This window comes from Catenulispora sp. MAP12-49 (genome assembly GCF_041262705.1).
Lineage (GTDB): Bacteria > Actinomycetota > Actinomycetes > Streptomycetales > Catenulisporaceae > Catenulispora.
The window spans coordinates 1-44,504 of sequence record NZ_JBGCCP010000056.1 but is presented as its reverse complement, the minus strand read 5'-3'; the positions used below and the strand labels follow the sequence as shown (position 1 = coordinate 44,504).

Sequence of the window (44,504 nt, the reverse complement as noted above, 5' to 3'; positions counted from 1 at the left end):
ACCTGCGCGCCGCGCTTCTTCTTCTTCTCGTTGGCCGTGCGGTGCAGGCCCATGATCGCCAGCGACGTGACCGACTTGCCGGAGCCGGACTCGCCGACGATACCCAGCGTCTTGCCGCGCTCCAACTGGAAGGTGATCCCGTCGACGGACTTCACCACGCCGTCGTCGGTCGGGAAGTGCACCTTCAGGTCGCGCACGTCCAGGAACCCGCGCGGGCTGGTGTTCTCCAGCGCGATGTCCTCGACGATCGCCTCGGATGCTTCGTTGCTCATGAGACCCTCACTCGGGGGTCGACGACGCCGTACAGCAGGTCGACGACCAGGTTCGCCAGCACGATGAAGGCGCTGGCCACGATCGTGACGCCCAGGATGACGGGCAGGTCGGACTGGCCCACCGCGTCGACCGCCTCACGGCCGATGCCCGGCAGGTTGAACACCTGCTCGGCGAGCACGACACCGCCCAGGGCGAAGCCGAGGTCCATCCCGAAGATCGTGACGATCGGGGTCAGAGCCGCGCGCAGCGCGTGCTTGAAGATGACCGTCCGCTCCGGCAGGCCCTTGGCCCGCGCCGTGCGGATGAAGTCCTCGTTCATGGTGTCCAGCATGCCGACCCGGGTGAGGCGGGCGTACAGGGCCGCGAGGCCGAACGCCACGGCGATCCAGGGCAGCAGCAGGTGCGTGAACCAGCCCCACGGGTCCTGCAGGAACTTGACGTAGCCGGGGTCGGGCAGGATATGCCAGTTGACCACGAACACCAGCGACAGCAGCGGGCCGACGAAGTACACCGGCAGCGACACCCCGACCAGCGCGGTGATCATGCCGGCGCGGTCGACGACGGTGCCCTTCTTCAGGGCCGAGGCGACGCCCACGGCGACACCGAAGACCAGCCACAGGATCGAGGAGCCGATCGCCAGGGAGATCGTGACCGGGAGCCACTGGCTGATGCTGTGGGTCACCAGTTCGTTGGTCTTGAAGGAGTAGCCCAGGCACGGGGCCGGGCAGTGCGACATCTGCGTGCCGGTGTCGTAGTCGTACCCGACGAAGATGCCCTTGACGAAGCGGCCGTACTGTGTCCAGACCGACTGGTCGAACCCGAAGCGGTGGATGACCGCCTGGACCGCAGCGGGGTTCTGGGTCTTACCGACGTACTGTTCCGCCAGCGACTCCGTAGTCTGCCCGCCCAGGCGTGGGAAAACGTAGAAGATGAAGAAAGTGATCATAGAGATCACGAACAGCAGCACGACTGCTGAGAACAGACGCCTGATGATGTAGGTAATCACGGAGTGCGGCGGCGGTCGCCCGGAGGCGCCGGGGCGAACCTTGTGGGTCCGCCCCGGCGCCACCAGGGTTCCTTGCCTTCACCTGCCTATCTGTGAAAGCGAAGGGTAGTGGCCTTCGACGGGGTGAGTGTTACTTCACGCCCATCGCGGAGAAGTCGTACATGCCGTAGCCCTGGCTGAAGATGACGTTCGTCAGCGTGGACGGGCGGTACACCAGGTTCTTGTCCCAGACCAGCGGCACGACCAGAGCGTCGGCCAGGGCCTGGTGGTCCAGCGCCGCGTAGTCGGCACCACGCTGCGTCGGGTCGTTCTCGTTCAGCGCCGTCTTGAAGTCGTTGTCGATCGTCGCGTCGGCGTCCCACGAGAGGTTGTAGCCACCGGAGTCGTGGATCGCCGAGGAGGCCAGCAGCGAGTACATGAAGCCGTAGCCCGACGGGAAGTCCGCGCCCCACTTCATGAAGCTGATCGCGACCTTGTGGGCGATGACGTACTGCTTGTTGCCCGCGAACTGCGAGTTGTACTTGTCGAACGGCTTGGTGTCGATCGTGGCGTTGATACCGATCGACTTCAGGTTGGTCTGCGCCGTCTGGACCATGTTCGCCTCCTTCACGGAGTTGTCGCGAGTCATGATCTCGAAGGTGTCCTTCGTGGTGCCGTCGGCGTTGAACGCGTCCGGCTCGGCCGCCTGGCAGGACTTCAGCGAGGCCTTGGCCTTGGTGACGTCACCCTTGTTGCCCGGGGTGATGTACTGGTCGCCGGCCTTCCAGCCGGGGATCGTCGGCGGGTCCAGGGTGCTGGCGATGTCGCCGCCACCGAAGGTGCCACCGGCCTCGGTGAGCATCGTCGACTTGTCGATGACCCACTCGAGCGCCTGACGGCAGTTCACGTTGTCGAACGGCTTCTGCATCGTGTTGATGGCGAAGTACTCGGTCGAGTTCGCGTACGCGGAGTCGGACTGGGCCTTCAGCTTCGGGTCGCCCAGGATCTTCGTCTGGGTGGCCGGCTGCACGCCGACACCGGTCAGGTCGGCGTCCGCCGAGCCGTCGAACAGGGTGTCGTCGATCGTCGCCTTGTCCTGCTTGAGCTTGATCACAATCTTCGCGGCGCGCAGGACGTGGAGCTTGTCCGGGTCCGTGTTCGGGTCGAAGTTCGGGTTCGGCGACAGGTCCATCTCGTTGCCGACCTGGTAGCTGTCGATCTTGTACTGGCCGGTCGACAGCAGGGTCTTGAAGTAGTCCGCGCCGGTGTCCTTCGTCCGCGGCACCGGGGCCGAGCCCGGCAGCGCCATCAGGTAGTCGAAGTCCGAGAACGGCGTGGTCAGGTTGAACACGATCGTCTGCGCGTCCGGCGTGGTGATGCCGGAGACGCCGTCGTTCGGGTTCTTGTCCTTGTAGGGACCCTGGTACTTCGTGGTGTCCTGGACGAACTGCGGCAGGTACGCCGGACCGTTCACCAGGGTGTCCTGGCCCCAGTTGGAGCGCTCGATCGCGTACTTGACGTCCGCGGAGGTGACGACGGAACCGTCCTGGTACTTCACGCCCGGCTTGATCTTGTAGGTCCAGGTCAGGCCGTTGTTGGAGACCACGCCGGGACCCTGGGCCAGGTCCGGGACGACCTTCGAGCCGGCGGTGCCGGGCTGCTGCGCGTAGGTCATCAGCGGACGAGCCCAGTCACCGATGATCGACCACGAGAAGGCGTCGTAGGTGTTGCCCGGGTCGGGGGAGTCGAAGTCCGAGCGGTCCACCAGGCGAAGCGTGCCGCCCTCAGCGTTGCTGGGATTGACGATGCCGGTCACGGCGGCGTTGAAGCCGGTGGCGGCGCTGGTGTTGCCCGAGGGCAGGGTGGTTACAGCGGCAGTCGGCGTGTTGCTCGAGTTGGAATTGGTCTTCGAGCTGGAGCACGCCGAGGCTGCCAGGGCGACGCACGCGGCGAGCGCGACGCCTCCCAACAGCTTGGAGCGGTTCATTACGGGTGGACCCCCTTGGTCAGCCCGGCATCCCAGGATGTGGGATGCTTTCGGTGTCTGTGCATCTGATCTTGCTGATCTCGCAGGTGGCGGCGGGTGTGAGTCCGCCTGGCCCCCGGCGGTGCGACGCCGGGGGAATTCTCTTTTAGTGGGCCTTCGGGTCGAAGGCGTCGCGCAGGCCGTCACCGAACAGGTTGAAGGCCATGACCGTGATGAAGATCGCAGCGCCCGGGATGATCAGGAACGCGGGGTCGACGCGGTAGTAGGAGATGGCGTCGTTGAGCATCTTGCCCCAGGACGGTGTCGGGGGGCGGATGCCGACGCCCAGGAAGGACAGAGCCGCCTCGAACAGGATGTTCGCCGGGATCAGCAGCGTGCCGTAGACCAGGATCGGGGCGACCAGGTTCGGCATCAGCTCGCGCATGATGATGCGGCGCGGCTTGGCGCCCAGCACCCGCGCGGCGTCCACGAACTCCCGCTGGCGCAGGGCGATGGTCTGCCCGCGGACGATACGTCCGGCGTACGGCCAGCCGAAGAAGCCGATGATGAAGATCAGCATCGCGATGTGCAGTGTGTCGCCGGACATCCCGAACGCGTGGTCGGAGACGATGGCCGCCAGCGCCAGCGCGAACAGCAGCAGCGGGAAGGCCAGGAAGACGTCCATGATGCGGGAGATGAGGGTGTCGATCCAGCCGCCGAAGTAGCCGGCGATGACGCCCATCGCGATCCCGATGATCAGCGACAGCAGCGAGGCGGAGGTCGCGATCAGCAGGCTGATGCGCGAGCCGAGCAGCACCCGGGTCAGCACGTCGCGGCCGATCACCGGCTCCAGGCCCAGCAAGTGGGTGGAGCTGATGCCGCCCGCCGAGCCCAGCGGCATCGAGGTGTTGGGGTCGATGCTGTCCATGAACTGCTGGTTCGGGTCCGAGTTCCCGGACAGCGAGGCCAGCAGCGGGGCGAATATCGCGATCAGGACCAGCAGCACGATGATGACGCCCGCGGCCATCGCCACGCGGTCCTTCTTCATGCGCGACCAGGCGATCTGGGTGAGCGAACGACCCTCGATGGCCTTCGCCGCCGGCGTGCCCGGGTCCGGCGCGCCGGCACCGTCATCGCCGAAGTCGTCGTGCAGGGTGGAGGCGTCCCCTGGCAGCGTTGTCATGTGAATCCTCGGTGGTCGTCTGACTCGGAAGGCCTTGTGAGCGCACCGGAGAGTCAGGCAGGGCGGAGTCGTGATCGCATCACGCCCGGCGACCGCCCCGAAGCGAGACGCCGGTGGTATTGCACATTGCACTGTCGGGCCGGGGCCCTCCACAGGAGAGTGGCGCCTCGCCCCCCGGCTTGGCTAGGGGGTTGGGGCAGCCTTGTCCGAACTGTGATCAATCCTGGATCGCCCGGTCACCGAGCTGTTTCGGGGTATCAGAGGGCGGTGTCGGCACCCCAGGAGTGGGAGGTAACCACCCCTTGGGTTAACGGGGTGTTACTCGCGACAGACCGATTCCTTAGGCGTTTGCCCCTTGACAGCGGGTGCCTTAGAGGGGAAGTGATCAGCTACCTAAGGTAGGCGGGAGGACACTGCGCGCCGACCGGCGCCGTGGCGGCCGGCCGCGGCGCCCCTGCCCCGACGCGTCAGTCCAGGCGCGTCAGTCCAGGCGGATGCGCGGGTCCAGGACAGCATAGGCGGCGTCGACCACGAAATTGGCGACAACGATAAAGAGCCCTGCGAACAAGGTGACGCCGAGCACCACCGGCAGGTCCTGGCCGTCCACGCCGTTCTGCGCCAGATCGCCGATCCCGTGCAGCCCGTAGATCTTCTCGGCCAGCACCGCCCCGCCCAGCAGCAGGCCCAGGTCCATGGCGAAGACGGTGGCCACGGTCGGGAAGGTGGTCCGCAGCGCCTGCCAGAGGACCCGCCGGCCCGGCAGGCCCTTGGCGTGCGCGGTGCGGATGAACTGGCCGGACAACGCCTCGATCATGCCCGAGCGGGTCAGCCGGGTGTACAGCGCGAAGTAGCCCAGCGCCAGCGTCACCCACGGCAGGACCAGATGGTCGGCCCAGATGAAGGGGTTGTGCAGGAACGAGTAATAGGAGACCGACGGGAACAGCCAGGCCAGCTGGGACCGGGCCAGCGGGCCGATGAACACCACCGGCAGGCAGACCCCGAGCAGCGCGACCACCCGGATCGCGCGGTCGGCCAGTCCCCCCGGGGCCATCGCGGCGACCGCGCCGGAGGCCACGCCGAGCACCAGCCACAGCACCGCCGCGCCGACCGCGATGGAGACCGTCACCGGCAGCCGGTCCAGGATCAGGGACATCACCGAGTCGTGCAGCCGCCAGGAGTAGCCCAGACACGGCGCCGAGCAGTGCGCGGCGCCGGAGCCCGGGGGCAGGTCCATGCCCACCACCAGAGCCTTGAGGTAGTCCCAGAACTGGACGTACAGCGGCTGGTCCAGGCCCAGCCGGTGCTTGATGAGCAGCAGCTGGTCCGGGGAAGGGTCCCTGCTGGCGAACTGCGCCGCCAGCTGGTCCGTGGTGCGCCCGCCGAGCGCGGGCACCGCGTAGAAGACCAGGAAGGTCACCAGGACCACGGCGAGCATGAGGATCACGGCGGTGGCGGCCCGCCGGAGGAGGAAGGTCGTCATACGGCCCGCGTGCTCCCCGGATTTCGTAATGGTTTCGGTCCGCGCGCCGCGCCGGTCCGGCTCTGGCCGGCGCCGGCGCGGCGCGCGGAGGGGGTCACTTCAGGCCCAGGACCGACAGGTCGTAGCCGCCGCTGCCGGCCTGGTCGATCATCACGTTGGTCAGCCGCGCGGAGCGGAACCGCATGATGTGCCGGTCCATCAGCGGGACCACGGCCGCCAGGTCCATCACCCGGTGGTCGATCTTGACCCAGTCCTGCTGCTGGGTGGTCGGCTCGGAGCTGGCCAGCGCGGCGCTCTCCAGGTCGTTGACCGTCGAGTCGTTCAGGAACGCGTAGTTCTGGCTGCCGGTGGCCGCGATGCCGTTCTTGGTGACCAGCTGGTCGAGCATGCCGTAGCCGGTCAGCCAGTCCGGGCCCCAGTTGGCCAGGCACATGCCCAGCCGGTGCGCCTTGGCGTAGGCCTGGTTGCCGCAGTACTGGCTGTACTGGCCGAACGGGAACAGCGTCACCTGGGTGCTGATGCCGACGCCGGCCAGCGAGGACTGGATCGCGGTCGCGGCGTTCTGCAGGTCCGGGGCGTTGGTCTGCGCGGCGATCTTGAAGCTCAGCGTGCCGGAGCCGTCGAACAGGCCCGGCGAATCCGCCTTGCACTTGGCCAGCAGCGTCCTGGCCTGCGCCGGGTTGTAGGTGTAGGTCGGGAACTGCACCGCGCCGGGGATGCCCGGGGTGAGCAGGTTGGTGGCGATGGTGCCGCCCCACTGGCCGCCGAGCTGGTTCAGCACGGTGTTCTTGTCCACCGCGTACTCGATGGCCTGCCGGCAGGACACGTCACCGATCAGCTGCGTGTTGATCGAGGAGTAGGCGATCGAGTAGTCCGGGGCGTCGTCGGTCTGCGACTTGAGCACCGGGTCCTGCAGCACCTTGGCGTGGTTGGCCACGGTCAGCGCCGAGCCGAGGTCGGCGTCGGCCTGGCCGTCCAGCAGTTCCTGGTCGCGCTCGCCGGAGTCCACGCCCAGCTGCACGTCGACCGAGTCGGCCAGGGCCGTGTGCATGTGGTCGGGGTCGGACTGCTGGTTGTAGGCGTCGTTGCGGACCAGCTTCAGCTCCTTGCCCGGGGAGTAGCTGGCGATCTTGTAGGCACCGGTGGAGATCGGACGCTTGGCGTAGGTGTCGCCGGAGTCCTTCTGGTCCACGGTGCGCTCGACCGGGGCGGTCTGCAGCAGCGTCATCACGTAGTCGAACTCGCCGAAGGCCTGCGGGAGGTTGAAGACGATCTTCTTCGGGTCCGTGGTGACGATGATGTTGTCGAAGAGCTTGTCGCCGTCCTTGTAGACGTCCAGGTTGTCGAACCGGTGGTCGCCGGGCGGGGTCAGGATGTTGTGGAAGTAGGTCGGGCCGTTGCCGACCAGCGAGGACCAGTTGGAGCGCTCGATGGCCCAGCGGACGTCGCCGGAGGTGATCGGCGTGCCGTCCTCGAAGGTGGCGTTGTCGCGCAGGGTGTAGGTCCAGGTCTTGCCGCCGTTGCTCTGCACGCCCGGGCCGGTGGCCAGGTCGCCGACGATCTGGTTGCCCCCGGGGGTGTGGTTGTAGGCCATCATCGGCCGGGCGAACATCCGGAACAGGTTCCAGGTCTGCGCGGAGTAGGTGACTCCGGGGTCCATCGAGTCGAACGACTGCGAGGAGACCAGGTTGATGGTTCCGCCGGTCTTTGTCGAGGGGTTCAGCACCTGCTTGCCCGCCAGGTCGAAGCCCGGGCCCATGGTCGAGCCCGCGCTCGCGCCGCTGCTCGAGCCGCAGGCGGTCAGGACCATGGCGAGCGCCGCGGCGGCGGCCCCCGCGCGGATCCGAATCTTATTTGTGACGCGAAGCGTCTCCTTGACGGGCGGTGGTGGGAGACGGGTGGGCTTTGGTATCACAGCGGTTTCCTTCTTCATGGCTAGCGCCGTGCCGCGAAGCGTCACTGTGCGGTGGGATCGGTGGCGTTCCGCAACCCGTCGCCGAACAGGTTGAACGCCAGCACGGTGATGAATACTGCCATGCCCGGCACGATCAGATACTCGGGGTCGGTGTACACGGTGGCGACCGCGTCGGTCAGCATCTGCCCCCACGACGAGGCGGGAGGGTTCAGACCTATGCCCAATGCGGACAATCCGGCTTCGAAGACGATGTTCGCCGGGATGAGCAGGGTGGTGTAGACGAGGATCGGCGCCAACAGGTTCGGCAGCAGCTCCCGTCCCACGATCCACCGGGTCGAGGCCCCCATCGCCCGCGCCGCGTCGACGAACTCCCGCCCCCGCAGCGAGAGCACCTCGGCACGCACGATGCGCGCGATGTAGGGCCAGTTGAAGAAGCCCATCACGAAAATCATGATGGCGATCCGCAGCGCGTTCCCCGACAGGCCGAAGGCCTGATCGGACAGCGCCCCGGTGAGTCCGAGCGCGAACAGCATCAGGGGGAACGCCAGGAACACGTCGGCGACCCGCATGACCACCAGGTCCACCCGCCCCCCGAGGTACCCGGACAGCACCCCCAGCGCCACCCCGAGCCCGACGCTGAGCAACGTCGCACCCCCGGCGATCAGCAGACTCACCCGCGACCCGTACAACAGCCGCGCCAGAATGTCCCGCCCCATCCGCTGATCCACCCCGAGCGGATGAGCCCAGCTGATCCCCCCGAAGCCACCGTGCGGCCCGAAGGTGGCATCGGTGAGCTCCGGATGCAGCGCGTTCGGCGTCACCCCGAACAACCCGGTGACCACCGGCGCGAACACCGCGAGCAGGATCAGCACCACCACGGTGCAGCCACCGAGCACCGCGGCCCGATCGGCACGCAACTTGCGCCAGACCGTGGCCGTGGTGGAGCGGGAGCGAATGTGCGCGGCGTTCTGAGCCTTCGCCGGCACGGGGCGCGCGAAGGCCTGGAACGGCCACAGGGTGGCGGCCAGGCTCCGCTTGGCCCGCCGCCGACCCGGCTTGCGCGCGGAGCGGGAACGGGGTGGGCGCGGCGGCAGGGGTACGGGGGCCGGCAGCGGGGGCGGCAGCGGGGAGGCTTCCGGCTGCGGCTGCGGCGAAAAAGCCTGCGTCTGCGCGAGCGGCGGCGGCATGTGCGGCAGCGGCGTCTGCTGGTACGGCGGCGTAGAGGCTGGCGGCGCTTGCCCATGCGACTGCGGCTGCGGCGAAAAAGCCTGCGTCTGCGCGGGCGGCGGCGGCATGTGCGGCAGCGGCGCCGGAGCTGGTGTCTGCGGCATCGCCGAGAACGGCTGCGCTTGCGACGGCGGCGCCGGCACTTGCAGGCGCGAAGACAGCGTTTGCGCTACCGGAGCTTGCAGATGCGACGGCGTTGAGGGCGCCTGGGCTTGCCCATACGAAAGCCCCGGCTGAACAGGCGGCGTTTGCGAAAGCGGGGCTTGCGGCTGCTGCGCCGGTGCCGTCGTTTGCGTATGCGGCGTTGAGGTTTCCGGCACTTGCGAAGGCGGGTTCGCCGCTTGCGCCGGCGCCTGGCCGCGCGGCATCCGCGGCATCCGGGGCAGTGGCGATCCGTGCGGTGCTCGCGGTTCGGGGACCGGGGAGGAGTAAGCCGAGGGCTTGTCCTTTATATAAGTCTCCGGATACGCGTCCGGGTACGCGGGCGCCGGCTGGGCTGTCGGCTGGGCGCCTTCGGCGTCCGGGGTGTTCGCCATCGCCGCACGTCCGGTGCGGTCGTCAAAGGCGGGCGGGGGTGGTGAATAAGGCTTCTGATACGGTAGCGGTGCTCCGGTTCGGATGCGGGGGATGAGCGCCGTCTCGTGGACGTCGGGGTCGATCGGGTAGGCGAAGAACTCCGGGTAGCTCTCCAGGCCGCGCCTTTGCCCCGGGGGTTCCGGGTCGGGCCCGGGGTCCAGCGGCGTGGTCATGAGCACCGTGCTTCCGTGTGGCAGGCATATATGGTTCGCCACTTTGCCGAATCGGCGGCTTGGCGCGCCAGTTCGAAGGGCGCGCCGTTGCCGACTCGTGACATGGGCCAGAGCCTGCCGGGGCTACTCCCCCAGGACGAAGCGCTGGAGGACCTCGCGGGCGCGGGCGTTGGAGCGGGCCGCGTCGGCGATCGCCGCGGACAGGGTCTGGATCCAGACGTCCAGGCCGACCTGCTGGCGGGACAGCACGATGCCGCGGACTTCCTTGCAGACCTCGCCGACCGGGCCGTGTTTGGCCAGGCGCAGGGTCATGCGCTGCTCCCCCAGGGTGACGTCGACCGACTCCACCCGGCCCTCGCGGCCGGCGGCGCGGTCGGCCAGGGTGCGCTTGCGCTCCAGCTTCACCGCGCCGGGCGGCAGGGTCTCGATGAGGTTGGCGGACAGCACCCGCGCGTAGACCTCCAGGTCCGCGGTGTCGGCGCGCAGGGAGGCCGCGATCAGCTCGGCGGAGACGCCGTCGTCGCCGGCGGTCGGCTCCGGCAGGTTGTCAGTGCTCATAGCGCTTACTCAACCACTGTTCGGGTGCGCGCGGGATGGTGGGGCGGCTCCACCCCGCGCGCGGGGTTCCTCGGCGGTCTAGTCCAGGCTCAGGACCATCGTCGGCCGCTCGATCTGGTGGTCCGGCCGCAGCGGGCGCACCGCGGTGCCCAGGGCGAAGAACTCGGTCGTGTGCGAGCCCCAGGTGTGGCTGTGGTTGCGCAGCTGCACCCCGACGATGCCCTCGGCGTGCAGCGCCTCGGCCTCGGCCTGCATCCGGGCCATGGCCAGCTCGCGGGCGTCGTACAGGGCCTGGGTGAACTGCTCCAGCTCGACGTTCTTGCCGATGTTGCCCAGCGCGGCGCCGAAGCGCTGGTGCGCGATGTGGTAGACGCACGAGCCCATGACCATGCCCAGCGGGGCGTAGCCGGCCCGGATCAGCGTCCAGAAGTCCTGGCCGGACAGGTCCGAGGTGAAGGGCTGGTTCTTGTTGTTGCGCCAGGTGACGGTGCCGTGCTGGCCGCTGCCGTCGTCCTTGACCGCGGTGCCGATCGCGATGAACTCCGCGACGTCGTTGCCGAACTCCTTGAACTCCACCTCCAGGCGGACGCCCACGATGCCGTCCGCGCCGAGGGCGTCGGCCTCGGCCTCCATGCGGGACATGGCCAGCTCGCGGGCGTGGTACATGGCCTGGCTCAGGACGTCGAGCTCCTGGCTCTTGCCCCAGCGCGCCACCTGCAGGCCGACGTGGTAGATCGAGGAGCCCAGGACCAGGCCCAGGGGCCGGAACCCGGCCTCCTTGACCAGCAGGAACTCGTTCACCGACAGGTCCGAGGTGAAGATCGAGCCGGGCGAGCCGGGCTTGAGCTCGGCCAGGCGCCGCATGGCGTCCTCGGGCACGCCCTCGGCGGTGTGGGCGATCTTGTCAGCCATCTTCGTCTCTCCAGCCCTCGTTGATGCTGATGCGCGTCACAGGTATCGCACTGACGTCTCACGCCGGGCGGCGGCGCGCCGCTCCGGGTCCAGCGACATGATCGCCAGCGAGCCGGTCCTGGGCGGCTGCCGGCTGCTCTTGAACGCCGCTATGGCGGTGCCGATCGCCGTCGCCTCACAGATGTGGTCCCGCTGGCCGTCGGTGACCGGGCACTCCCGCTCCCGGATCTCCAGCTCGATGGAGGAGACCACGACGCCGTCGGCGTGCACGCCCCGCACGTTCCGGGCCAGCTCGGCCCGGGAGGCGTGGCGGGTCTGGTTCACCAGGTCGGTGTAGCCGGACACCTCCTGGTTGCCGGCCCAGCGGCGCGAGGACATCCGGGTCCACCAGTCGTCGTGCCGGGTGCCGATGGCGATGCCGAGCACCAGCGAGACCGGGACCCAGCCGTTCATCACCAGCTTGGCGAACTCCTGGCCGGTGACGTGCGAGGTGAACGGGGTGCGCGGCCGCACCGCGCTGTTCGCGGCGCGCACCGCGGTGCCGATCGCCGAGAACTCCAGGCCGCCGGCCGGGAAGCGCCCGATCGTCAGCCGGACCCCGACCACGCCGTCCCCGCCGAGCAGCGAGCACTCGGTGCTCATCCGGTCCACCGCCAGTCGGCGGGCCTCGTACAGGGACTGCGTCAGCGGTCCGAAGGCCGAGTAGCGGCCGGTGGAGGTCGAGGTGTAGCCGGCGCCGCCCATCCACGCCCCGGGGCAGTTGTAGGCGCCGGTGTAGCCCAGGTGGTACACGCACGAGCCCAGGACCTGGCCGACGGGCTCGAAGCCGGCGGCGCGCACGGCGGCGAACTCGTTGGTGGTCAGGGCCGAGCCCCAGGTGCCGGAGCCCCGGATCTCGTCCATCCGGGCCTGGGCCGCCTGCGGGAGCTGTTCCATGGCCGTGCGGCCTCCCTTGGCCTGGTCGGGTTGCCCACGGGCCCTGCGGGGCCCGCGGGTCGTGCTCGGGCGGGTCTGGTCTGGTCTGGTCGGACCGGGTCAGCGCCCGGTGAACGCCGCCTTCTCCTTGGCCGTGAACGCCCGCATGCCCTCGGTCCGGTCCTCGGTGGCGAACGTCCCGGTGAACTGCAGGCGCTCGATCTCCAGACCGGTGTCCAGATCCACCTCCAGCCCGTGGTTGACGGCCTCCTTGGCCGCCTTCAAGGCCAACGCCGGACCCCCGGCGAAAGTGCCGGCCCACTCCACAGCAGTCTTGTACACGTCCTCGGCCGGCACCACGCGGTCCACCAGGCCGATGGCCAGCGCCTCGGTGGCGCCGACCTGCCGGCCGGAGAAGATCAGGTCCTTGGCCCTGGCCGGACCGACCAGCCGCGGCAGCCGCTGCGTGCCGCCGGCGCCGGGGATCAGGCCGAGCAGGATCTCCGGCTGGCCGAGCCTGGCGTCCTCGGCCGCGACCCGGAAGTCGGCGGTCAGCGCCAGCTCACAGCCGCCGCCCAGGGCGTAGCCGGTGATGGCGGCGATGACCGGCTTGGGGATGGCGGCCAGCGCCTTGAAGGCGTCCTGGAGCCGCACGGAGTGCTGCGCCATGTCCGCGTAGGACATGTCCTGCATCTCCTTGATGTCGGCGCCGGCCGCGAAGACCTTCTCGCCGCCCCAGATCACCACGGCGCGGATCGCCGGGTCGGAGCCGACCTGCTCGGCGGCCTCGTGCAGCTCGCGCTGCACCTGCACGTTCAGCGCGTTCATCTTCGGGCGGTCCAGGCGGATGACGCCCACCGCTCCGTCAATCTCCACGCGTACGAACTCGCCCATGCGGCGCCGGCCCTTTCTCGCGAGCCCGGGTCACGGGCTTCTTCTGGGACTACTTCTGGGTCTTCTGCTGGGACTTCTTCTGGGACTTCTCATCAAAGCAGAAGCCCGTACCCGCCGGGAGGGCGGGCACGGGCTCGGTGATCTGTATGGGTGTCGCGGCGCCCGCGGCTCAGTACTGCGGCGTGGAGCCGTTCAGGCCGACGTTGAAGTGCGGGATGTTGAGCGTGTCGGACGTCAGCGTGTACTGGTCGACGTGGACGTCCTTGAAGGTGACCGGCGGCAGCGGCAGGTTCAGCTGCAGCAGCCCCATCACCAGCTGGCTCGTCGGGTCGGTCCCGGCCTCTCCGGGCGGGCCCAGCGTGACCTCGCCCAGCGGGATGGGGATGATCGGCAGGTCCATGACGCCCTTCTGCTGAAGGACGTGCAGGGTGACGTTGGTCAGGCTCACGTTCTTGCCCTTGCCGCCGTCGGAGTAGACCTTGGTGTTGCCGTCCTCGTTGTAGGTCACCATGTCGGTCACGTCGACGCGGTCCGCGTGGATGACCATGACCTGCACCGTCTTGCCGTCGCCGGTGTTGACGTCCTGGAAACCCTCGAACTTCTGGTTGGTCAGCGTCAGCGAGCTGGCGTCCAGGTGCCACTCGACCTCGCGCAGGGCGCCCGGGGCCGCGGCCGCGACGCAGGACGTGGCCGGGAGCTGGTACGTCTTCCCCTGGTAGGTGATGGTCCCCGGCGCACCGGAGGAGCTGCTCGACGTCGGGGGAGCCGTGCTCGGCGCCGAGGAGGAGCTCGTGGACGTCGGCGCGGGCGTCGACGGCTTCGACTCGCTCGACGTCGGCTGCGGCGTGGTGGGCGTCGGCGTGCTCGGCTTCGAGGTCGGCGCCCCGGACGGGCTCGAGGAGCTCGACGAGGAGCCGCCCAGACCGATCGACAGGATCGGCGACGGGGACGTGGACGAGCTCGGGTCCGAGGCCGGGTTCGCGGCCGGCGCGGCGGACAGCTTGTTCACCGTGGAGTTCGTCGACGAGGAGGTCGGCGCCGGGTTGAACACCCCGTCCACCGTCGTGCCCAGCCAGCCCAGCGGGTCCCACCAGGGCGCCGACGAGCTCGAGCTCGGGCTCGGGGTGCTGGTCGGCGCGGCCGGCTTGGTCGAGGTGCTCGACGTCGGCGCCGGGACGCTCGGGACGCCGGTCGGCGAGGGCTTGGCCGGCGCCGTGGTGCCGGACGGCGCGCTCGAGGGCCGCGAGGACGGCGCCGCGGGCGGCGCGGTGGTCGAGCCGGAGGACGGCTGCGGGGCGCCCGGGGTCTTCGGGGTCGTCTTCGCCTTGGTCGAGCCGGAGCTCGAGGTCGAGCCGGAGCTCGGCGCGGACGTGGGCGCGGAGCTCGGAGCCGTGCTCGGGGCGGCCTTGATGCCGGGATTGGCCTGCGCGGTCGATCCCGGCGCGCAGTTCGTGGACGCCGCGGCGGGCGCGGACGAGGAGGCGCTGGCCGCGTTCGCGACCGTCGGGACGACCGCGACGCCGGTGGCGGCCAGGAAGACCGCCGGCAGCCCGATCGCGGAGACCATGCGGGCCCGCTTGGTGTGCGCGGAGTCGACCAGGCGCACCGCCTCGGCGGCCAGCAGCGAGGTCGGGACGACCGCGCGCGGCTTGTTCACGCCGCCGCCGCGTGAGCGCAGCGGGACCTCGTCGGGCTCCGGCTCGGGCCCGGCGTCGAGGCCGAACACGCCCGGGACCGGCGCCGGGGCGTCGCGGCGGGCACGCAGCAGGGCGTGCAGCACCGCGTCGTGCTCGGCGGATCGGCCCGCCCGCGCGTCCCCGGCGGTGTTCTCGTTTCCGTTGCTGCCAGTGGCACTCAAGACTTCAAGCCCCCAGAGGTGTGTCCTCGGCGCGGGGCAGCGGCGGGACGGCGTCCCGCGGTTGCGCGGCCGGAACCGTTTCGGCGGGTGTCGGGTCGCCGGTCTGCGGCAGGGCCGAGGTCATCTCGCCTCTGGTGCCCTGGTAACCCGCGACGCCCGGGATGGGTTCGGCGGCCGGGTACGAGTCGGCCTCGAACTGGTAGGGGGCGGCCTGCTCGGCGGCCTCGGCGCCCGCCTGGCCCAGCGGCGCGCGCGCCGAGGGCGGCATGTCGCCGGACAGCGCGTCGCGATAGGCCCGTTCGGCTCTGGCCTGGGCGGCGATCTGCTCCTCGGTCATCCGGGGCGTCCAGGAGAACGCCAGCCCGCCGCCGAAGACCCCGAGCAGCATCCCGAGCAGGAAGCCGCCGAAGTTCGAGACCACCATCGACAGCAGCGCGCACACCAGGGTGAAGACCCCGGCGAACACCCGGTAGCCGGGCGCGAACCACATCGCGGCGGCCATCATGATCAGCGCCGGCGTGATGGCCATCGTCGACACCCCGGCGATGCCGGCCATCTTGATGTTCAGCTTGTGCTGGACCAGCAGGGGCTGCAGGAACGGGATGCTCCACAGCTCCAGGGCGGCCAGCAGCGTCCACAGCCCGGCCCAGAACGGGCGGGAGCGGCGCCATACCTTGAACCCGCGCCAACCTCTGGCCAGGACGTTCTCTTCGCCCCCGGACAATTCGGCGTTGATGGTGCTCACGGCTACTCCCGACATGTGCTGAATGGGTGGGGCGGGCGCGCCCTACTCGCGCCCGCCCTCCAGGCTGTCTCAGACCCTTCAGAGCCTCAAGAGGCCGAAGGCTAGTAGCAGCCCTGGGCGCTCAGGTTCGCCGAGATCGACAGGCCCTTGAGCGCCATCGTGCCGGCGGTGGTGGAGTAGGCGGTCTGCTTGACGTCCGTCAGCACCGCGTGGTCCACGACCTGGCCGAAGTCGCCGGCGGCGAACGGCGTGGTGGAGCCGTCGGGGTTGCCGGTGTGCTTGTCGAAGCCCTGGATGCCGGTCTTGCTGGCGATGTCCGCGGCGCTGGCGCCGATGGTCACACCGGTGAACGTCGCGTCGGCGTTCACCTGGTCGGCGTCCAGGACCAGGTCGGTGGCCTGCACCGGGGTGCCGCCGCCGCCGGCGCGCAGGATGATCGACAGGTTGCCCAGGACCGGGATCGGCACGACCACGGACTGGCACATGTTGGTGATGGTGGCGCTCTTGATGCCGGCCACGGCGACCGCGTGCGGCTTGCCGTTGGCGTCGACGACCACGTCGCCGGACTGGGCGAAGGTCTGGCCGTCGAGCTGGTCGGCGGAGACCTCGAACCGCTGGCCGGACACGGCGAACGAGCTGGCCAGCACACCCTGGGCCATCGCGACGGTCATCGCGCCGGCGATGCCGACGGTGGGGACCATCACCAGGGCGAAGCGCTTCCACTTGGTGCCGCCCAGCACCTGGGAGCCCAATGCGTCCTTCATGCGTTACTCCTCCACGAGCGGATGGGACGGGTCCAGCGCGCGCCGGACCGCGGCATGCGGGCCGAGGTGACCCGTGAGGGCCTTCGGCGAACGGCAGCGACGAGAAGCTCTGCCGACCCGGTGGGGACCTGCCGCCCGCGCGATCGTTTCGGGGATCGTCGGATTAACAGACCGAGCGGATGTGATCGTGGTCTACTCGCGCCCGGCGCACAAGGGGTTCGTTACCGACCGGTAACACGAACGAGGGACGCTCTTTGCCCGCCGAGGGCACCCGGAGGGCTCATAAAGAAGAACTGACGGCTCATTAGACACGCTGTGTAGTTGCAAACTACGGACAAACCGCCCGATTCCCCCGGCTGTGACCCCGCTCTCATCCGAAGTCTGACGAGCCGTCAAGCCGGTGTGACACTTGGCAAAGAAAAAGTAAAATGAAGGCCCCCGCGCCGGTCTTGATCAGGCGCGGGGGCGTTTTCGCAGGCCATGGAGAACCCCGCGTCCGAACCCCTGTGCGGGCCCGGCCGGGGCATTCTCGACAAGCCTCAGAACAAGACCCTGGTCAGCTTCTGCCGGCCGGTCGCGGTGCGCGGGTCCTCGGGGCCCAGCAGCTCGAAGAAGTCGAGCAACTTCACCCGTGCGGCGTCCCGGTCCGCGCCGGCGCTGCGGGCCACGAAGGCCACCAGCCGGTCGATCGCCTCGTCCACCCGGCCGGTGGACAGGTCCAGCTCGGCGGCGGCGATCTGGGCCGCGACGTCGTCGGGCTTGGCCGCGGCGTCGGAGCGGACCTGGTCGACGTCCAGGTCCCGGGTGTTGAGCATCAGCTCGACCTGGGCCAGCGCCAGCTTGGCCTCGGTGTCGCCGGGGTTGGCGTTCAGGACGTCGCGGAAGGCCTGCGCGGCGCCGTCGAGGTCGTTCTCCTCCAGCGCCGAGTACGCCGCGGCCAGCGCCGGGTCCATCGGCGGCTCGGGCAGCTCCTCGGGGGCCTGGCCGTCGGCGGTGCCGGTGACGCCGTTCTCGGCGGCCAGCCGCAGCAGCTCGTCCAGGTAGCGGCGGACCTGCGCCTCCGGGACCGCGCCCGGGAACAGCGGGACCAGCCGGCCGCCGACCACCGCCATCACCATCGGGATGGACTGGATGCCGAACTCCTGGGCCAGCTGCGGGTTGGCGTCCACGTCCAGCTTGGCCAGCACGAAGCGGCCGGCGTACTCCTCGGCCAGCCGCTCCAGCACCGGGGAGAGCTGCTTGCACGGGCCGCACCACTCGGCCCAGAAGTCGATGACGACCGGGACGGTCATCGAGCGCTCGATGACGTCGGCGTCGAAGGTGGCGTCGGAGGTGTCGAAGACCAGGGGCGAGCCGATGGCGCCGGTGCCGTCGGCAGCCGGGCCGGAACCGTCGGCCGGGGCCGCCTGGGCCGGCGCGGCCGGTGCGGCCTGCGGCTTGGCGGCGAGGGCCCCGAGGTCCACCACGCCGCGCAGGGCTGAGGCGGGCAGGCCGGAGCCTCCGCCGGCGGCCATCCCGGGGATCTGAGGTCGCTGTCTCATGGCGCCATCCTCCCCTTTCCGGCTAACCTCACGCCAACTCCGCCCACCCGTCACCCACCGCCGCCCGTTAGGGAGGCGCTACGCGCCACCAGCCCCCCTCTAGGTCCCCACCTAGAGGGGAGGTCGGCGCTCTTGCGTGTCCCGCTCGTGGAAGCAAGACTGATCATTAAGAATACGCGACGAAGCGTATCGCAAAAGACCGGGGCGCGTGAAGATCGGGTTAACAACCCGGCGGCCGGACCCGGCGAGTACGGACAGCCATAACGGGCATCCGACGACGGGCTACTTCAGCGAGCGACTTCAGAAGGAGGCGGCAGCCATGGCGTCCGGGTCCGAGGACACCCCGCGCGGCTCGTCGGCGCAGGCCGCGGCGCGCACCCGCGGCCGGCCGCGCAACGCCGACGCCGACACCGCCATCCTGGCCGCGACCCGCGCCCTGCTCGCCGAACGCGGCTGGCCCGACCTGACCATCGCCGAGGTGGCCTCCCGCGCCGGCGTGGCCAAGACCACGCTCTACCGCCGCTGGCCCGGCAAGGCCGACCTGGTGGTGGACGCCATGGCCGAGCTGTTCTCGCACCTGGAGGTCCTGGACCGCGGCTCGATGCTGCAGGACGCCCTGGCCACCGTCGGACAGTACGTGGAGCTGCTTCAGCTGCCCGAGACGCAGGCGGCACTGCTGGCGTTGTCCGCCGAGGCCGACCGCGACGACACGCTGCGCGCGAAGGTCATCGACAAGGTCATCGACCCGCAGCGGCACCTGGTCTACGAGGCCTGGGAACGGGCCTGCCGGCGCGGCGAGGTCGAGGGCGAGACGGACATCGACCTGATCTTCGACATGATCTGCGGCACGCTGGTGCACCGGATCCTGATCAAGGGGCAGCCGGTCGACGAGGACTACCTGACGCGCTTCGTGTCGGTGGTGCTGGCGGGGCTGGCACAGCTGCGGCTCAGCGGCGGGATCTAGGTGTACATCTAGGGCCTCGGCTCAGAACGCGGCCGCCAGAGAGCCCGATTCAGCCTTCTGACGGCGGCCCGTCCAGGATCCTGCTATCGCTCTGCGCGATCTGCTCGACGGCCCAGTCCGACCACTCCCGGCTCATGGCGGCCAGCCGCTTGGCGAACTCCAGCACCAGCCGTCCGTAGACGTGCAGGTCCTCGTCCTCCCACTCGATGGACGTCTCCAGCTCCTCCATCGCCGCGACGTCCCTGGCGGCCATCTCCCCCAGCCACCCCAGGAAGCCGGTGGCCTGCTCGCGGGAAACCGCGCCCAGCAGGAACACCTTCAGCAGGCCCTCGCTGCGCGGGTGCACGTCGGTCTCGACCTCCAGCAGCCAGTGCCGCAGTTCGACGTGGCCGGCCTCGGTCAGCGCGTACTCCTTGCGGCCCCGGGGACCCTCCGCCGAGGCGGTCAGCAGACCGGCGGCCGCGAGCTTGTTGAGCTCGGAGTAGACCTGGCTCTGGGTGGCCGGCCAGATGTTGTGCAGCGAGGCGTTGAAGACCTGCATCAGGTCGTAGCCGCTGGCCGGCTGCTCGCGCAGCAGGCCCAACAGCGCGTGTCGCAGGCTCATGCGATCGCCCCTCGCTTCCGGTGCGACGGTCCGGGCCGCCGATCGATCATCCCCGCGACAGGTCTATCACGACCCTTCACGATTGACAGGTCAAGATAGGACCTTCTAACTTCGACCTGTCACAAGTGGAATGTCGAATCGTCGGACCGTCCGACGCTCTCGGAAGGAGCCCCCGTGGCGTACCTCCTCGCCTTCGCGCCCTGGATCGCCTTCGCGGTCGTGCCCGGCGGCGCGTGGGCCTGGGCCGCGCTGATCGCGCTCGCCGTCTCGGCGGCCGGCGTGGTCCGGCAGACCCGCGCCGGCCTGCCCCTGGACGCCCAGGTCATCGCGATCGGCTCGGCGGTCTACTTCGCCGCGCTGGCCGTGCTGGCGTTCGCCGACCCGCACACCGCGCTGCACGCGTACACCCCGGCGCTGGCCTCCGGGGCCCTGGCGCTGATCGGGATCGGGTCGCTGGCCCTGCGCGAGCCGTTCACGCTGGGCATCGCCAAGCAGGAGATGCCTCGCGAGGCCTGGGACCACCCGGAGTTCCTGCGGGTGAACGTCGTCATCACGGCGGTGTGGACCGCGAGCTTCGCGGCCGGCGCCGTCGCCCTGGCCTTCCTGGCGCACTCGCCGGCGGCGCCGCGCGTCACGGTCCAGGTCGCCGCGTTCGTCGTGCCGATGGTCTTCACCGGTCGCTACGTCGCCGCGGCCCGCGCCCGAGCGGCCGCGGCGGCATAGAGGCACAGAGCGGCACACAAAAGATCGGCCGGGCCCGTGCGGGCCCGGCCGATCAGAACACTCTGATACCTCGATAGCTCGATACCTCAGATGCGCGCGGGCTCGCGGTAGACGCCCCACTCATCGCGCAGCGCGTCGCAGATCTCGCCGAGCGTCGCCTCGGCGCGCACCGCGTCCAGCATCGCGGGCACCATGTTCGCACCCGTTCGCGCCGCGTCGAGCATCGTGGCCAGGGCGGCCTGGACCGCCTCGCCGTCCCGCTCGGCCTTGCGGGAACCCAGGACGCGCACCTGCTCGCGCTCCACCTCGTGCGAGACGCGCAGGATCTCCAGCGGCTCGTCGATCGCGTCGGTGTAGGCGTTCACGCCGACGATGCGCTTGTCGCCCTTCTCGACCGAGCGCTGGTAGGCGAAGGAGGCCTCGGCGATCTCGGAGGTGAACCAGCCGTCCTCGATGCCGCGCAGCAGGCCGGCGGTGATCGGGCCGACCGCGTGCTGGGCCCCGTTGGGGTCCAGGTCCTTGATCCGCTGGAAGATCGCCTCGGCCTCGGCCTCGATGCGGTCGGTCAGGGCCTCGACGTACCAGCTGCCGCCCAGCGGGTCGGCGACGTTCGCCACGCCCGTCTCCTCCATGATCACCTGCTGGGTGCGCAGGGCGATCTCGGCGGCCTTGGCCGAGGGCAGGGCCAGGACCTCGTCCAGGGCGTTGGTGTGCAGCGAGTTGGTGCCGCCCAGGACGCCGGCCAGGGCCTCGATCGCGGTGCGCACCACGTTGTTGTCGGGCTGCTGCGCGGTCAGCGAGACGCCGGCGGTCTGGGTGTGGAAGCGCAGCCACTGCGCCTTCTCGGTCTTGGCGCCGTAGACGTCGCGCATCCAGCGGGCCCAGATGCGGCGGGCCGCGCGGAACTTCGCGATCTCCTCGAAGAACTCCACGTGCGCGTCGAAGAAGAACGACAGGCCCGGGGCGAACACGTCGACGTCCAGGCCGCGCGACAGGCCCAGTTCCACGTAGCCGAAGCCGTCGGCGAGCGTGAACGCGAGCTCCTGCGCGGCCGTGGCCCCGGCCTCGCGGATGTGGTAGCCGGACACCGACAGCGGCTTGTACGCCGGGACCTTCTCGGCGGTGAACTCCATCAGGTCGCCGATCAGGCGCAGGTGCGGCTCGGGGTCGAACAGCCACTCCTTCTGCGCGATGTACTCCTTGAAGATGTCGGTCTGCAGCGTGCCGTTGAGCCGGCCGATGTCCACACCCTGACGCTCGGCGGCGACCAGGTACATGCAGAACACCGGGACGGCCGGGCCGCTGATCGTCATCGAGGTGGTGACCTCGCCCAGCGGGATGTCGCGGAACAGCACCTCCATGTCGGCGGCGGAGTCGATGGCGACGCCGCAGTGGCCGACCTCGCCCAGGGCGCGCGGGGAGTCGGAGTCGTGGCCCATCAGGGTCGGCATGTCGAAGGCCACGGACAGCCCGCCGCCGCCGGCGGCCAGGATCATCCGGTAGCGCTCGTTGGTCTGCTCGGCGTTGCCGAAGCCGGCGAACTGCCGGATGGTCCACGGCTTGCCCCGGTAGCCGGTCGGGTGGATCCCGCGCGTGTAGGGGAACTCCCCCGGCCATCCGATCCGCTCGAAGCCGGGGACCTCGGAGCCCTCCGGCGGGCCGTACACCGGCTCGACGTCGGTGCCGGAGATCGTGGTGAAATCGGCGTCCCGCTTGCGCGCGGCGTCATAGCGCGCCTGCCAGCGGTCGCGGCCTTCGGAGATCTGCTCGGAGTCCATGCGGCCAATTTTACTAGGACGTCCTACTAAATGCGAAGCCGGGCAGCCTGACCAGGCGATGAACAGTTCGGACCGGCTGCTTGGGCCCCGCTTAGGCCTCGAAATCGCCCGCGGCGACCCGCAGGTCGCGCAGCACGGTGAACAGCTCCCGGTGCTGCTCGGAGCTCAACGCGCTCATCCCGAACTCGGCGGCCATCAGGTCCGCGGTCGCGGCCTCGACGACCTGCCGGCCCTTGGCCGTGATCTCGGCCAGGGTGCCGCGGCCGTCGTCGGGGTTGGGGCGCCGGGCCACCAGGCCGGACTTCTCCAGCCGGTCGATGATGTTCGTGACCGACGTCGGGTGCACCTGCAGCCGCTCGCCGACCTTGGACAGCGGCAGCGATCCGGCCCGGCTGAAGGTCAGCAGCACCAGCGCCTCGTAGCGGGCGAAGGTGAGCTCGTAGGGCTTGACGATCGCGTCGACCCGGGCCAGCAACAGCTGCTGCGCCCGCATGACCGAGGTGATGGCGAGCATCGAGGTGGACTCGCCCCAGCGGTCCTTCCACGACTCGAAGGCGCGCTCGATCGGGTCGAACGAGAGATTCCGGTCCTTGGGCACGCGGTTACGTTAGCCGCTCAGCGCCGGCGTGAGACCGGGGCGCCCGGGTGGCGGACGCCGAACGTATGCGCGTTGAGTGGACGAACGGCCGACCGATCGCGTTGACTGGCAAACGTGACAGAGGTCAAGAGCGAACCGGGTACGCCAGAGGCCGAGAAGGCCGCCGCCGCATCATTCCCCTGGCCGATCCACGAAGCAGTGCTCGACAACGGACTGCGCGTCGTGGTCAGCCCCGATCCCACCACGCCGATCGCCGCCGTGAACCTCTGGTACGACGTGGGCTCGCGCCACGAGCGGGCCGGGAAGCACGGCTTCGCCCACCTGTTCGAACACCTGATGTTCGAGGGCTCGGCGCACGTGGCCAAGGGCGAGCACTTCGAGTGGGTGACGGCGGCCGGCGGCGCCGCGATCAACGCCACCACCAGCCCCGACCGCACGAACTACTTCCAGGTCATGCCCTCCTCCCAGCTGGAGCTGGCGCTGTGGCTGGAGGCCGACCGCATGGGCTCGCTGGCCCTGACCCAGGAGACCCTGGACAACCAGCGCGAGGTCGTGAAGAACGAGCGGCGCCAGCGCTACGACAACCCGCCGTACGGCCGCTGGGTCGAATACGCCCTCGAACTCACCTTCCCCGAGGGCCACCCGTACCACCACACCACCATCGGCTCGATGGAGGAGCTCCAGGAAGCCGCCCTGGAGGACTTCCAGGACTTCAACGCGGTCTACTACTCGCCGAACAACGCGGTGCTCACCGTCGCCGGCGACGTGGACGCCGAGCAGGTCGTACAGCTGGCGGAGAAGTACTTCGGCGGCATCCAGCGGCACGGCGACATCCCGCCGGCCCCGGACGGCACGCTGCCCGCGCTGAAGCTCGGCACGACCACGCGCCGCGTGGTGCCGGACGACTCGGTGCCGCGCCCGATGACGTTCTTCATGTTCCGCTCCCCCGACGCCCGCGACGAGGACTACGTCGCGGTCGAGGTGCTGGCCGCGGTGCTCGGCCGCGGCCGCGGCGCCCGCCTGTACCGCAAGCTGATCACCGAGAAGAACCTGGCGCAGCGCGAGGAGTCCTACACCTCGACGTGGAACCTGGCCTACGGCGCCTCGGTGTTCTTCGGCCTGTTCAGCCCGCGCGACGGCGTGGAGGCCGCCGAGGTGGAGCGCGAGTTCACCGCCGTGCTCGACGCGCTGGCCGACGGCTCCGCCCCGGTCTCCGAGTCCGAACTCGGCCGGGCCAAGGCCCTGCTGACCAGCGACTGGCTGCGCGCGGTCAGCGAGCTCGGCGGCCGCGCCGACCTGCTCGGCCAGTACGCCACGGTGGACGGCGACCCGAAGATCGTGCGCGAGTACCTGGGGCGGCTGGAGGCGGTCACCGCCGAGGACGTGCAGCGCGTCGCCGCGCAGATCCTTCCCGACGACAACCGCGTCGTCATCGAGTACGTGACGAGCGCTGCGTCCGACGACGCCGAGGGCAGCGAGGACGGCGCGGACGACGCCCAGGAGGCCGACGCATGAGCAGCAACACCCTGATCTCCGACAAGCCGGCCGGCGGGGCGCCGCGGCCCTACGAGTTCCCGGCCGTCACCCGCACCGAGCTGCCCGGCGGCCAGATCGTCGCCGCACACCTGCCCGGCCAGCGCATGGCCTACGCCGGCCTGCTGCTGGAGGCCGGATTCGTCCGGGAGCCCGCGGGCAAGGAGGGCGTCGGCAAGATCACGGCGGACCTGCTGCGCGAGGGCACCGAGCTCAAGACCGGCGACGAGTTCGCGCTCGCCCTGGAGTCCCTGGGCGCCTCCTGGTCCGGCTCGGTCGACGCCGACGTGTTCCGGGTCGGCGTGCAGGCGCCGGTGGACCGGATCGCCGCCGCGGTCGCGCTGCTGGCCGAGGCCCTGCGCCGCCCGCGCCTGGCCGAGAACGACTTCGACCGGGTGCGCAGCGACCGCGTCGCCAAGCTGACCACGGCCTGGGCGATGCCCGGGACGCGCGCCAACGAGGCCCTGAACCGCGGGCTGTACCTGCCGGAGAGCCGCTACAGCAAGCAGGACACCGGAACCGTCGCCTCCGTCAGCACCCTGACGCTGGACGACGTGCGCGAGTACCACGAGGCGCGGCTGGCGCTCGGCGGCACGCTGCTGCTGGCCGGGGACCTGTCCGGGGTGGACGCGGCCGCGCTCGGCGAGATCCTGCTCGGCCAGGCCGCCCCCGCGGTCACGCCGCCGCCCGAGACCGGTGCCCGCGACCTGCTGGACCGCGAGATCGTGGTGGTGGACCGGCCCGGCGCCGTGCAGTCGGTCCTGGCGATCGCGCACCACGCGCCGCGCCGGGACACCCCGGACTACACCGCGATCGAGGCCATGGCCACGATCCTGGGCGGGACCTTCAACTCGCGGCTGAACCACCAGCTGCGCGAGGTGAAGGGCTACACCTACGGGGCGCGCGGCGGCTTCGACCTGAACCGCGAGAGCGGTGTGTTCTCCGCGTCCGCCTCGGTGCACACCGAGGTGACCGCCGAGGCCGCGGTGGACGCGCTGGCCGAGATCGAGCGCATCAAGAGCGGCGGCGTCACCGACGACGAGCTCGCCTCGACCAAGGCCTACCGGACCGGCTCGCTGCCGATCGCGCTGCAGACGCCGGGCTCGGTGGGCGGCGCGCTGGCGCAGATCGTGGAGTTCGGCCTGCCGGACGACTACTACACAAAGAAGTACACGGAGTACACCCAACTGACCAAAGACGAGGTGGACGCCGCCGCGGCAAAACGGTTGTTCCCGGAGAACGCGGTTGTCGTCATCGAGGGCGACGCCGAGAAGATCCTCCCGGGACTCACCGAGGCCGGGATCGGCACCGTCCGCGTGGACGACGAGGGACAAGCCTGACCTTCACAAGGTTCTCGCAAAGCTCTGAATAAGCTCTGAACGACAAGGCCCGCCGGTCCGCTGACCGGCGGGCCTTCGTGTCCACACCCCTTACGCACCCCTTGCGGTACACCCTTTGCAAACTTCTTATGGCGTCGCTTCCGTGGCTTTACAGAATATTTACTGGCGATGTGCGTTGACGGCGACGCCAAAGACCCATAACTTTCCCGGTCGGTACGTGTCCTGATACCCCACCTCCCTAGCTGAACCGTGAACCGGTTCGGAGAGGAAATCACGTGCATCGGGTCCCACTCAGAGCGGCGGCGGGCCTTGCCGCAGCGGCGATCACGCTGTTCGCCACCGCCGCGAACGGAGCGGCGACGACGACGTCGTCCTCCGGCGCCACCTCGCCCGGCACCACCACGCAGAACCCGTATGACCCCTCGTACGGCCACCCCTACCGGCACGGGGCCATTCCCACCATCCAGCAGAACCAGAAGGCGAAGGCCTGGGCCAGCACCCACGCCTCGCCGCAGGCGACCACCGGTCCGGAGACGCTGTCCTACGGCGGCGGCATCGACGGCATCGGCGTCCAGGACGGCGGCAAGTCCAAGGTCTACCTCGTCTTCTACGGCAGCCAGTGGGGAACCCAGTCCACCGACGCCAACGGCAACGCCAAGTTCTCCGGCGACCCGGACGGGGGCGCCTCGGTCGCCCAGCAGATGTTCAAGGGCATCGGCACCAACAACGAGCTGTGGTCCGCGGACCTCACTCAGTGGTGTGACGGCGCGGGGGTGTCCAGCGGCGCGACGTCCTGCCCGACCAACCTGCCAGCCTCGCAGTACATCAACTACCAGTCCGGCGGCGTGCTCGCCGGCGTCTGGGAGGACAACGCCGGCGCCTCCCCCTCCGCCGCGACCGGTCACCAGCTGGGCCAGGAAGCGGTCAACGCCGCCGCCCACTTCGGCAACACCACCGCCGCGGCCAACCGCGACGCCTACTACGTGATCCTGTCCCCCACCGGCACCAACCCGGACAGCTACCAGGGGCAGTACTGCGCGTGGCACGACTACAACGGTGACTCCACGCTCACCGGCGGCGCCGTGACCTCGCCCTACGGCGACATCGCGTTCTCCAACCAGCCGTACAACATGGACTCCGGCGCCGGCTGCGGCGTGGGCTTCGTGAACTCCCCCGGCACCCTGGACGGCTACACCATCACCATGGGCCACGAGTGGCACGAGATGATGTCCGACCAGAACCCGGCCGGCGGCTGGACCAACAACACCGGCTCGTCCTACAACGGCCAGGAGAACTCCGACGAGTGCGCGTGGCTGTCCCCCGGGACCGCCGGCGGCGCCGCGAACATCTCCTTCGGCTCGTTCGGCACCTACCCCGAGCAGGCCTCGTGGTCGAACGACACCAACGCGTGCGCCATCTCGCACGCGATCATCAACCACGGCACCACCGAGACCGTCACGGTCACCAGCCCCGGTAACCAGACCTCGACGCAGGGCACCGCGATCGGCACCGTGCAGATCTCGGGCTCGGACTCCGCGGGCAAGTCGCTGACCTACTCGGCCACCGGTCTGCCGGCCGGCCTGTCGATCAGCAGCTCGGGCGCCATCACCGGCACCCCGACCGGCACCGGCACCTCCAGCGTCACCGTCACCGCGAGCTCCGGCACCGCGACCGGGACCACGTCGTTCAGCTGGACCGTGAACCCGCAGGGCGGCACCGAGACGGTCACCGTCAACAACCCCGGCAACCAGACCTCGACGCAGGGCACCGCGATCAGCACCCTGCAGATCTCCGGTTCGGACTCCGCGGGCAAGTCGCTGACCTACTCCGCCTCCGGCCTGCCGGCCGGCCTGTCGATCAGCTCCTCCGGCGCCATCACCGGCACGCCGACCGGTACGGGTACCTCCAGCGTGACCGTCACCGCGTCCTCGGGCACCGCCTCGGGCTCGACGACCTTCTCCTGGACCGTCAACCCCTCCGGTGGCGGCGGATGCACCGCGACCCAGCTGCTGGGCAACCCCGGCTTCGAGACCGGTAGCGCCTCCCCGTGGACCGCCACCGCCGGCGTGATCGACAACAGCTCCTCCGAGCCGGCCCACAGCGGCTCCTGGAAGGCCTGGCTCGACGGCTACGGCACCACCCACACCGACACCCTGGCGCAGTCGGTGAGCATCCCCGCCACCTGCAAGACGGCGACCTTCTCCTTCTGGCTGCACATCGACACCGCCGAGACCACGACCAGCACCGCCTACGACAAGCTGTCGGTGCAGGTCCTGAACTCCTCCGGCACCGTCCTGGGCACCCTGGCCACCTACTCCAACCTCAACCACAACACCGGCTACACCCAGCACTCCTTCAGCCTGGCCAGCTACATCGGCCAGACCATCTCGCTGAAGTTCACCGGCACCGAGGACTCCTCGCTGCAGACGTCGTTCGTCATCGACGACAACGCTCTGAACGTGAACTGACGCCCTAAATAAGGGTACGGATCTCCGGCAGCCGCTTGGCGACCTGTTCCAGGTCGGCGAGCGGCTGCTCCGGTGAGAAGAACAGCACGATCTCGGTGAAGCCGGCATCCAGCCACGGCGCGACGTCGTCCACCACCCGGCGCGGATCCGGCCGCAGCTGCACCGAGCGCCGGATCTCCCCCGGGTCCCGGCCGACCTCGGCACACCAGCGGTCCAGCACCCCCGACAACCGCGCGGCCTCGTCGACGCCGTCGTGGTTGACGGTGTTCCAGACATCCGCCTGTTCTGCGACCAGCTTCAGCATCCGCTTCTCGCCGGTGCCGCCGAGCCAGATCGGCGGGTGCGGTTTCTGGAGCGGCTTGGGCGAGTGGACGGCCTTGTCGAGTGTGTAGTGCTCGCCGGCGAAGTCGGTGAAGCGCTCCGGGGACCACAGGGCCTTGATGATCCGCAGCGCCTCACCCAGCTTCTCGATGCGCTCCCGGCCGCCGCCCAGCTCGATGCCGAGCATCCGGTGCTCGTACTCGGCCCAGCCTGTACCGATGCCGAACTCCAGCCGGCCGCCGGACAGGTGGTCCACGGTCGTCGCGATCTTGGCCAGCACCGCCGGGTGGCGCAGCGAGTTCGCCGTGACCATGCAGCCGATGCGGGCGTTCCGGGTCTCGGAGGCCATCGCGGCCAGCAGCGACCAGCCGTCGAACAGGTCGACCGCCGGGTCCGGCTCGGCCACCGTCGCGGCGTTGCCGACCCCGGCCAGGTGGTCGTAGACCCACAGGTGGTCGAACCCTGATTCGTCGGCCAGCCGCCAGAAGGCGCGCAGCGCGGCGATGGTGGTGCCCTGCGGGACCAGCTTCGCGCCGATCCGTAACGGATGTCGCGTCACGGCTATTTACCGATTTGGCCGAGGTCCCGCACGCCGCCGGTGGCCGCGCTGGAGGCCAGCGCCGCGTAGGCGCGCAGGGCCACCGAGACGTGGCGGTCGCGCTCGCGCGGCCGGTAGCCGCCGAGGTCGGCGAGCAGCTTGGCGCGGCGCTCCTCCAGCACCTCGGGGTCGACGTCCAGGTGCAGGCTGCGGGTGGCGATGTCGATCTTGACCGTGTCGCCCTCCTCGACCAGCGCGATGACGCCGCCGCCGGCGGCCTCCGGGGAGATGTGGCCGATGGACAGGCCCGAGGTGCCGCCGGAGAAGCGGCCGTCGGTGACCAGCGCGCACTTGGCGCCCAGGCCCGTGCCCTTCAGGAACGCCGTCGGGTACAGCATCTCCTGCATGCCGGGGCCGCCCTTGGGACCCTCGTAGCGGATCACGATGACGTCGCCGGCGACGATCTTCTTCGCCAGGATCGCCTCGACGGCGTCGTCCTGCGACTCGAAGACCCGCGCGGGACCGGCGAACTCCCAGATCTTCTCGTCCACGCCGGCGGTCTTCACGATCGCGCCGTCGGTCGCCAGGTTGCCCCAGAGCACCGCCAGGCCGCCGTCCTTGGTGTAGGCGTGGGCCAGGTCGCGGATGCAGCCGTTCTCGGCGTCGGTGTCCAGGCTGGCCCAGCGGTTCGCGGTCGAGAACGGCTCGACGGTGCGGACCCCGCCGGGAGCCGCGTGGTACAGCTCGATCGCGGCCTCGGAGGCCTTGCCGCCGCGCACGTCCCACTCGTCCAGCCAGACCTGCAGGGTCGGGGCGTGCACCGAGTGCACCTCGCGGTCCAGCAGCCCGCCGCGGTTCAGCTCGCCGAGGATGGCCGGGATGCCGCCGGCGCGGTGCACGTCCTCCATGTGGAACTGGCTGCTCGGCGCGACCTTGGACACACACGGCACGCGGCGCGAGACGTGGTCGATGTCCTTGAGCCCGAAGCCGACGCCGGCCTCCTGCGCCGCCGCCAGCAGGTGCAGCACGGTGTTGGTGGAGCCGCCCATGGCCACGTCCAGGGCCATGGCGTTGCCGAACGCGGCCGGGGTGGCGATCGCACGCGGCAGGACGGACTCGTCGTCGCCCTCGTAGTAGCGCCGGGCCAACTCCACGACCGTGCTGCCGGCCCGCTCGAACAGCCGGCGCCGGGCCTCGTGGGTGGCCAGCACCGAGCCGTTGCCGGGCAGACCCAGCCCCAACGCTTCCACCAGGCAGTTCATCGAGTTGGCGGTGAACATGCCCGAACAGGAGCCGCACGTGGGGCAGGCGGAGCGCTCGATGCCGTCGAGCTGCTCGTCGGTGACGGAGTCGTTGGCCGAGGCGATCATCGCGTCGATCAGGTCGATCTTGGAGTGCACCACGCCCTCGATGGCCGTGGTCTTGCCGGCCTCCATCGGGCCGCCGGAGACGAACACGGTCGGGACGTTCAGGCGCAGCGCGGCCATCAGCATGCCGGGCGTGATCTTGTCGCAGTTGGAGATGCACACGAGCGCGTCGGCGCAGTGCGCGTTCACCATGTACTCCACCGCGTCGGCGATCAGCTCGCGGCTGGGCAGCGAGTAGAGCATGCCGGCGTGGCCCATGGCGATGCCGTCGTCCACGGCGATGGTGTTGAACTCCTTGGCCACGCCGCCGGCGTCCTTGACCGCGTCGGCGACGATCTCGCCGACGTTGCGCAGGTGGACGTGGCCCGGGACGAACTGGGTGAAGGAGTTGGCGACCGCGACGATCGGTTTGCCGAAGTCGTCGTCCCCCATGCCGGTGGCCCGCCAAAGCGCGCGCGCCCCCGCCATGTTGCGTCCGTGGGTGCTGGTGCGCGACCGCAGGGCTGGCATGCGCTGCTCCGATCCGTATCACAAAAAATCTGTTCACTCGGGCTTGAGACGTTCATTCTCGCACTGTGGACTCTATCGCTCCACTCGCGTCCGGGAAGTGGACGGCGCGTGCCGAGCCCGGGTCCGGTCCCCGTGAGCTGCGCGTACTATCTGGCCCGTGGGGAAAACGGGGCGGACGTTGGACATGGTGGACCTGTCGGGGCGGAGCGCGAAGCGGCGGCGCAGAGCCCGGGTCAACGGCTGGATCAGCCGGCTGATCGTCGGGGCGATCGCGGTGACCACGGCGGTGTTCGCGGTCGTCGGGGCGGTGAACCTCGTGCCGGACCAGGCGGATCTGGCGGCCTACGACAAGGCGCCGTACTGCGCCGACCAGGCAGCGCAGACCCAGTCCTGTGTCCTGCGTACCACTGCGAACATCGGCTATGTCTACGCCTCGAAGAACACCGGCAAGAACGCCCACGGCTACACCACCAAGGCCTACCTGTATCCGGTGACCGGCCACGGCCAGACGGTCACCCTGAGCTCCTCGCAGGACCTGACCGACTCGGTCTACGACGGCGACACCATGCCGGTGCTGGTCTGGCGCGACCAGATCACCCGGTTCACCTTCCGCGGCAGCACCCGCGACGCGGACCAGAACCCGCACCACATCGTCCTGGACGACGTGTCGGAGGTCGCGCTGTGCCTGATCGCGGCGTCACTGCTCGGGCGGGCGGTGATCCGCAGGTTCCTGCACGACCGGATCGCGGTGAACCTGCGGCGCAACCGGATCCCGGACTGGACGCTGGTGGCCCTGGCGCTGGGCACGACGCTGGCCGCGATCGTGGAGGCGTCGTACGTGGTCACCGCGCTCGGCCTGACCGGGGTGACGGTGCTGGCGGCGTCGGCGGCGTGGCCGTTCGTGCCGTGGGTGGCGACGTATGCGGAGCAGCGGCCCTTGGTCGTCGGGTCGCGGGCCAACACCTCGGCGGTCAGGAAGAAGAACCAGGCTCGGCAGCGCCGGCTGCCGTGAGCTCCCCGTCCCCGCTGACGGCCGCGCGCACCAGATCGCTGAGCTCGGTCTGCCAGGCGAGCGCCGGGCCGCGCGGGGCCATGTAGCCGGACAGGTACGCGAAGACGAGCCCGTGATCGGGGTCGGCCCAGGCGTTGCAGTAGTTGCTGCCGTTGTGGCCGAAGACCTCCTCGCCGGCGGTGACCCCGAAGGGCTTCGCGGTCTGGATCGGCTGCTCGCCCCAGCCGAGTTGGAAGCCGTGGGCCCAGCGGACGGCGTGGCCGATGATCGGGTCGCGGTGGGTGCCGCCGCCGGTGGTGGGGAAGCGCGCGGGATTCCGTGCCGAGCGCACGGTTTCCGGCTTGAACACGGTGACTCCGTCGAGGGTGCCGCCGTTCAGCAGGAGCTGGAAGAACCGGGCCACGTCGCGCGCTGTGGAGTGGACCGTCGCGGCCGGGATCGCCGCGGTGCGCACGGTCTTCTGGGCGAAGCGGGCCACTTTCAGGCGGTCGGGGAAGGGGGTTCTGGGCGCTGTCGCGGACTGCAGGTCGGCTCGCGATTCCCAGCGCGCGGGCGGCAGGCCGAGCGAGGTGTCGTGCAGCCCGGCCGGGGCGAGGATCCGCGTGCTCAGATACTCGGCGAGCGGGATGCCGGTGACCCGCTGGAGGAGTTCGCCGAGGATGAAGCCCTGGCTGAGGATGTGGTACGCCGAGGACCGGCCCGGCTCCCGTTTCGCCGTGGCCGCGGCGGCCGCGCGCACCGAGCGGTCCCAGTCGTGCATGATCAGCGCGTCGCCGACGACGTGCCGGGTGGACAGCGGCGCGCCGGTGGAGTGGGTGAGCGCGTGGCGCGGCGTCGCGGATTCCTTGCCGGCGCGGCCGTACTCGGGCCAGTGCTCTGCGATCGGGGCGTCCAGGTCGAGCCGGCCGCGTTCGGCGAGCTGGTGGACGGCCATCGCGGTGAACGGCTTTCCCGTGGACCACAACAGGAACGGGGTGTCGGGCCGGCAGCGGACACTCAGGTCGAGGATCGGGGCGCCGTGGTGCAGGACGTGCAGCTGCGCCTGGCCGGGGCGGTCGCGGACCAGCTCGGCGATGCGGTCCAGGGCGTGGATGCGGTTCGGGGAGTCGAGGCGGTTCGGGGCGTCCATGCGGTTCGGGGAGTCGAGGCGGTTCGGGGCGTTCTCGGTCATCGCATCAGCCTCCTCAGCCCTCGGTCGCCGGGGGCCTGCTCGGCGCTTCCGGCGTGCCGGGTTCGGCCTTGCGGCTGCGCCAGTCGGCGATCCCGACCACCAGTGCGGCGAGCTCGAAGCAGATCGCCACGACCGCGCCGGCCTGGAAGGCGTTGGCGAAGCCCTTGCCCTGGCTGACGCGGGAGAAGAACACCGCCCCGACGCTGGCGATGCCGAGCGCGGAGCCCAGGCGCTGCGCCGTCTGCATGACGCCGCCGGCGGTGCCGGCCCGGCTCACCGGGACCTCCGACAGGGACAGCGCGAGGTTCGGCGCGATGACCAGGCCGGAGCCCACCCCGGCGACCAGCAGCGGGCCGGCCGTGGCCACGCCGGCGGCGCGTCCGTCGACCCAGTGCACGACCAGGATCGCGGCCGCGGTGCCCAGCGCCACCAGGACGATGCCGAGGATGACCAGCGGGCGGCCGTGCTTGCCGACCAGGCGTCCGCCGAGGGTGGCGCTGACCGCCGAGCCGATGGCGAAGGGGGTGGTGGCCAGGCCCGCTTCCAGGGCGCTGTAGTGCAGGCCGTTCTGCACGAAGAGCGTGAAGATGAAGAAGATGGTGGTGAAGCCGGCGAAGTAGAGCAGGCCGAGCACGCTGCCGCGGGTGTAGGAGCGGATGCGCACCAGGGCCGGCGGGACCAGCGGCATGTGCCCGGAGGCCGCGACCCTGCGCTCCCACTGCGCGAAGGCGATGATCAGCAGCACCCCCAGCACCACCAGCCACCACTTGCCGCGGCCCGTCCACTGCTGCTCCTGCACCAGCGGCAGCATGATCGCGACGACCGAGCCGCCGAGAAGCAGCACACCGACCCAGTCGATGCGCCCCTTCGCCAAGTCCCGCCCGCACCCGACGCATCCGGGTATCAGCCGCAGCGCGAGTATGAACGCCACGACCCCGATCGGCAGGTTCACGAAGAACACCCAGCGCCAGCCGTGCTCCTCCCCGCCGGCGGCGATCAACAGCCCGCCGACCAGCGGCCCGATCGCCGTCGCCAGCCCCACGATCGCCCCGAAGTACCCGAAGGCCCGCGCCCGCGCCGCCCCGCTGAACATCTCCTGGATCAGCCCGGAGATCTGCGGCCCCAGGATCCCCGAAGCCAGCCCCTGCGCCAGCCTCGCCACCACCAGGAACGCCGCCCCCGGCGCGATCCCGCACAAGCCGGACGCCACGGTGAACGCGGCCAACCCGACCAGGAACGCCGTCCGCCGCCCGACCATGTCCCCGAAGACCCCCGAGGGCACCAGGATCAGCCCGAAGGTCAGGGCATAGCCGGACACCACCCACGACAGGTCGGCGGGCGTGGCCGACAAGCCCTTCTGCATCGAGGGCAGCGCGACGTTGACGATGGAGACGTCCAGCAGCGTCATGAACCCGACGAGCAGGCACACCGCCAGCGCGCGATTCTTGCGCTGCTCGGAGAGCCCGGCGATGCCCGGGATACTCGAGTGCGCCTCGGGGCGGTCGTCGACGTCGGGGCCGTCCGCAGCGGTGCTCACAGTCGTCACGGTGACAGTGGTGGTGGAGGGGTGCAAGTCGAGGGCCGGTCAACGCGGCGGCTCGGAGGACGGCTGCCGTGTCGTGGTCGGAGGCGGCGGGAGTAGCCCATCAGGGTGAGAGCGGGCCGGGCTCGGATCGAACCAATCCTTCAAAGTGTAGGATTTGTACATGGCTGACACTTACACCGTGACCGAAGCCCGCGCCCACCTCGGCGAGGTCGTCAACAAGGCCCGCCACGGTGGCAAAGTCATCGAGATCACGCAGCACGGCAAGCCTGCTGCCTTCGTGATAAGCCCTGAACTGCTGTCCTATTACCGAAAACTTGAAGACGAGTACGACATCGCCGAGGCCCACCGGATCAAGGCGGATGGCGAGCCGTCCGTCCCCCACGCCGAGGTCGCGGCTCGATTCGGGCTCAGGCCTGACGGGCGTCCTGCGTGAGCTACGGCATCGAATGGAAGCCGGCGGCCATCGATCGGCTCAAAGCGGTGGCGACGGACCACCCCGAGGCCCCCGGCCTGGTCTTCACAGCGGTGTACGAGCTGGCGTCGAATCCGTGCCCTACGAACAGCACTCAGCTCGGCACCTCGCCGTTCCGGCGCTTGCTTCTCGGCTACTGGCGCGTCACCTACGAGATCGTCGAAGCAGATCAGATCGTCCAGATCCACATGGTCGGCCGCTCGCTCAACCCTCGCTGACCCTCACCAGAGCCGTTGCCCGATCGGCCGGTTGCGCATGTCGTAGTCGGGATGCGGCGCGTGCTCGGGCTCCTGCGGGTCCGGTCCGCGTGGTGCGCTCGGCTCCCCCATCCATGGGATCGCGGGGAGCACCAGGAGCGAGAAGGCGAGTACCCCGAGCGTGGTCGGCGCGAAGTAGGCGAGCAGGGTGCTGTGGCCGGTGACGCCCGTCGTGGCGGTCGCGGCCGCGAACGGCAGGACGAGGAGGTCGCCGACCAGGAAGTGCTCGTGATTGATGCGGCGGCGCAGCCACCAGTGGCCGGCGATGCGGCCCAGGACGGCGGCCAGCACTGCGAAGGCGGCGACGGCGGTCCGGCGCTGGGAGAGGGCGCGGTCGGGGTTGGCGTCGGTCTCGTGCCAGCTGCCGGCGAAGGCGTAGCGGATCACCCGGCCGTGCCAGACCACCACCGGCATTCGGCCGTCGGCGGGACCTCGCCGCGGACGTTGTCGTGGTCGGAGAGGTCGATGGTGTCCGATCCCGCGCCGCCGTTCCATGTCACGGCGGCCCGGGTGTCCTGGTACTTGCCGGAGGTCGAGCCGAACAGGCCGGTCACGGTCGCGGTGACGCTCTGCTCGGCGGTGTGGTCGGCGTCGAAGAAGTCGGCGGCGTGCTGCTTGCCCGGCATGCCGGGGATCAGGCCCACGGACACCACGGCGCACAGCACCGCAGCGGCCGTCACGACCCAGCGGGCCGCCTGGGCCCGCAGGCCGACGGTCGGCAAGCGATTGGCCGACATGCGATTCCCCCCGTCGAATCCCCCGCTTCGGGGCGGGCCCTAACCGCGCCCCGACTCCAGACCCTTGCTGATCACGTCCAGCGCGTCCCCCAGCGCGACCAACTGCTCGCGGCTCAGCGGCGTGACGAACGTCTCCCGGACGTCGCGCACGTGCAGCGGCACCGCCGCGAGCAGCTTGTCCCAGCCCTGGTCGGTGAGCACCGCGAAGAAGCCGCGGCCGTCGGTCTCGCAGGGTTCGCGGCGGACCCAGCCGTCCTTCTCCATGCGGCTGATCTGGTGCGACAGGCGGCTCTTCGACAGCAGCGCGCCCTCGGCGAGCTCCGTCATGCGCATGCGGCGCAGCGGGGCCTCGGACAGGCGGGCCAGGACCTCGTAGTCGATCAGGGTCAGGCCGTGGCTGCGGGACAGGCTCGCGCTCAGGCGGTCCGGCAGCAGACGCATCACCGAGATGTACTGGCGCCAGACGGCCTGCTCGGTCTCGTCGAGCCAGGGGGGTTCGTCGGTGCCGTCGGCGGTCATGGTCCCAGCGTACGACAGTGGTTGAACTTGCAACGGCTCAGCCCGCCGACCTGGTGACAGGACAGGCGGGCTGAGCGGTGGGGAGTTTCCGGGGTTATGGCGCGCCGGGGGCCGGGTCGGCCGGCTGCGGGTTGGTCAGCACGACGGTCTCGGCCAGATCGACCTGGGTGGCCGGGCCCGGGATCTCGCGCCGGCACGCCGCCAGCTCCACCGTCAGCAGCGCCTCGGCGTGCTTCTGCGCCTCGAAGGCCTTGCCGCCGCCGCGGATGCCGAACAGCCGCTTGGTGATCAGCAGGTAGACCACGGCGCCGACGTTGATCGTGAACGTGCACGCGGCCAGGATCCACGACTTGTGCTCGTGCACCTTGCTGTAGCCGTCCCAGATCTCCAGCGGCAGGAAGATCGAGGTGCCGACCGCCGTCAGGTACTCCCCCCAGCGCTTGGCCAGCCACAGACCGATGCCCTCGACGGCCTCCAGCAGCGCGTAGCCCCCGAGCAGCAGCGCCACGGTGTGGATGGTCTTCGGGCTGTAGTTGAACGTCTTGCGGATCCGCTCCACCACGCTGGCGTGCTCGACGTCCCACCCGAAGTGGTTCGCGAACGGCTTGAACGCGGTCAGGTCGTCCTCGAAGAGCCGCTGCACGGCGTTCTGACTGCTGCCGAACTTCCACACCGCCCAGGCGATCAGCAGGATCACCACACCGCGGATCACCCGCTCGATCGCCAGCAGCCGCAGGATGAACAGGTCCCGCAGCGCTTTGCCGCGCGGCACGATCGGCGCCTGGTCCGCCGGCCCGCTGCTGCCGGGCTCCCCTATGACGAAGTCACCACAGCGCAGACACCGCCACGCCGCTCCGTGGACGGTCTCCACCCGAAGTCTCGCGGCCAACTCGGTCTCCACTCCCGAGCCGACCGGTGCGTAGGTCTCATGCCCCCGACGCGCACAACGGCGCCTGTTCCAGTCACGCATGGTGCCCAGCGTAGGGGGAGGCGTAAAGCCGCGGTACCAGCTGGGGTATTCTGCCCGGGATATACCGACACGTTGTCGGCCATAGCTATGCCGAACTGCGAGGGACCCCCCGTGACCACTGCCGACGTGACGACCGCCGAGGACACCAAGCTCGCGCGCTTCCGCATGGTCTCACTGGCCGAAGGAGTGTCCTTCCTCATTCTGCTGTGTGTCGCGATGCCGCTGAAGTACGCCGCGCACATGCCCGCCCCGACCATGGTCTTCGGCATGATCCACGGCCTGCTGTTCCTGGCGTACGTGGGCCTGGCCTACGCCGTGAAGCAGAGCCAGAACTGGGACGCCAAGCGCTTCACCGTCGTGCTGGTCGCCTCAGTGCTGCCGACCGGCCCGTTCTGGCTGCACAAGTCGCTGAAGAACTAAGACTTCAGATTTCTCTACAGGGCGCGGGAGGTAATCCGCGCGCCCTTCGTCGTCGAGCTCGAACGGTCCCTCCGGCAGGACGCAGAACTCGTTGCCCTCCGGATCGGCCATGACCAGGAACCCTCCCCCGGCGTACTCCGGGAGGTGGCGCGCGCCCAGCGCTTCCAGGCGCACGCGTGCCGCGGCGGGGTCGTCCGAGCGGATGTCGAAGTGCACGCGATTCTTGCCGGTCTTCGGCTCATCGGTCTTCTGGAACCCGACGCCGATGCCGTCGACGCGGTTCAGGAAGACGAAGGGGCCGATCCGGGCCGCGACCGACCGGTCCAGCACCTCGCACCAGAACGCCGCCAGCACCTCCGGCTCCCGGCAGTCGATGATGACGTCGGTGAGCCTCACTCGTCGCTGACCCCGGCCACCAGCTCGTCGGCCGCCGAGTACGGGTCCAGCTCGCGCGCCACGACCCGCTCGGCCAGCACCGGCAGCCGCCGGCCGCCGCGCAGGTCGCCGATCCGCGCGCGCAGCGCGGCCAGGGCGATGCCCTCGATCTCCACCGAGGCCCGGTAGCGGCGGCGCTCGTCGAGCTGGCCGTGCTCCTGGAGCCAGCCCTTGTGCTTGCCCAGCGCCTCGACGAACTCCTCGATGCCCTGGCCGGTGGCCGCGACCGTCTTCACGATCGGCGGCCGCCAGTCGCCGGGGGACCGGGATTCGCCCAGCGCGAGCATGTGGCCCAGCTCCCGGGCGGTGGCGTCGGCGCCGTCGCGGTCGGCCTTGTTGACCACGAACAGGTCGCCGATCTCCAGGATCCCGGCCTTGGCCGCCTGGATGCCGTCGCCCATGCCGGGGGCCAGCAGCACCACCGAGGTGTCGGCGGTCGCGGCGATCTCCACCTCGGACTGCCCGACGCCGACCGTCTCGATCAGCACCACGTCGCAGCCCGCGGCGTCCAGCACCCGGACCGCCTGCGGCGTGGCCGCCGACAGGCCTCCGAGGTGCCCGCGCGAGGCCATCGAGCGGATGTAGACGTCGCGGTCGGTGGCGTGCTCCTGCATCCGGACCCGGTCGCCGAGCAGCGCGCCGCCGGAGAACGGCGAGGAGGGGTCCACGGCCAGCACGCCGACCCGCTTGCCCTGCGCACGGAAGGCCGTGACCAGCGCGGATGTGGAGGTCGACTTGCCGACGCCGGGCGAGCCGGTCAGGCCGACGACGTACGCGGTGCCCGCGTACGGGGTCAGCGCCGCCATCACCTCGCGCAGCAGCGGGGAGCCGTCCTCCACGTGGGAGATCAGCCGCGCCACCGCGCGCGGGTCGCCCTTGCGGGCGCGTTCGACGAGGTCCGTCACATCGTTGCCAGCCACGGCCGGTGATCCTATCCGCGCGGTGTCAGCCGCGCTGCGGCACGGTGATGATCAGTGCGTCGCCCTGCCCGCCGCCACCGCACAGCGCCGCCGCGCCCGTGCCGCCGCCGCGCCGCTGGAGCTCCAGCGCCAGGCTGAGCACCAGGCGGGCGCCGGACATGCCGATCGGGTGGCCCAGGGCGATCGCGCCGCCGTTGACGTTGACGATCTCCTCGTCCACGCCCAGGTCCTTCACGGACTGCACGCCGACCGCCGCGAACGCCTCGTTGATCTCGATCAGGTCCAGGTCGGCCACGGTCAGGCCGGCCTTGCCCAGGGCGTGCTTGATGGCGTTCGAGGGCTGCGACTGCAGCGAGGTGTCGGGACCGGCGACGTTGCCGTGCGCGCCGATCTCGGCGATCCACTCCAGGCCCAGCTCCTCGGCCTTGGCCTTGGACATCACGACCACCGCGGCGGCGCCGTCGGAGATCTGCGAGGAGGTGCCGGCGGTGATGGTGCCGTCCTTGGTGAAGGCAGGGCGCAGGCCGGACAGGCTCTCCACGGTGGTGTCGGGGCGGATGCCCTCGTCGGTGCCGAACAGGATCGGGTCGCCCTTGCGCTGCGGGATCGAGACCGGGGCGATCTCGGCGTCGAAGACGCCGTTCTTCTGCGCGGCGGCGGCGCGCTGGTGCGAGCGGGCCGCGAACTCGTCCTGCGGGGCGCGCTCGATACCGAGCTTGGTGTTGTAGTTCTCGGTGGTCTGACCCATCGGGATCTTCTCCCACGGGTCGGTCAGGCCGTCGTAGGCCATCGCGTCGAGCATCTCCACCGCGCCGTACTTGAAGCCCTCGCGGGACTTGGGCAGCAGGTGCGGGGCGTTGGTCATGGACTCCTGCCCGCCGGCCACCACGACGTCGAACTCGCCGGCCCGGATCAGCTGGTCGGCCAGGGCGATGGCGTCCAGCCCGGACAGGCAGACCTTGTTGATGGTGATCGCCGGGACGGTCAGCGGGATGCCCGCGGCCACGGCCGCCTGCCGCGCCGGGATCTGCCCGGCCCCGGCCTGCAGCACCTGACCCATGATCACGTACTCGACCTGCTCGGGCGCGACACCGGCCCGCTCCAGGGCGGCCTTGATGGCCACCCCTCCGAGGTCGGCGCCGGAGAAGTTCTTGAGGGAGCCGAGCAGGCGGCCCATGGGGGTCCGCGCGCCTGCGACGATCACCGACTTGGCTGTGCTGTCTGTGGATCGAGTGCTCACGACGATGCTCTCCAGTGTCGAGGGGGTGAGGGGATGTGGTTCTTGGTGCTGGCCACCAGCCTAGTCAGCAGTAAATTACTCGTCAGTAGCTTAGGGTGTCGTTTTCGACACAACCCCGCGCACGCTCAAGCCCCTCCCGGGAGGATGTCCCCATGTCGTCTTCGCAGAATTCCCCATTGACCCGCATCGACCACATCGGCATCGCCTGCAGGAATCTCGACGAGACAGTCGAGTTCTACCGCGCGACCTACGGTTTCGAGGTCTTCCACTCCGAGGTGAACGAGGAGCAGGGCGTCCGCGAGGCGATGCTGAAGATCAACGACACCGGCGACGGCGGCGCCAGCTACCTGCAGCTGCTGGAGCCGATCCGCGAGGACTCGGCCATCGCGAAGTGGATGGCGAAGAACGGCGAGGGCGTGCACCACGTCGCCTTCGGCACCGCCGACGTCGCCACCACGACCGCGGACATCGTCGGCAAGGGCGTGCGCTCGCTGTACGAGCAGCCGCGGCGCGGGAGCATGGGCTCCTCGATCAACTTCCTGCACCCGAAGGACGCGCACGGGGTGCTGGTGGAGCTGGTGCAGGCCGCCGAGGGCGACGAGCACTGACAGCTAAGACAGATCTGATTGATCAGACCGGTCCCTCACTCCGATGGAGTCGCCCGGATGGCGCATCCGGGCGACCATCACACTCCGACCCGGCCGTGCTCCCGCATTGGACCGACGCGCCACCCGCGTTCCTCGCAGTGGTCGAGCAGCAGCGGCACGGCGCCGAGCGTGGCGTGCCAGGAGCCGGGCTTGGCGGTGCAGTCCGTGTCGTGCAGCAGGATCGTGCCGCCGCCGTGCAGGTCTTTGGTGACCTGGCGGTAGACGCCGGCGGGCGTGGCGCGCGCCGTCCAGTCCTCGCCCCAGCTGGTCCAGAGCGTGGGGCGCAGGCCGAGACGCCGGGCGGTGCGGTGCGCCGAGGCGGTCATGACGCCATAAGGCGGCCGGAACAGCGTCGGCTGCTCGCCGGTCAGATCGGCGAGGTAGTCCCGAGCGCGGGTCAGGTCCTGGTCGGTGGCACGCGGGCCGCGGAACAGCAGGCTCTGGTGGTGCCAGCCGTGGACGCCGATCTCGTGCCCGGCCGCCCGGATCTCCCCGACCAGTCCCGGTGCGCGCTCGGCCATGGAACCGAGCAGGAAGAACGTGGCGTGGACGCTGCGGGCCGCGAGCAGGTCCAGGAAGCGCGGGGTGGAGTTCGGGTCGGGGCCGTCGTCGAAGGTCAGGGCTACGTGGTCCGCCGAGCCGCGCGCGGCCAGGCCCGGGAGCACCCGGTTGCGGACCGGGCCGAAGGTGGTCGTGGCCGGGAACGGGTGGGCGAGCACGGTGGCAGCCTCAGCAAGAGTGATCATCAGACCGCCACCGCCTCGACAGCCGCGCCGGTCAGCATTTTCATGATCAGCGCGTCGGCCTCATCGCCCTCCCCGACCATCGCCAGCCCGGCATGGTGCTGCCGCCGCCCCTTCACCCCGGACGTCAGCTCCCTCAGCGCCCCGGTCAACTCCCCCTCCGAGCGCACCCACACCGCGAGCCCGGCCTCGTCGAGCACCGCCGCGTTGGTCCGGCCGTGGCCGACCAGGCTGCGGTAGGTGGCGACCGGCAGTCCGGTGGCGAAGGCCTCCAGGGTGCTGGAGGCGCCGGCGTTCTGCACCATCACGTCGCACGCCGCCATCAGGGTCGGCATGTCGCCGACCCAGCCGAACACGTGCGGGAAGCCCGCCGCGCGCAGCCGTCCGCGCAGCACCTCGTTGCGTCCGCAGACCACCACCGGGGTCACCGCGCCGGAGGCCGCCAGGTCGTGCGCCGTCTGCTCGATGTCGCCGACTCCCCACGAGCCGCCGAGCAGCAGCGCCAGCGGCTTGTCCGCGGCGTCCAGCCCGAAGCGGGCCCGCGCCGCCGCCCGGCTCGCCGGGGTGCGCTGCGTGAAGCGGGCCGACACCAGGGGCCGGGCCACCGCGACCTTCGCCGGGTCCACGCCGTGTGCCACGGCCTGGGCCGCGGTCACCGCGTGCGGTGCCAGGTACAGGTCCACTCCCTGTGCGATCCACAGCGGGTGCACCGAGAAGTCGGTGAAGGTCACCACGACCGGTATCGCCAGCCGCCCCGCCGCGCGCAGCCGTCCCAGCACCTGCGCGGCCAGCGGGTACGTCGCCACGGCCGCGACCGCGTCGGCCGGGATCGCGTCCAGGACCGCCTGTTCCGCGCCGCGCAGCAGGTGCCGCTGGACCAGGCCGGGGCGGGCCGCGCGCTCGGTGCGCGAATAGATGCACTGATACAGCGCCGGAGCGTGGGTGATGATGCGGCGGTAGGAGCCGCACACCGCGCGGCCGGCCGGCATCAGGGTCAGGAAGTCGTGCCGGTCGACCGCGAAGCCGCGCGCGGTGAGCCGGTCGCCGAGGGCCTTGGCGGCGCTGTCATGGCCGGCGCCGACCGAGGCGGAGAAGATGACCACGCGGGACATGGAGTCCTTCTTTCTACAACGGGTTTCGGACTCCTCCCATGCTGGTCACGGCGGGCCGCCGAATCAGTAGTGCGACCTGGCGGTTCGGGGGTGGGGCCAGCACCACCCCCAGGGTGAGGCAGGCCTCATGGACCGGCCTCCACCAGCGCGAATACGGTGAACCCGTGCCGACGACACGCGAGAACCTGCGGGCCCGCTGGAGCCAGGCCGGCTGGGAGGCCCTGTTCCTGGTGACCGGGCTGCCGCTGTGGGCCGGGGCGATGATGGTGCTGCTGATCTGGAGCCAGCCGGCGTTCCTGCTGCTGCAGGCCGACGACCCCGGCGTGGTCCGTTTCCTGGCCTCGGTGCTGGTCGTGCTCGCCGTGGTGCTGACGCTGGCGCCGTTCCTGACGAACTGGCAGCGCCGCCGCTTCCGCGCGTTCCGGAACGTGGAGATCCACGAGGTCGAAACCCCGCGGCTCTACCACGGCGACCTCCGGGAGGCTCTTCGGTCGGAGGCGCTGTGGCGGCAGACGCTCTACCACCTGATAGCCGGGCCGCTGGTCGGCATGGCCATCGCGGCCCTGGCGTTCATGGACCTGCTCGCGGTCGTGGTGGCGGTGAAACTCCCCGCGCACGCCCTGGGCGTGGTGGACCCCGGCCACGGCGTGAGCCCGAAGTTCTGGGCGCAGAGCGCCTTCATCCTGGTGGCCGGCGCCGTCACCTTCGCCGGCCCCCGCTTGATCCATCTGCTCGCCAACGCCGACGAGACGGCCGCGCGGCGGCTGCTGGGCCCGAGCGAGACGATCGTTCTGGCCGAGCGTGTACAAACGCTGTCCGACAGCCGCGCCGCCACGGTCGAGGCCGCCGACGCCGAACGCCGCCGCATCGAGCGGGACCTGCACGACGGCGCACAGCAGCGCCTGATGTCCCTGGCCGTGCATTTGGGCATAGCCCGCAAGACGCTCAAGGACGTGCCTCCAGACGCGATGGCCGTCATCATCGACGCCCACGAACAGGTCAAAGAGGCGATGACGGAGATCCGGGACCTGGTGCGCGGCCTGCACCCGGCGGTCCTGGACGACCGGGGCCTGGACGCCGCGCTGTCCGGCGTGGCCGCCCGCTCGGCCGTCCCGGTGCGGCTGACCGTCGACGCCGCCGGGCCGCTGAGCGCCTCGGTGGAGACCGTCGCCTACTTCGTGGTCTCCGAGGCACTGGCCAACGTGGTCAAGCACTCCCGCGCGAAACAGGCCGAGGTCGACGTCACGCGACAGGACGACACCCTGCTGATCCGGATCAGCGACGACGGAGTGGGAGGGGCGGACTCCCAGGACGGCACCGGCCTGACCGGGCTGGCGCAGCGAGTCGCTTCGGTGGACGGCCGGCTGCGGCTGACCTCGCCGAGCGGCGGACCGACGGTGCTGACCGCCGAACTGCCCTGCGGGGTATGAACGCGGTAGCGGCCGACACTGCGCTCCGGCCGCATTGCGATACCCGGCTGCGTAGATCAAGACATCCCACTAGTGCAGCGCCGCGTTGATTCTTCGGGGGTTTGATCAGGCTGTCGGTTCGCCGAGGTAGAGCCCGGCAGCGCAGTCGAGGGCGGCTTCCGGGG

Annotated in this window: 42 protein-coding genes; 11 read left to right on the top strand and 31 right to left on the bottom strand. The window is 70.3% G+C overall.

Annotated elements, in window-relative coordinates; genetic code table 11:
- The 15 genes from ABIA35_RS46630 to ABIA35_RS46560 form a co-directional block, all read right to left on the bottom strand.
- Positions 1 to 272: ATP-binding cassette domain-containing protein (locus tag ABIA35_RS46630; protein ID WP_370362290.1), on the bottom strand; the 272-nt coding region annotated here is incomplete at its 3' end.
- Positions 269 to 1,279 carry an ABC transporter permease gene (locus tag ABIA35_RS46625; RefSeq protein ID WP_370342489.1) on the bottom strand — a complete coding sequence of 337 codons (1,011 nt, stop codon included), beginning with the start codon at positions 1,277 to 1,279 and terminating at the stop codon, positions 269 to 271. The genes ABIA35_RS46630 and ABIA35_RS46625, both read right to left, overlap by 4 nt.
- A 130-nt stretch (positions 1,280 to 1,409) precedes the next feature.
- On the bottom strand, positions 1,410 to 3,245 hold the full coding sequence (locus tag ABIA35_RS46620; protein ID WP_370362289.1) for an ABC transporter substrate-binding protein: 1,836 nt from the start codon (positions 3,243 to 3,245) through the stop codon (positions 1,410 to 1,412).
- A gap of 145 nt (positions 3,246 to 3,390) precedes the next feature.
- Positions 3,391 to 4,407, bottom strand: coding sequence for an ABC transporter permease (locus ABIA35_RS46615; protein ID WP_370342492.1), 1,017 nt, complete (start codon positions 4,405 to 4,407; stop codon positions 3,391 to 3,393).
- Positions 4,408 to 4,888: 481 nt separating this feature from the next.
- On the bottom strand, positions 4,889 to 5,887 hold the full coding sequence (locus tag ABIA35_RS46610) for an ABC transporter permease (RefSeq protein ID WP_370362288.1): 999 nt from the start codon (positions 5,885 to 5,887) through the stop codon (positions 4,889 to 4,891).
- Between the two features lie 94 nt (positions 5,888 to 5,981).
- On the bottom strand, positions 5,982 to 7,697 hold the full coding sequence (locus tag ABIA35_RS46605) for an ABC transporter substrate-binding protein (protein WP_370342494.1): 1,716 nt from the start codon (positions 7,695 to 7,697) through the stop codon (positions 5,982 to 5,984).
- 146 nt (positions 7,698 to 7,843) lie between these two features.
- Positions 7,844 to 8,830, bottom strand: coding sequence for an ABC transporter permease (locus ABIA35_RS46600; RefSeq protein WP_370362292.1), 987 nt, complete (start codon positions 8,828 to 8,830; stop codon positions 7,844 to 7,846).
- A 1,071-nt stretch (positions 8,831 to 9,901) separates the two neighbouring features.
- Positions 9,902 to 10,336: a hypothetical protein gene (locus ABIA35_RS46595; protein WP_370342498.1), complete on the bottom strand. Its 435-nt coding sequence runs from the start codon at positions 10,334 to 10,336 to the stop codon at positions 9,902 to 9,904.
- 78 nt (positions 10,337 to 10,414) lie between these two features.
- Entirely contained in the window at positions 10,415 to 11,248 is an 834-nt protein-coding gene (locus ABIA35_RS46590) for a heavy metal-binding domain-containing protein (protein WP_370342500.1), read from the bottom strand.
- Between the two features lie 36 nt (positions 11,249 to 11,284).
- On the bottom strand, positions 11,285 to 12,184 hold the full coding sequence (locus ABIA35_RS46585) for a heavy metal-binding domain-containing protein (RefSeq protein WP_370362287.1): 900 nt from the start codon (positions 12,182 to 12,184) through the stop codon (positions 11,285 to 11,287).
- A gap of 99 nt (positions 12,185 to 12,283) precedes the next feature.
- Positions 12,284 to 13,057 carry an enoyl-CoA hydratase/isomerase family protein gene (locus ABIA35_RS46580; protein ID WP_370362286.1) on the bottom strand — a complete coding sequence of 258 codons (774 nt, stop codon included), beginning with the start codon at positions 13,055 to 13,057 and terminating at the stop codon, positions 12,284 to 12,286.
- Between the two features lie 169 nt (positions 13,058 to 13,226).
- The gene (locus ABIA35_RS46575; protein ID WP_370362285.1) at positions 13,227 to 14,915 is read right to left on the bottom strand and encodes a hypothetical protein; all 1,689 of its coding nucleotides are present in this window, start codon (positions 14,913 to 14,915) and stop codon (positions 13,227 to 13,229) included.
- A 4-nt stretch (positions 14,916 to 14,919) separates the two neighbouring features.
- Complete coding sequence (locus tag ABIA35_RS46570) at positions 14,920 to 15,660, bottom strand: DUF6114 domain-containing protein (protein WP_370342506.1); 741 nt, start codon at positions 15,658 to 15,660, stop codon at positions 14,920 to 14,922.
- Between the two features lie 101 nt (positions 15,661 to 15,761).
- On the bottom strand, positions 15,762 to 16,424 hold the full coding sequence (locus ABIA35_RS46565) for a DUF6230 family protein (RefSeq protein ID WP_370342508.1): 663 nt from the start codon (positions 16,422 to 16,424) through the stop codon (positions 15,762 to 15,764).
- Between the two features lie 539 nt (positions 16,425 to 16,963).
- Positions 16,964 to 17,965: a tetratricopeptide repeat protein gene (locus tag ABIA35_RS46560; protein WP_370362284.1), complete on the bottom strand. Its 1,002-nt coding sequence runs from the start codon at positions 17,963 to 17,965 to the stop codon at positions 16,964 to 16,966.
- A gap of 319 nt (positions 17,966 to 18,284) precedes the next feature.
- Here ABIA35_RS46560 and ABIA35_RS46555 point away from each other — a divergent pair, with 319 nt between their 5' ends.
- Complete coding sequence (locus ABIA35_RS46555) at positions 18,285 to 18,929, top strand: TetR/AcrR family transcriptional regulator (RefSeq protein WP_370342510.1); 645 nt, start codon at positions 18,285 to 18,287, stop codon at positions 18,927 to 18,929.
- A 49-nt stretch (positions 18,930 to 18,978) separates the two neighbouring features.
- Here ABIA35_RS46555 and ABIA35_RS46550 read toward each other — a convergent pair whose 3' ends face one another.
- Positions 18,979 to 19,533: a PadR family transcriptional regulator gene (locus ABIA35_RS46550; RefSeq protein WP_370342511.1), complete on the bottom strand. Its 555-nt coding sequence runs from the start codon at positions 19,531 to 19,533 to the stop codon at positions 18,979 to 18,981.
- A 174-nt stretch (positions 19,534 to 19,707) separates the two neighbouring features.
- Here ABIA35_RS46550 and ABIA35_RS46545 point away from each other — a divergent pair, with 174 nt between their 5' ends.
- Entirely contained in the window at positions 19,708 to 20,256 is a 549-nt protein-coding gene (locus tag ABIA35_RS46545) for a hypothetical protein (protein WP_370342512.1), read from the top strand.
- Positions 20,257 to 20,342: 86 nt separating this feature from the next.
- Here the strand turns inward: ABIA35_RS46545 and ABIA35_RS46540 are convergent, their stop codons facing one another.
- Positions 20,343 to 22,034, bottom strand: coding sequence for a methylmalonyl-CoA mutase (locus ABIA35_RS46540; RefSeq protein ID WP_370342513.1), 1,692 nt, complete (start codon positions 22,032 to 22,034; stop codon positions 20,343 to 20,345).
- A gap of 91 nt (positions 22,035 to 22,125) precedes the next feature.
- Complete coding sequence (locus ABIA35_RS46535) at positions 22,126 to 22,632, bottom strand: MarR family winged helix-turn-helix transcriptional regulator (RefSeq protein ID WP_370342514.1); 507 nt, start codon at positions 22,630 to 22,632, stop codon at positions 22,126 to 22,128.
- A 114-nt stretch (positions 22,633 to 22,746) separates the two neighbouring features.
- Between ABIA35_RS46535 and ABIA35_RS46530 the strand changes: the two genes are divergently transcribed.
- The 3 genes from ABIA35_RS46530 to ABIA35_RS46520 all read left to right on the top strand — a co-directional run bounded on the left by ABIA35_RS46530 (position 22,747) and on the right by ABIA35_RS46520 (position 27,973).
- Entirely contained in the window at positions 22,747 to 24,147 is a 1,401-nt protein-coding gene (locus ABIA35_RS46530; RefSeq protein ID WP_370362283.1) for a M16 family metallopeptidase, read from the top strand.
- Entirely contained in the window at positions 24,144 to 25,505 is a 1,362-nt protein-coding gene (locus ABIA35_RS46525; RefSeq protein ID WP_370342516.1) for a M16 family metallopeptidase, read from the top strand. Before ABIA35_RS46530 ends, ABIA35_RS46525 begins: the two co-directional genes overlap by 4 nt.
- Before the next feature lie 275 nt (positions 25,506 to 25,780).
- Positions 25,781 to 27,973, top strand: coding sequence for a putative Ig domain-containing protein (locus ABIA35_RS46520; protein WP_370362282.1), 2,193 nt, complete (start codon positions 25,781 to 25,783; stop codon positions 27,971 to 27,973).
- A gap of 4 nt (positions 27,974 to 27,977) precedes the next feature.
- On the opposite strand, the gene ABIA35_RS46515 is transcribed toward ABIA35_RS46520, so the two are convergent.
- Positions 27,978 to 28,853, bottom strand: a complete 876-nt coding sequence (locus ABIA35_RS46515; protein ID WP_370362281.1) for a TIGR03560 family F420-dependent LLM class oxidoreductase — start codon at positions 28,851 to 28,853, stop codon at positions 27,978 to 27,980.
- Positions 28,854 to 28,855: 2 nt separating this feature from the next.
- Positions 28,856 to 30,709: a dihydroxy-acid dehydratase gene (gene ilvD / locus ABIA35_RS46510; RefSeq protein WP_370362280.1), complete on the bottom strand. Its 1,854-nt coding sequence runs from the start codon at positions 30,707 to 30,709 to the stop codon at positions 28,856 to 28,858.
- Positions 30,710 to 30,866: 157 nt separating this feature from the next.
- On the opposite strand from ilvD, the gene ABIA35_RS46505 reads away from it, so the two are divergent.
- On the top strand, positions 30,867 to 31,721 hold the full coding sequence (locus ABIA35_RS46505; RefSeq protein ID WP_370362279.1) for a hypothetical protein: 855 nt from the start codon (positions 30,867 to 30,869) through the stop codon (positions 31,719 to 31,721).
- Here ABIA35_RS46505 and ABIA35_RS46500 read toward each other — a convergent pair.
- The gene (locus ABIA35_RS46500) at positions 31,681 to 32,892 is read right to left on the bottom strand and encodes a serine hydrolase domain-containing protein (RefSeq protein ID WP_370362278.1); all 1,212 of its coding nucleotides are present in this window, start codon (positions 32,890 to 32,892) and stop codon (positions 31,681 to 31,683) included. The genes ABIA35_RS46505 and ABIA35_RS46500 overlap by 41 nt on opposite strands.
- A gap of 13 nt (positions 32,893 to 32,905) precedes the next feature.
- Positions 32,906 to 34,429, bottom strand: coding sequence for an MFS transporter (locus tag ABIA35_RS46495; RefSeq protein WP_370362277.1), 1,524 nt, complete (start codon positions 34,427 to 34,429; stop codon positions 32,906 to 32,908).
- A gap of 169 nt (positions 34,430 to 34,598) precedes the next feature.
- On the opposite strand from ABIA35_RS46495, the gene ABIA35_RS46490 reads away from it, so the two are divergent.
- Complete coding sequence (locus tag ABIA35_RS46490) at positions 34,599 to 34,871, top strand: type II toxin-antitoxin system Phd/YefM family antitoxin (RefSeq protein WP_370342525.1); 273 nt, start codon at positions 34,599 to 34,601, stop codon at positions 34,869 to 34,871.
- On the top strand, positions 34,868 to 35,128 hold the full coding sequence (locus ABIA35_RS46485) for a type II toxin-antitoxin system RelE/ParE family toxin (protein WP_370342527.1): 261 nt from the start codon (positions 34,868 to 34,870) through the stop codon (positions 35,126 to 35,128). The genes ABIA35_RS46490 and ABIA35_RS46485 overlap by 4 nt, the downstream gene beginning before the upstream one ends.
- A gap of 3 nt (positions 35,129 to 35,131) precedes the next feature.
- Here ABIA35_RS46485 and ABIA35_RS46480 read toward each other — a convergent pair whose 3' ends face one another.
- The 4 genes from ABIA35_RS46480 to ABIA35_RS46465 all read right to left on the bottom strand — a co-directional run bounded on the left by ABIA35_RS46480 (position 35,132) and on the right by ABIA35_RS46465 (position 37,393).
- A complete protein-coding gene (locus ABIA35_RS46480; RefSeq protein WP_370362276.1) occupies positions 35,132 to 35,581 on the bottom strand; it encodes a hypothetical protein in 450 nt (149 codons plus the stop codon).
- The gene (locus ABIA35_RS46475) at positions 35,551 to 35,904 is read right to left on the bottom strand and encodes a hypothetical protein (RefSeq protein ID WP_370362275.1); all 354 of its coding nucleotides are present in this window, start codon (positions 35,902 to 35,904) and stop codon (positions 35,551 to 35,553) included. Before ABIA35_RS46475 ends, ABIA35_RS46480 begins: the two co-directional genes overlap by 31 nt.
- 39 nt (positions 35,905 to 35,943) lie before the next feature.
- Positions 35,944 to 36,423 carry a MarR family winged helix-turn-helix transcriptional regulator gene (locus ABIA35_RS46470; protein WP_370342530.1) on the bottom strand — a complete coding sequence of 160 codons (480 nt, stop codon included), beginning with the start codon at positions 36,421 to 36,423 and terminating at the stop codon, positions 35,944 to 35,946.
- Between the two features lie 94 nt (positions 36,424 to 36,517).
- Complete coding sequence (locus ABIA35_RS46465) at positions 36,518 to 37,393, bottom strand: DUF2127 domain-containing protein (RefSeq protein WP_370362274.1); 876 nt, start codon at positions 37,391 to 37,393, stop codon at positions 36,518 to 36,520.
- Between the two features lie 111 nt (positions 37,394 to 37,504).
- Between ABIA35_RS46465 and ABIA35_RS46460 the strand changes: the two genes are divergently transcribed.
- On the top strand, positions 37,505 to 37,813 hold the full coding sequence (locus ABIA35_RS46460) for a DUF3817 domain-containing protein (protein ID WP_370342534.1): 309 nt from the start codon (positions 37,505 to 37,507) through the stop codon (positions 37,811 to 37,813).
- Here the strand turns inward: ABIA35_RS46460 and ABIA35_RS46455 are convergent.
- Genes ABIA35_RS46455 through ABIA35_RS46445 form a run of 3 tightly spaced genes read right to left on the bottom strand, consistent with a single transcriptional unit; the run spans position 37,763 to position 40,345 of the window.
- Positions 37,763 to 38,209, bottom strand: a complete 447-nt coding sequence (locus ABIA35_RS46455) for a VOC family protein (protein WP_370362273.1) — start codon at positions 38,207 to 38,209, stop codon at positions 37,763 to 37,765. The genes ABIA35_RS46460 and ABIA35_RS46455 overlap by 51 nt on opposite strands.
- Complete coding sequence (gene meaB, locus ABIA35_RS46450) at positions 38,206 to 39,168, bottom strand: methylmalonyl Co-A mutase-associated GTPase MeaB (protein ID WP_370362272.1); 963 nt, start codon at positions 39,166 to 39,168, stop codon at positions 38,206 to 38,208. The genes ABIA35_RS46455 and meaB overlap by 4 nt, the downstream gene beginning before the upstream one ends.
- A 25-nt stretch (positions 39,169 to 39,193) precedes the next feature.
- Entirely contained in the window at positions 39,194 to 40,345 is a 1,152-nt protein-coding gene (locus ABIA35_RS46445; protein ID WP_370362291.1) for an acetyl-CoA C-acetyltransferase, read from the bottom strand.
- A gap of 215 nt (positions 40,346 to 40,560) precedes the next feature.
- Between ABIA35_RS46445 and mce the strand changes: the two genes are divergently transcribed.
- Complete coding sequence (gene mce, locus ABIA35_RS46440) at positions 40,561 to 41,016, top strand: methylmalonyl-CoA epimerase (protein WP_370342538.1); 456 nt, start codon at positions 40,561 to 40,563, stop codon at positions 41,014 to 41,016.
- A gap of 77 nt (positions 41,017 to 41,093) precedes the next feature.
- Here mce and ABIA35_RS46435 read toward each other — a convergent pair whose 3' ends face one another.
- Positions 41,094 to 41,801, bottom strand: coding sequence for a polysaccharide deacetylase family protein (locus ABIA35_RS46435; RefSeq protein ID WP_370362271.1), 708 nt, complete (start codon positions 41,799 to 41,801; stop codon positions 41,094 to 41,096).
- Positions 41,801 to 42,910 (bottom strand): UDP-N-acetylglucosamine--N-acetylglucosamine transferase, encoded by a 1,110-nt coding sequence (locus ABIA35_RS46430; RefSeq protein WP_370362270.1) that lies wholly within the window; start codon positions 42,908 to 42,910, stop codon positions 41,801 to 41,803. Before ABIA35_RS46430 ends, ABIA35_RS46435 begins: the two co-directional genes overlap by 1 nt.
- Before the next feature lie 164 nt (positions 42,911 to 43,074).
- Here ABIA35_RS46430 and ABIA35_RS46425 point away from each other — a divergent pair, with 164 nt between their 5' ends.
- Entirely contained in the window at positions 43,075 to 44,340 is a 1,266-nt protein-coding gene (locus ABIA35_RS46425) for a sensor histidine kinase (protein WP_370342541.1), read from the top strand.
- The last annotated feature ends 164 nt before the right edge of the window (positions 44,341 to 44,504 follow it).

Bases quoted from the DNA above. Each gene is read 5' to 3' on its own strand.
- ABIA35_RS46480 (WP_370362276.1), bottom strand. From the start codon at position 35,581: ATGCCGGTGGTGGTCTGGCACGGCCGGGTGATCCGCTACGCCTTCGCC.
- ABIA35_RS46565 (WP_370342508.1), bottom strand. From the start codon at position 16,424: ATGAAGGACGCATTGGGCTCCCAGGTGCTGGGCGGCACCAAGTGGAAG.
- ABIA35_RS46525 (WP_370342516.1), top strand. From the start codon at position 24,144: ATGAGCAGCAACACCCTGATCTCCGACAAGCCGGCCGGCGGGGCGCCG.
- ABIA35_RS46465 (WP_370362274.1), bottom strand. From the start codon at position 37,393: ATGCGTGACTGGAACAGGCGCCGTTGTGCGCGTCGGGGGCATGAGACC.
- ABIA35_RS46560 (WP_370362284.1), bottom strand. From the start codon at position 17,965: ATGAGACAGCGACCTCAGATCCCCGGGATGGCCGCCGGCGGAGGCTCC.
- ABIA35_RS46580 (WP_370362286.1), bottom strand. From the start codon at position 13,057: ATGGGCGAGTTCGTACGCGTGGAGATTGACGGAGCGGTGGGCGTCATC.
- ABIA35_RS46490 (WP_370342525.1), top strand. From the start codon at position 34,599: ATGGCTGACACTTACACCGTGACCGAAGCCCGCGCCCACCTCGGCGAG.
- ilvD (WP_370362280.1), bottom strand. From the start codon at position 30,709: ATGCCAGCCCTGCGGTCGCGCACCAGCACCCACGGACGCAACATGGCG.
- ABIA35_RS46605 (WP_370342494.1), bottom strand. From the start codon at position 7,697: ATGGTCCTGACCGCCTGCGGCTCGAGCAGCGGCGCGAGCGCGGGCTCG.
- ABIA35_RS46470 (WP_370342530.1), bottom strand. From the start codon at position 36,423: ATGACCGCCGACGGCACCGACGAACCCCCCTGGCTCGACGAGACCGAG.
- ABIA35_RS46585 (WP_370362287.1), bottom strand. From the start codon at position 12,184: ATGGAACAGCTCCCGCAGGCGGCCCAGGCCCGGATGGACGAGATCCGG.
- ABIA35_RS46445 (WP_370362291.1), bottom strand. From the start codon at position 40,345: ATGGGCCGCCTGCTCGGCTCCCTCAAGAACTTCTCCGGCGCCGACCTC.
- mce (WP_370342538.1), top strand. From the start codon at position 40,561: ATGTCGTCTTCGCAGAATTCCCCATTGACCCGCATCGACCACATCGGC.
- ABIA35_RS46500 (WP_370362278.1), bottom strand. From the start codon at position 32,892: ATGACCGAGAACGCCCCGAACCGCCTCGACTCCCCGAACCGCATGGAC.
- ABIA35_RS46540 (WP_370342513.1), bottom strand. From the start codon at position 22,034: ATGGACTCCGAGCAGATCTCCGAAGGCCGCGACCGCTGGCAGGCGCGC.
- ABIA35_RS46590 (WP_370342500.1), bottom strand. From the start codon at position 11,248: ATGGCTGACAAGATCGCCCACACCGCCGAGGGCGTGCCCGAGGACGCC.
- ABIA35_RS46475 (WP_370362275.1), bottom strand. From the start codon at position 35,904: ATGTCGGCCAATCGCTTGCCGACCGTCGGCCTGCGGGCCCAGGCGGCC.
- ABIA35_RS46620 (WP_370362289.1), bottom strand. From the start codon at position 3,245: ATGAACCGCTCCAAGCTGTTGGGAGGCGTCGCGCTCGCCGCGTGCGTC.
- ABIA35_RS46615 (WP_370342492.1), bottom strand. From the start codon at position 4,407: ATGACAACGCTGCCAGGGGACGCCTCCACCCTGCACGACGACTTCGGC.
- ABIA35_RS46430 (WP_370362270.1), bottom strand. From the start codon at position 42,910: ATGTCCCGCGTGGTCATCTTCTCCGCCTCGGTCGGCGCCGGCCATGAC.
- ABIA35_RS46550 (WP_370342511.1), bottom strand. From the start codon at position 19,533: ATGAGCCTGCGACACGCGCTGTTGGGCCTGCTGCGCGAGCAGCCGGCC.
- ABIA35_RS46555 (WP_370342510.1), top strand. From the start codon at position 18,285: ATGGCGTCCGGGTCCGAGGACACCCCGCGCGGCTCGTCGGCGCAGGCC.
- ABIA35_RS46435 (WP_370362271.1), bottom strand. From the start codon at position 41,801: ATGATCACTCTTGCTGAGGCTGCCACCGTGCTCGCCCACCCGTTCCCG.
- ABIA35_RS46610 (WP_370362288.1), bottom strand. From the start codon at position 5,887: ATGACGACCTTCCTCCTCCGGCGGGCCGCCACCGCCGTGATCCTCATG.
- ABIA35_RS46595 (WP_370342498.1), bottom strand. From the start codon at position 10,336: ATGAGCACTGACAACCTGCCGGAGCCGACCGCCGGCGACGACGGCGTC.